This is a genomic window from Scytonema sp. PCC 10023 (genome assembly GCF_963920835.1).
Classification (GTDB): domain Bacteria; phylum Cyanobacteriota; class Cyanobacteriia; order Cyanobacteriales; family Nostocaceae; genus Kalymmatonema.
The window spans coordinates 1-41,254 of the sequence record NZ_CAWUDP010000086.1 but is presented as its reverse complement, the minus strand read 5'-3'; the positions used below and the strand labels follow the sequence as shown (position 1 = coordinate 41,254).

Here is a 41,254-nt window from a genome sequence, read left to right as displayed (position 1 = left end):
GCTCCCCGTGAAGAAAGAAGTAAATGTCTAGACTTGTCTAGCTTTTATATAGCAGGAGAAGCTGTCGAGTATTGAAATGGGTTTGGAAGTAAAATTCGGCAGTGAAGGATTAAAGCTGATGCCAGAAATCAGCCAAATTTCCGATTTAGAGAAATTAAAGGCAATTCAGCGAGCTATCTTAACCGTAAATACTTTAGATCAATTGCGGCAACTCATATAAACATACCCAGATGACGCGATTGGGCAAGGAACAGCGCCAAAGGGGCGATCGCCTCTACTCACCTTCCCCACCAGCCAAAGCCGCAAATTGTCGCACAGCTCGCACTAAATCATCTGGTGTGCCAATATCAAGGTAAGTACCATCACTAAATGCTTCTGCTTCTACGTGAAAACCGTTATGAATCGCAGCTTGAATAATATCGCCAATGGGTATTTCTGGTAGCTGTGACAAATTGCTCTTCGCCTTGAGAGTGATAAGATACTCGTGCAAAAACTGTGTAAAAGCAGGTGTCCAAACCGCAATACCCCACATATAACGCAAATCTGACTGGGGAGGTTTTTCGATTATCAACCGCACTCTACCTTTATCGTCAAAGTCAACCATACCGGCTTTCTGAGGTTTGTCGGTAGGGAATAATCCCAAGACGATATCGGCGTTACTCGTCTCAAGGCGTGAAAGTATCCGCACATAGGCATCTTCAGGCTGAAACAAAATATCAGGAAAACCCAAGGCTACGACAGCATCTTGGACAAAAGGATAAGCCTGATCCAACGTGAAAGGTACACCATAACCCAAACCCATGATGAGATAGCCCAAGTTCATGGAAAGCATTGTGCCATCGCCAAAATATGCCGGAATATCCCACTTACCAGGACGCAGTATAAAGTATGCCTTATCAATGCCTGCCAGTTGCATTTTTTCTAACAGATATTGAGAAACCACCTTTGGTCGCCAGTTATATTTAACACCAAAGTCTTGAAAACCAACCGGATATAACTCTTTGCTAAGTGGTAAAGGAGAAATGCGGGTTGCCTGTCCACCAGCTGGTAGCAGTCCGATGATTTGACGCTTGGTCATAGGTAATTAAAGATTAAGAGTTAAAAATTATTTGCTGCTATTCAGTAAATATTTTAACTGCGTAGGTATCACGCAATAGCCACTAGTCGGTAGCTAAGCGGTTCTGGTGTTGCGTACACCACGGGTAGGGGCACTTAGCCTTGCTGTGCCCCTACAATCCTCGTATATTGCACTCAATTGTAAAAAGCTATAAATGCACGTACCACAAGATATTTTAAAGTCTACAATCTACTGATGACAAATGACTAAAAAAATATCCCCCTTCTTCAGAAGCGCAGTTGTGAACAGACGGCAAAAGGAGGGGGTTTCTTACGTTTTATTTCGTTGCAGAAATTACTTGACAGAAACGGCATCAACATCGATAGTGTTGGCGGTGGGAATGGAGGTGGAATCCTCGGTGGTATTGGCGGCTTTGGCGTCAACATTACCCTTACGCTCTTTAAAGCCTTCAATCAATAGCCCAGAAACCTCAGTTACTAGCAATGTCAACAGAAAAACATCATCAAGTTCTCCGACAATGGGTAAGAAGTCCGGAGCAATATCAAACGGGCTGACAAAATAAAGTAGTGTTCCTAAAATTACCCACCAACGGTACTTAGGGTTACGCAGTAAGTTGCGGTACCAAGTATAAAGGGATTGAATTGAAAATTTCATAGATTTTTACCTCCAGTTACCTTTAATTTTGGCAAATTATGCCCTACACTTCCTGTGGGAATAACCGCCCTAGTTTGTCTGGAAGATGCGACTCCCTTTTTTATCGCGAAATCCCAACCCTTAAATGTAAAACGATTATGAAAGTTGTGCTTTAATTTCTAAAATTAAAGTGCTTTAAGAGACTGACACCACAAATAGATGGAGGAAACCTACAACAGTGGATATCGTAGATTTGTTTAAAAAGGGCGGACCAGCGATGTGGCCATTGCTTGCCCTGTCAATTTTATCTTTAAGTGTCATTTTTGAGCGTTTGTGGTTCTGGTTGCGAATTTTAAGCCAGGAAAAGGAAATAGTTAATCGCGTTTTGGATGCCGCCCGTGTGGATTGGGCGTCGGCTAGTGACATTGCTAGACAGGCAACCCGTCAGCCTATCGGGCGGTTTCTCTATGCCCCCCTAAGCCTACCAAAAACCGATGCAGAAACCTTCCGACTGGCATTGGAAGCAACAGCAGAAGATGAATTGGCTGGAATGCGACGGGGTGAAAAACTTTTGGAAACTGTGATTGCCCTTGCGCCCTTGTTAGGATTGTTGGGTACGGTTTTAGGGTTGATCCAGTCTCTACGCTCTATTCGTATTGGTGATTTAGGAACCGAATCCACCGCTGGGGTAACGACTGGTATTGGGGAATCGCTAATTAGTACGGCAGCAGGACTGATTGTTGCCATCACCAGTTTGGCATTTTACCGCCTATTTCAAGGTATCGTGGTTAACCAAGTCAAAATTTTCCGTAGGGCTGGCAATGATATGGAGTTGCTGTATCGTCAGTCTCCGCCTGACTTTACCAACACTACACCTGAAAAGAGGGTAATACCTTCGACAATCATACGAGAATCTCCTCGGGATAACTTGAATTCGCCTCGGAAAAAAGGCAGAAGACCCAAGCTTTCTGAAACACCCGAACCCCCCCCCGAGTCTGATTTGTCAGAACCGAAAGATAGTCAATAAAAAATTCCACGCCCCAGGTATGAGACTAAGACGATGAAAGTAAACCTACATACTCCAGTAGAAGAAGTCCAAATTCAGATCATTCCGTTAATAGATGTCGTTTTTTGTATACTGACATTTTTTCTTTTGGCGGCTTTGCAATTTACTCGCCAAGAAGAGATTAGTATTAATTTACCTAAATCCAGTACTGGTACGCCATCTACTACTAGTGCGAAACCCAATAATACCGCGATCAACCCACAAGTCCAACGGCAAATATTAACTTTGACTATTGATGCTATTGGTCAAACTTACGTAGACAATGACTTAGTAAAACGACCACAAATCAGAGAGACTTTCCAGAAATACCTCCAACAAACTCCCAACGCGATTTTGGCTCTAAAAATCAGTCAGACAGCAACCTACAATGATGTCATATCAATTATAGATTTGTGGCGACAAGTGGGAGGCGATCGCATATCTTTTGTCACTACACCATCTTACTCTAATTCACCCATTTCTCCTGTGCCAACCAATCCTGCTGCCCCAGGAACACCACTTCTACCCAACAGCGCACCCATCGCTCCCATTAATCCACAAAGTAACCCTAATTTTAATCTTCCCTCAGCACCGAATCTACCTCAGACTAACCAAGGTGTGACCCCAGTTAATCCAGGTACTTCTCCTGTACTACCCAAAGTACCCACAACGCCTTCTGGAAAAACCAATCCGACTCCCAACAGGTGATGAGGAGATGGGAAGATGGGGTGATAAAGAAGTATTTTCTCCCCTGCTTCCCCTGCTTCCCTTGCTTCCCTTGCTCTTGTTTGTCTGCTTGCCCTCTGATTGCCCAAACCTAAAAATATACGAAATAAATCTCGGTCAGAGAAACAAATTCTGTTACTTTACAAGTAATTGGTTTAGCTTCGTTTTTTGTTTTCCTTTGACATCTCCCCTCACTAGAAGCAAGGGGATTCTAAACTGATGTTGCTACGGGGTCTACAAGACCCTCTACGCAACGTTTACGGTATGATCTGTTTAATCGCGTAAACAAATCAATTCGTTGTGGCACTGTCAAAGATGCCCTACCCACCTCGACTAGATTTAAACCTAGCTGTATGGCTACTTTTCTCATGATGTTGGCACTCCCATTGCAGTCTGCATTAATGAGATGACCATCACGACTTTGATATAATCCGCGCTCAATCCTATCGCCTGATGGCTTCCACCCCACGGGTTTTTCACCGTATTTAGGCAGAGAGTCACCGTCAAGAAATGACGCTTTTGATGTATATGCTTCTTCCGTAACTGTTAAGACGATTCCGTACTCTTTGGAGAGTTGTTTGAGTCGCTCAATTAACCGTCCTGTGGGAATGCCAACAAAGTTTTGATTGTTGCACTTGCCCATATTAGAACCACTTTTTTGTCCTTCATTCCAACCAATAACAAGGTTTCCAATCCGGTCATTTAGGCATTGGTTGATAATGAATCGTGCTGCTTTATTTACCGCGTCACGCCGGACGGTTATTGCGTTTACGCTGCACTCGCTCAAGGTTAGAATCCCAGTAAAAGTCTGATTTCCCTTGCTTGTACTTGGCGATAAGGCGACAGTACCCTTGGTTGATGTTCCTCAACTTACGCCCATCCAAAATTAAGCTTTTTCCACGGGTTGAGACACCTGTTAGCCAGTTTGTTCCACCGTGGTCAAACGACCATGCCTGGGTATAGTCAAGATTGGGATTAATATCAATTGGTTGCTTACCATCGTCAATAACCCAATCGATCCACAACTCACCAAGATAAGGACGTACTGTCACTTCTTTTACCCAATCAGAATCAATGAAATCAGGCAGATGCAAGCATATTTCGGTTAACAGATGCGGCTTGGTTTCGCGGCTAATTGATGGGTAGAAGCAACCATCTCTATAGTTGAGTGCCTGACGTGGAAATGTTACTGCTGCAAGTCCTCCCTTTTTGCGGTATTTAGGCAACGAAGGCTTGTCAACTTCACCTTTGTAATAAGCGTTGACCAACCCGTTGTAACCAGTGATTGACTCGCCTACAGTCTTTAATGTTTGTTGGGATGACTGTGCAGCCATTGATTTGTAATGCGGATTGTCTTTAAGAGCTTTGTCTAACTCTGGGTAAGTCATACCGCATTTGTAAGTTTTCCACCCGTAGCGTAATTCATCACCACGCCAGTAAAGCGTAAATGCGTCACCCTGTTGTTCTAACTTGCTGTAATGGGTCTGACGAGTATGGTAAATTGCTGAGTTTATCAGACTATTAGCGTGTTCACACTGGGCAACCCAAAACACTTGCTCAACTCTTGTGAACCTTGCTTTGACGGGTATTGTTCTGTACAACTTGTCATCACCGAGGGTCTTGGGACGCTTTTATTTGTTTGGGTAGTAACACTTGTTAGCTTGTATAAGTAGGTCGCTGTGATTAAACAAACTTATGTAATTCAATGTAAAATTAGGTGAAACGCTTGTAGTAAGCGCTGTCTTGGCTAAAGCGCTTACTACAAACAAAAAAAGTATATTTGTGCCGACCTACTTATTATTAGTAAATTACCAGTAGGAGTTGAAATTGACACTCCAGAATTCTAAGTTCTGAATTCTGAGTTTTGTTTGACTATTCGTTAGTCGTTGGCGGAGTCGCTGCGGTACTCGATTGCTGAGTACGCTGTTCCCGTCTTTTTCGCTCTGCTGAGAGCATATCTGACATAACTGTCAAAGCTTGTGACATTTTATCTATGTTAGAGCGGTATATCTCTAAATCTTTATTGAGTTTGTCGTCAGATATATGCAAGCCATTGCCAATTGTTTTCAGTGCCTCAGTGCGTTTCTTTTCGTCTTTAACGAGTTCTGGATCTGACTGTTCTAGTAAAGTGAACAAACCAATCGCAAACAAGCGATTGTATTTAAATTTAGGATTGTTTGCTATTGCTTGCAGCGAACTTTGAAAGTCAGCATCTCGAGATGAGGGAGTTTCCTGGCTTAACCACGCAATGAGTTCTGAAGCGCTTAAGCTTGTTGCTAATGCTTGCAAACGTTGAGCATCCTGTTTATAGCGCTCTTCGTCTTCTTCTACAGCCTGAAGCAGGGCATGAAAAATCGACTCTTTATCCCGTTCTGGCAAGTAGCCTTGCATAAAGCGGTCAAAGGTAGTGACGACGCCCAAGGCATAAATAGGATCGTAGCTAAAATCGACATTTACTGACAGCAGGTGCATTTCCACCATTAGCTCTTCCACCACCCGACGATAAATGGTGTTTATCGGACGGGTGTGAAGGTTGTAGAAAGTTCGCTTAGTATCAGATACGGTACGGACGTTATTCACAAAGCAATTTTCAAGGGCGACGTATTATTATTCTCTCGCTTTAATGCCACTTTGCCAAGTTTAGTTTTGTACTTACGTCCAGTTCATTCCAAATCCGGGATTATAAATGTTTTCTCGCCATAATAAGCTATTATTGGCGGTTTCTTCTGAGAAGTTGCTCTTTCTTTTGAGTCATTCCAGAAGACAGAGTGCAGAATGCAGGTTGTCGCAACAATTTACAATACTTGATAACTCATCTCAAAACAAATCTGTTTGAATGGAATCTTGGATATCTCACCTATGACTTTTTCACCGCAACTACTCGCCCTAGCTCATTATCTTGCTGGTGAATTTGATAATCGAGAACAAGCTATTGCAGAGCCTGCTTGGTATGTTCACCTGCGTTTGTGGCAAAGACCAGTTCCTCTATTTCAAGAAGACAGCTTGACACTATTTGCCGAACAAGCCAATATTGTCAATTTAGATCGACCTTACCGTCAGCGCATTATGCGGCTTCTACAAGGAAATGGTCCTGATGCACCCCTAAAAGTGCAGTACTATATGCCCAAAAATCCAAGTACCCTTGTCGGTGCTGGTCGTAACACAGCTTTACTCAACACGTTGACACCCGACAACTTAGAATTACTACCAGGCTGTGTGCTCAACGTTACCCAGCAATTATTAGCCGTCAATCACTATAAGTTCGAGGCTACCCCACCTCCAGACACTCGTTGCTGCTTTAGTGTTGATGGCAACATTGTACAAGTTTGCTTGGGCTTTGAGGTGACTCAAGATAAATTTTTCAGCTACGACAAAGGAATTGACTCTACGACTGGAAAAGCCACTTGGGGAGCTATTTTGGGACCTTACTGCTATACAAAGCGAGAACAGTTCTGTCTTTAGCTGGCGATGCTACGAGGTACACCTTCTAAAGCCTCCTCCTCGGTTTCAAAGATTTCAAAAACTGTATCCATCATCGTGATTTCAAACACCAGTTTGGCTTCTGGATGCAGATTACAAATCCGAAAACTGCCTTTAACTTTATCAGCATCGCGCATTCCAGCTACCAAAGAGGTCAGACCAGAACTATCGATGAAATTCACCTGACCGAGATTCACGATCACATGACGACTGAGTTTGGAGATACTCTCCTGCAATTTCAAGCGAAATTGCCAAACAGTGCTAATATCCAGGCGACCAGCTGGTGTTAAAACGATGACGGTATTGCCGTCTTGCCTTGTGTAAGTTTTTTGATCTATATATATCACTGAACTCCCTCTAACACTCCTTTCAAAAGAGACTGTGGCTTGATATTGCTTCAAGCTAGCAAAAGCTACAAGCTCTGTTTTTCCATTCATCTCCACCTTTTTCTACTGGAATGACGACTAGACTTTGTGAGTGATCTGACTTGCTAGAACATTGTGTGATGCTGTAGCCTGAGATGAAAAAGCTACAGCCTTGACTGTCATCTTTGTTGCTAAGTGCTTCTATTTAGTAGTTTAACTTACTAAAGAAGTGGTGGATGCTGAATACTGAGTGCTGGTTTTTTGGTATTTAGCTTCTCATAGCAATCTGGATTGTGAGAAGGTTTATACTCTAATGCCGTTCAGTTAAGGCTAGATCTCCCCTTGCCCCTTTATAAATGGGGGTTGGGGGGATCTTTAATGATTAACATTACTCACTCAAAAGTACTGATTAGTACTCAGTAATGAACACTGATCAGTGAGAATTGCTTAGTACCCAGTTTACCCAGTCTTGAGGCTTGAGGAAGGTTTCATACAACTGAGCCTCGGGGGAATTTGGTTCAGGCTGATAACCGTATTCCCAGCGTACTAAGGGTGGTAGGGACATGAGAATTGATTCGGTGCGTCCGTTAGTTTGCAGTCCAAAAATGGTGCCTCGGTCATACACCAAGTTGAATTCTACATACCTTCCCCGGCGATACAGTTGAAAATTCCGTTGGCGATCGCCATATTCCATTTTGTGCCGCCTTTCCACAATCGGGATATAGCTTGGTAAAAACGCATTGCCGCAGTCTTGTGAAAAAGCAAACAACTGTTCCCAAGTGCGTGGTTCTGGTGTCCCAATTTGGTTGCTGTAAATAGCTGCCGCACCATCTGGATGAGGACCGCGATATAACGAACCTTGACCATCTTGATAATCAAAAAACAGTCCGCCAACACCCCGCGTTTCTCCTCGATGCTTTAAGTAAAAATACTCATCACACCAACGCTTAAACACTGGGTAATACTCTGGGTTGTGAGCATCACACGCTTGCTTGAGTGTTTTATGGAAATGCACGGCATCTTCGGCAAACGGGTAATAAGGGGTTAAATCCGCACCGCCACCGAACCACCACACCGGTCCTGCTTCAAAGTAGCGATAATTGAGGTGAACAGTCGGCACATAAGGGCTGCGTGGATGCAACACCATTGAGGTACCTGTGGCATAAAAATCGTGACCTGCTGCCTCTGGACGCTGCGTTAAGATTGAAGGCGGTAGATGGGAACCCCAAACTTCCGAAAAACCTACCCCAGCTTGCTCAAATATTGCACCCTCACGCATAACGCGCGATCGCCCGCCACCTCCTTCTGGGCGTTCCCAGGCATCTTCTTGAAATTGCCCCACACCATCCAATTCTGCCAAAGTTTGAGTGATTTGGTCTTGCAACTGTTTCATAAACTGACTGACTCTAGCTTTCGCGTCAGTTGGCAGGGTTTGAGTAGATTCTGCTGGCAAAGTTGGGGTTTGGAAGTTCGTCACCATAGACTCAAGAACCATTTATTACAATTTTGGTGAAAGCCGCAAATTTTCAGTTGAAAATTCACGGGCAACAGACGCCATAAAGCAGGCTAAAATTGCCCACAGAGCTATTCTCTCTATAGTCAAGCATTTATATGACTGATGAGCTTGGCTACAGATAGTTATTTTCCCTCAAATGCGTGTATGCTTGTATGTTTATTGTTTTTTTTCAAGTTGTTTATCTTTATGTAAAGTTCTAGGATTGATACTAAACTCCCAAAAGGTTAGTCTACAAGCACTTTCAGTTATAGGAAATCTCAACTTTTGTCACTAGAAGAATTTATTACCACATCTGCCCTCAAAGCAGGCAAAGATACGGGGCTTACGGATATAGCTTACGGATATATATGATATGAAAAGTTTTCAATGACAGCATCAAAGGTCGAACCAATCTGTCCAACAAGATTCCTATATCAATTTTATCCGCCAGGAATCGGGAGTGAGACTCGATCCTTCATGGTGTATATGTCCAATGGCGACTTGCTATGCTGAAGGCAATTTTGAGAAAGTTTAATGTAAGCGAAGATCGCAGATGCGGAATATGCCAGAGTTACCAAAAAGCCTGTAGCGAGGAGGAATAGGAAAATGCGAGGTTGGTTATCCAAATTCATCCACCGCAAACGTCGGCGGTTTTGTGCTTCTCTGGTACGGACGTATCGAGAAATTAGTTCTGCTTCTGTGGATGAACTGTGGCAAAAAGTAGTTGATATAGCAGATGTTTCTTGGCACCCAATGCTAAAAAGCACCAACGTTCCCTATGGATTAGTACCTAAACCTGGGCTGATTTATCAAGCGGTCACACGCTTATCACCAATTCCCATCCGCATCTTTGTAGAACGCGTCAATCCTAGGGAGTTGTTGACTGTAAGAGTGCTAGCAATTCCAGGCGTAGAGGAACGGATTACTTACAGAGTTGAGTCCACAGTTTGTGGGACTTGTGTGTCTTATTCGGTAACGCTGCGTGGTTGGTTATCACCGTTGATTTGGTCTTTTTCCCGTCCCTATGCGGATCGTGTAGCGCGATCTTTAGTTGAAGCAGTAGAGGGGGCGACATTGCAAGCAGTATCAAGGAAGAGAAAATCCCTCAAAGATGGTTGTTTTGATTTTTAGGGACTGGAGACTGGGGACTGGCGACTGAGGACTGGCGACTGGGGATTGGGAACTGGCGACAGTTATCAGTTATCAGTTACCAGTTTTCAGTTATCAGTTACCAGTTTTTTGGTCACTGCGGCTGGTACTGTTCACTGTTGACTATCCCTAATCCCTAATCCCTAATCCCCAATCCCTCATTAAAGATAAGATCCTAGTAGATAAGAATGACTTTTTGTTAAAAATTGTTGCGGCAGTAAGGCAAAAAACACTATGTATGATGTCCTCGATTTCCCTTCAGTCCTAGAAGTGTTGCGACCAGTGCAAGATCCAGAATTGCGTAAAAGTCTGGTAGAACTGAATATGATTCGCAACATCAAAATTGATGGTGGAAAGGTTAGTTTTACCTTGGTGTTGACAACACCTGCTTGTCCTTTACGTGAATTTATTGTAGAAGACTGTCAAAAAGCTGTGAAAAAGCTACCAGGGGTGACAGATGTATCTGTCGAGGTGACAGCGGAAACACCGCAGCAAAAAAGCTTACCTGACCGTACTGGTGTTCCTGGTGCTAAGAATATTATCGCAATTTCCAGTGGCAAAGGAGGCGTTGGGAAAAGTACGGTTGCTGTTAATGTAGCAGTTGCTTTGGCTCAAACAGGGGCAAAGGTTGGTTTGCTGGATGCTGACATCTACGGTCCTAATGACCCGACAATGCTAGGACTGGGTGATGGTCAGATGATCGTGCGCTCAACAGAGAAAGGCGAAATTCTCGAACCTGCTTTTAATCATGGTGTCAAATTAGTCTCAATGGGCTTTTTAATTGATCGAGATCAGCCCGTGATTTGGCGTGGACCAATGCTTAATGGAGTGATTCGCCAGTTTCTGTATCAAGTGCAATGGGGAGAATTAGATTATTTGATTGTGGATATGCCACCAGGAACAGGCGATGCTCAACTCACATTGGCACAAGCAGTACCAATGGCGGGAGCAGTCATTGTCACGACACCCCAAACTGTGGCGCTGTTGGATTCTCGAAAGGGGTTGCGGATGTTCCAGCAGATGAATGTGCCTGTCCTGGGGATAGTAGAAAATATGAGCTATTTTATTCCACCAGATATGCCAGATAAGCATTATGACATTTTTGGTTCTGGCGGTGGTTCCAAAACTGCGGCTGAGTTGGGAGTGCCATTGCTAGGATGCGTACCATTGGAGATTTCCACGAGAGTTGGTGGTGATAGTGGTGTGCCGATCGTTGTTGGGGAACCAGATTCAGCGAGTGCTAAAGCATTAAAGGCGATCGCCCTTACCATTGCTGGTAAAGTATCAGTTGCTGCCCTGACATAAAAATTACAATTTTCGCCTGGTTGCAGTGGGTAAGGTTGGAATACAGATTTTAAGTGGTTCCTAAATTTAAAATCTCATAGTTAAAGTTTAAAAGCATACAATGTTGTTAAAACGTTCGCTTCCCAGAATCCGTTGGAAGCATTGGTTTAAACCTTGGCAGCAAGTCGATTGGTTATTATTTTGTTTGCCAGTCGCTTTGACTATATTTGGTGGCATCATGATCCGCAGTACAGAATTGAATCAGGGGCTGACGGATTGGTGGTGGCATTGGCTTGTGGGTGGCATTGGTCTAACCATAGCTCTGTTTATTGCCAGATGCCGTTACGAAATCCTGATTCAATGGCACTGGATAACTTACACGATTACCAACATCAGCCTGATTGCAGTGATGATAGTCGGTCAGAGCGCCAAAGGCGCACAACGGTGGATTAACATCGCTGGCTTCAATGTGCAACCTTCAGAATTTGCCAAAATCGGGCTGATTATCACCCTTGGGGTATTGTTACACAAGCGCACCGCTTCTAGTCTTGATAGCGTTTTTAGAGCTTTAGCAATCACCGCTGTGCCTTGGGGTTTGGTCTTTTTACAGCCAGACTTAGCAACATCGCTGGTTTTTGGTGCGATCGTTTTAGGGATGTTGTATTGGGCAAATGCCAACCCTGGTTGGTTGATACTGCTGATTTCTCCGGTCATTGCAGCAATTCTGTTCAGCACACCTTGGCCGTGGCAGTCCCCGATTGTTTTGTTCAACCAGATATCTCTGACACCGTTAGGGTTACTGTGGTCAGCCGCTATGGGTTTGCTTGGCTTTGTCACTATTCCAGGAAGAGGATACGGCATTGGCGGTATAAGCGCAATAATTTTTAACCTTTTGGGTGGCGAATTAGGTGTATTCGCTTGGAACCATGTTTTGAAAGAGTATCAAAAAGACCGCCTCACTGTATTTGTTAATCCAGAACACGACCCTTTAGGCGCTGGATATCACCTGATCCAATCTCGTATTGCAATTGGTGCTGGTGAATGGTGGGGATGGGGTCTTTTCAGAGGTCCTATGACCCAATTAAATTTCGTCCCCGAACAGCATACAGACTTTATTTTCTCTGCGGTGGGGGAAGAATTCGGTTTTATTGGCTGTTTGGTAGTCCTGTTTGTCTTTTGCTTAGTTTGTTACCGACTGTTACATATTGCCCAAACTGCCAAAGATAACTTTGGCTCTTTGCTTGCTGTAGGCGTTTTGTCGATGATTGTCTTTCAGATGGTTGTTAACATTGGCATGACCGTTGGTTTAGCACCGGTAGCAGGTATTCCTCTGCCTTGGATGAGTTACGGTCGTTCTGCCATGCTAACTAACTTCATTGCCTTGGGATTGGTAGAATCAGTGGCAAATTTCCGACAACGGCAGAAGTATTAGACGGTAATCATTAATCTATGGGATTAGTAATTAGTACTAATACAAACGTAGGTTGAGAAAGATTAAGCTATTAACAGAGAAACAAGCAAGGGAAAAGACGATGATTCTACCTGGAGCAACTGTTCGCGTCAAGAATCCAGCAGATATCTACTATCGTTCTGAAGGACTCGTGCAGCGGGTGAGCGATGGCAAAGTCGCTGTCCTGTTTGAAGGTGGTAACTGGGATAAACTCATTACCTTTCGCCTGTCGGAATTGGAACTTGTAGAAACCACTGCAGGACGTAAGAAAGCTAAATAGTTATGAGTCATTGTAGAGACGCGCCATGGCGCGTCTGTACATCTTTGTTTTAAAGACTTTTGACTGATGCATACAGTTCACAGGCAGGATGCTCGCTAGCGCACGCTCATTGGTTCTTTTTGAATTTTGAATTTTGAATTTTGAATTGGTTATGCGCCTTCCCCTGCCACAGTTTAAAAGAAGCGATCGCCACCCAAATCATTTTGCGGAGGTGATCGAGACTTCTAGTTGCGAATTTTTAGCTCAGTGTTTGGAACCGGAAGATTTAAGTTTTCCCTCAATGCCTCCGTTTGGCAGTTGGGTGCGTTCTGTTGATGAAGAATCGGGCAATCAAATTTATGCTGTGGTGTATTATGCAACCACTATGCCGATAGATTCTGTACACCGGGCAGTGGCTCTAGGGTTGTCTCTACAGGATTTGCGAGAGGAGCAACCCCAGATATTTGCTATGCTAAAAACAGAATTTCGTGCTGCAATTGTAGGATGGGTGCAACCCGCAGATACGAATTTTTCCAATGATCGGGTGTACCAGTATCTGCCTCCTCGTCCCCCACAAGTTCATCAAGCAGTTTACCGATGTGAACACGAAGCGATCATTAAATTCACCGAAGATCTGGATTTTGTACGGACACTACTTTCTGTAAACGGTGCCCCTGTGGATGCCTTAACCGCAGCAGCTATTCGAGAGGTGTATCAGTTACGTAAAGCAGATCGACAATGGCTGATCAAAGCTGGACGTAACCTCAGCGTGCTGCTGAAAGACGACTATGATCGCTTACGGTTCATTTTGAGCCAGATCCACCCATAGGTAGTTAGTTCTGAGATCATCGTTTAGGTACTGTAGGTAAAATTTTTTGATTTTTTTCCATTAGGGTGACTTTTGCAATTGAATAGATTCAGCAATTACGCTTAAGGTAATCACAGCCTCACTATCCCAACTTCTGCGTCCTACCTATGGAACTCATATCACAAGTTCTTGCTCTGGAACCGACTTCCCAAGTTCTCGGCAAGGAACCAATCGTTCCCTTCGCTATTTTACTGGTGGTCATTTTAGCCGTACCCATCCTGTTTGAACGGCTGCAATTACCAGGATTAGTAGGTTTGCTGGCTTCCGGGGTCGTGCTTGGTCCTCACGGTTGGAATTTATTACAACCACAATCAACCATGATGACTCTGCTATCAGACATTGGGTTAGTTTATTTAATGTTTGTCGCAGGGTTAGAAATAGACATAAAGCAGTTTCGTCGCACCAAAAATCAATCGTTGGGGTTTGGCAGCTTGAGTTTCTTGGTTCCCTTAGCAGTGGGAACTTTTGTTGGGCGGATTTTTGGCTTTGATTGGAATGCGGCAATATTAATTGGCTCTTTGTTCGCTTCCCATAGCATTTTGGCATATCCCATTATTAGTCGCTTGGGAGTGGTGAATAACGAAGCCGTGACTGTGACTATGGGATCCACTATTTTTACTGATATTGCTGCCCTGATAGTATTAACCGTGTGTGTGGTAATGAGAGATGGGCAATTCAGCTTAGGGCGGCTAACTATCTTGGTGAGTTTGTTAACTATCTACTCAATTGTAGTTTTGGTAGGCTTTGATTGGGCGGGTAAAGAATTTTTTCGGCGTTCTGGTGATGATGAGGGAAACCAGTTTTTGTTTGTGCTGCTGTCAGTGTTTCTGGCTGCTGTGGGGGCACAATTGATTGGAATAGAAAAAATTGTTGGAGCATTTTTAGCAGGTTTGGCTGTTAATGAAGCAGTGGGGGAAGGTCCAGTAAAAGAAAAGGTAGTGTTTGTTGGCAGTGCGCTGTTCATTCCCATCTTTTTTGTTAACCTTGGCTTACTGATTGATGTGCCTGCCTTTGTCCAAAGTATTGAAATCATACAGTTAACGCTGTTATTTATCATTGGTTTAATTGCAAGTAAATTGCTTGCTGCAATTGTTGCAAAACTGGTTTATCGCTACAACTGGCAGGAAACGCTAACAATGTGGTCGCTGTCTGTGCCGCAAGTTGGTGCAACGTTAGCAGTAGCGTTAGTGGGATATCGAGATGGGTTGCTTGATTTGAGGGTGTTAAGCAGCGTCATTGTCCTGATGCTGATAACTTCTACTTTGGGACCGCTTATTACCAGTCGGGTAGCCGTAGGTTTGACGAATTCAACAGTTAAGGAGCAACGAATCACTCCCCCTTACCATAAGCCAGAGGAAAGAGACGGAACATACAGTATAGTGGTACCTGTCTACAATCCCCAAACGCAGCAGCATTTAATTGAAATGGCGGCGCTGTTGGCACGGCAGTCAAATGGCAGAATTGTACCGTTGGCGATCGCAACGGCTTTTGCTCACATGGATGCACCCCAGTTGGAAGCCTCCGTACGAAGAAGTCAAAGGTTACTGGCAAAAGCAACAGCACTGAGTGATGTCTTGGGTGTAGAAGCACAACCATTGCTGAGAATTGACGATGCTTTTGCCCAAGGAATTAGCAGGGCTTCTCGCGAACAAAAGGCGAGTTTGATTGTCATGGGTTGGGGTAAACGTACTGGGTTCAAAGCACGTTTATTTGGTAACGTCATTGATAACGTTTTGTGGGCATCTCATTGTCCAGTGGCGGTGACACGGCTGGTGGAATCACCAAAAAAAATTCAGCGCATCTTGGTGCCATTAGAAAATTTAATCACACCTTCATTACAACCTGTAAAATTTGCCCAGATTTTAGCAGATGCAAATCAAGCACAGGTGACTGTGCTAAATATTTGCGAACGCCGTACGAGTTCAAGTAAGATTGCTTGGAGGCGATCGCAACTCTCGTTACTGATCTCAAGATTAGCATTGCAAAATCCCCCGGAAGTTCAAATTATAGCTCATGAAAACACTGCTCAAGCGATTTTGCAGGCAGCGAGACTATATGATTTAGTCGTATTACCTTTTATACGTAATCGCACTGTTCCTGGTGGGTTAGCTATTAGCGATGTCACAACCGAATTAGCTAAGCAACTCACCTGCTCAATTGTCATGCTTGGAGAACCTCAACGTACTCAAACTGCAGTTGTGTCAACTGAGGTTACGAGTAGTACCACAGCTACCATGTCAGAGGGAATTGTGTGATTCAAGATGGTTATATGCCATTGTTCAATCTAAACTAAGATTTGGCATAATTGTGAAATCAGAATAAACGACTTGATGTGTTAGATAGCTAACCCCATTCATCCTTAATTCTTACATGAATTCAAAGAAATAAAATTTTTAGCAAGTGCCTTAGTCTATAAAACTTACTTTTCTTACTTTTCCCACCTATTTACAATTGAAACTTGAAGAAGTCAGAATTCAGAATTCAGAATTCAGAATCGGGAGTAGGGGGATTCAAACCCCAACCGTGAACACCGTGTAGACGGTGGGGTTTTAAACCCGCTTCATGAGTCCGCCAGTCGTACAAGAGTCATTCTGACTCCTAACTCCTGACTTCTGAATTCTTTTCGAGAAAACGAAAAAAGTTTTTCCCTCTCTATCTGCTTTTTTGTAGATGGAAATCAAGGCGGTAAACACATAGAAAATTTCAACCTAGCTACTACAAACCTGCTTGGTAAATATCTACATTTGCATTTTTCATGTTTACTACCATGAGTTTTTGGACTGACAACTACTATAAATGAATAAGAAATGTGGGTCATGATAAAGTCAAGAAGACTTGCCCTGCTCCAACAAAACCCACCTTTGTACAGTAAAAAATTAAGAATAAGGTGGGAAAAAGAACTTGATGAAATATCTAAAAACTCATAGCCACAGGTGAAGCATCAAGTCAAAACGTGAGTACCTTTACGTAAGTAAAAGCTTTGTCTTTTATCCAAAAAACTTTATATTTTTAAAGATATTGTAAAATCTTGGGTAAAAGCTTACCTTTTGTATAAAATGTTTGTTATTTTGCTAATTGAAAATTGAAGCCAGAAAGTGCAAATATAACAAAAAAGCATCCAGGGGCAAATAGCCAGCTTTAACAAAACCTATCTTATTACCGAGCAGGGTAAGGTATTTTGGTTTCAAGGCTGGGTAGTCTAAATACAAACGCAATCACGGCTGGAAATATCTGTAAACAAGTGGGAAACTATGAGAATTTTGGTGACGGGCGGTGCTGGGTTTATTGGTTCCCATCTGATTGATCGACTGATAAGTGAGGGACACGAAATTATTTGCCTGGATAACTTTTACACAGGTCGCAAAGGCAACATACTCAAGTGGTTGGATCATCCTTACTTTGAAATGATCCGCCATGACATCACTGAACCAATTCGTTTGGAAGTTGATCAAATTTACCATTTGGCTTGTCCAGCTTCCCCAGTGCATTACCAGTACAACCCTGTGAAAACAGTCAAAACGAACGTCATGGGGACGCTTAATATGTTGGGGTTGGCTAAACGTGTGAAAGCACGAATTTTATTGGCCTCAACTAGTGAAGTCTACGGCGATCCGGAAGTTCATCCTCAAAGCGAAGAATACTGGGGTAACGTTAATCCTATTGGAATTCGCTCATGTTATGACGAAGGCAAAAGAATTGCTGAGACATTAACATTTGATTACTACAGACAAAATAAAGTCGATGTTCGGGTAGCCCGTATATTCAACACTTACGGACCTCGGATGCTAGAAAACGATGGTCGGGTGGTTAGTAATTTGGTTGTTCAAGCACTGCGGGGTATTCCTTTAACCGTTTACGGAGAAGGTTCGCAGACTCGTAGTTTTTGCTACGTATCAGACTTGGTAGACGGGCTGATCCGACTGATGAATAACGACTACATCGGTCCAGTCAATTTGGGAAATCCCGATGAATATACAATTTTAGAATTGGCGAAAACAGTGCAAGACTTGGTGAATCCGGACGCACAGATTAAATTTGAGCCATTGCCTTCTGACGATCCACGTCGCCGTCGTCCCGACATTACAAGGGCAAAAACTTGGTTAAATTGGGAACCTACCATTCCTTTACAAGAGGGGTTAAAACTGACTGTAGAAGACTTTCGCGAGCGTATAAAAAGTGCTGAGTCCTGAGTAAAAAACTCGTGGCTCCCTTGTAAAAAGTTCTTTGTAAAAGATTAACCCCAAAAAGCGAGGAATTGAACAAATGCGTGTTTGCGTCATCGGTACTGGTTATGTAGGTTTGGTAACAGGTGCTTGCTTAGCTCACATTGGGCATGATGTGATTTGTGTAGACAACAACGAAGAGAAAGTCAAGATTATGAAGTCTGGGCAATCGCCCATCTTTGAGCCTGGACTCTCAGATATTATGCAGTCTGCCATTAGTACAGGTAAAATTGAGTTCTCAACAGACTTGGCTGCAGGAGTCGCCCACGGGGAAATTCTGTTTATTGCTGTGGGAACGCCACCTTTACCAACAGGGGAAAGTGATACCCGTTACGTTGAAGCGGTTGCTCGTGGCATTGGTGCCCATTTAGACGGTGGGTATAAGGTGATTGTGAATAAATCCACAGTACCCATTGGTTCAGGAGACTGGGTACGGATGATTGTCTTAGATGGCATAGCCGAACGCCAAAACACACTGATCACCGCTGGTAGAGCGCCAACTTACGATAAGTTGCCTGAGATTACAGCGCAGTTTGATGTCGTCAGCAATCCCGAGTTTTTGCGGGAAGGTTCGGCGGTGTATGATACCTTCAATCCTGACCGCATCGTATTGGGAGGCAACAGTCCAAAGGCGATCGGCATGATGAAAGAACTGTATACCCCGATTGTTGAGCGCAAGTTTGCAGATGACCCATCTCTACCCCCAGTGCCAGTACTGGTAACAGATTTAAGTTCGGCAGAGATGATCAAATACGCTGCTAATGCCTTTTTAGCAACCAAGATTAGTTTCATTAACGAAATTGCCAACATTTGCGATCGCGTCGGTGCTGACGTTACCCAAATTGCCAAAGGTATTGGTTTAGACTCGCGTATCGGTAACAAATTCTTAAACTCTGGCATTGGTTGGGGTGGTTCCTGCTTCCCCAAAGACGTTGCAGCCCTGATTCACACCGCCGATGACTACGGTTACGAAGCTCAGTTGCTAAAAGCTGCTGTTTCTGTCAACGAACGCCAACGCGTGCTTGCCATTGAAAAACTCCAGCAAACTTTGAAAATCCTCAAAGGGAAAACTGTGGGATTATTGGGTTTAACCTTCAAACCCGATACCGATGATATGCGTGATGCTCCAGCACTCAATATTATTGAGCAGTTGAATCGACTGGGAGCCAAAGTTAAGGCATACGACCCAATTGTTTCTCAAACTGGTATGCGTCATGGTCTGACCGGTGTGCTGGTAGAAACCGATGCTGAAAGACTTGCCGATGGCTGCGATGCTTTGGTACTTGTGACCGAATGGGAGCAGTTCAAAAACTTGGACTACAGCAAGATGGCAACGTTGATGGGCCACCCTGTGATGATTGATGGTCGTAACTTCCTTGACCCTGAAACCTTGATTAGGGCTGGCTTCCAATATGTAGGTATCGGTCGCTGTCGCTAACCCAAGATTTGATTTCTCGTTCCCAGCCTCAGGCTGGGAATGCTATTTTAGAGGCTCTGCCTTCATCAAATGGGGATGGTTGACACTCCGAGCGCCTAAAGGCGTGAGGATTCTTGCTTCAACCGTCCTCCCTAGATATCCAAATGCAAGCATTCAAATATCCCCGTTTGGATACGTCCACAAGCGCACACGGACTGCCCGACCGCGTTTGAAAGGGTTTCTTCAATTTCTTGCTTTTACTCCCACATTTGTACAAGATTTAGGATTTATACTACCAGGGTTCCGGGTCAGGAGTTGTCCGCTAGACCTACTTCGTCTTTTTTATGTGCGCATTACCGCTATATTCTATTGTCGCACGACACGGGCATTTTTGTTCCCGAGTTTAAAAGCCGTCCTAGAACGACGGGGCTTTAGACCCAGTCTTTCGGTAAACAATACCGTTGCTGTTAAGACTTATGCGTGACAATTTCATACTTGTAGAGACGCGCCATGGCGCGTCTCTACATTGGCAATCTTGCTAAACCTCTTGCAGAAGTCATTTTATAAGAAATTAGGGATTTTTAGGAATACGCTCAATCTCTGCATAACCACTAAAAATCAGCTTTTGTCCCTCTGTTTCTAAACGGTTGAGCCGCATTTTCACCCCATCTAAGTCAAAGCGGTCTAAATCGACCATATTATCTAAAATTTCCACAAGTGCCAAACTCAAGGTTTGTGAGATTTCTCGTTGTGCTTCTGGTACTGAGTCAAGTTCAATTTCTGGGTCTTTAAAAGAAACACGTCGCCGCCGTTCAATACCTATAGTGACGGTCATATTCAGCGGTACAAGTTCACCGTTGTTTAAATCAGCCTTGGCTAAAATCCGCATTCGATTTTCAGGTAGTAACTGTACCTGGATTTCAGGAAAAGAGACTGGTTGACCGCCAGATAATGCTGTCAATGCTGGTACAGTAAGATTTTCAAGACGCTTTGTTACCAATTCTGCTTTAAAAGATTGATTTATGCCCGCTTCTAATAGGACGACTTGAGCAATAGCTTGAGTCGGTTGCTTCAGGCGCAGCTTACCGCTCAAAACCGAGCTAAAGTCAATGGAAACAGCATCGGTTTCTATAGAAATTTCCTCAGCAGCAAAGTCTCTGCGGATAACTAAGCCACGACCTTTCATTTTGAAGCTATCGATGCTACCCTGCAAGAGTTTGCTAGAGGGAAAGCAACGGACAGAGACTTCCACTGACTCGCTTTGAGTGAACAAGTGGCGAATCGTTTGGCTCGCGACTGTGTTGAGCATCCGCTCTCCCCAGTCACTGCCTTTAGGATCTGTTAAACCAGTAAGTCCGCCTAACATTCGAGTTTAAGTTATAGAAGTTCTCTGTATTTTTGTAACAAATTGTGAACGATTCAGCAACTGTTTGGTGATTGATAGTGCTAATGGGAAGGGGTGAGATGGCTAATGAGCGAGTCGATAAGTAGGTAAAAATACGTCTTTAGACTGAGTTCAACAATCAGCTTGCCCTTATGTGTTCAATCGCGACAAAGAGTGCATCGAGCATCACTTCAAAACTGGCATCAGTTGAACGGTTTAGTGTTAGCAATCCTGCTTGCTCCACAGCAATAAAACCGGAAACTGCAGCGTTTACCATTCGCATGACATCAATCAGTTGATTTTCACTCAAGTCATAGGATTCTAACCCCGTTCTAAAGAAGCTGAGGGCTTCCTGAATGATTGGGGAAGCTTCTGGATCGGTCGGTTGTAGTTGAACTTGCATCATCACCTTGTAAAACGCTGGATGCTTTCGGGCAAAATTACGGGTTGCGTGTCCACCTGCCTTAAGCAGCGCACGAGGATCGCTCACTCCGGCGGTTTGTTGCTTGTAATAGGCAAAAAATCTCTGCCAAATGGTTAATACAACTGCTTGGCGTAAGGCGGCATTGCCATCGAGATGCTTATAAATTGCCGGTGGTTGAATGCCCAACTCCCGCGCTACTCGATTCACACCAAGGGCAGATTCTCCTTCTCGATCAAGGCAAGCGATCGCAGCTTCAATGACATCCTGCCGCGTCAAGGAGTTTTCTTTCTTAGGACGACCCATCAAAAAACCTAATTAGTTAACATAATTAACTAAAAGTTAATACAATTAATTTTATCGAGATCTCAGTTGAGATGACAGCAATCTCGATTCTTTCCTGCCATTTCCCACACAAGTTACTATGAGCGATCTAGTCTTTACCCCTGCCCATGAGCTTGCTCAGATGATCCGCGATCGCACGGTTTCTTCAGTTGAAGTACTGGATGCCCATCTAGCGCAGATCGCCAAACATAACACTAAGCTAAGCGCCATCTGTACCTTAGACGAAGAACGTGCCCGTCAACAAGCCAAACAAGCTGACGAAGCCCTTGCACGAGGCGAGAACTGGGGCATTCTGCATGGAGTGCCAATCACGATTAAAGACATATTTGAAACGGCTGGACTGCTGACTACCGCAGGCTATAAGCCGCTTAACGACTACATCCCTAAACAAGACGCGACCGCCGTTGCTCGCCTCCGGACTGCTGGGGCAATTATCCTGGGTAAAACGAACCCGGCTGAACTTGCCAGCGACTACCAAGGCATAAACGACTTATTTCCCCGTGTCAATAATCCCTGGAATTTGAACTATACGCCTGGGGGTAGTTCTAGCGGCAATGCTGCTGCAATTGCGGCAGGGCTTTCACCTTTAGATTTAGGCGATGATATTGCTGGTTCGCTACGTCAACCGGCTCACTTTTGTGGTGTTTTCACTCTCAAACCAACCGATCGCCGTGTATCTACAGCCGGTCACATTCCTGAAGTTCCAGGAATGCCCAGATGTATTCGTCAAATGCTGACCGTTGGACCTCTTGCCCGCTCGATTGAAGATTTAAGGCTTTGCCTGCAACTTATAGCTGGACCCGATTTACGTCAACCTGACATTCCACCTGTTGCACTGGATACTCCTGCACCTCAAAGCTTACAAGCACTGCGAATTGCGTGGACAGACGAATTCCCACCTTTTCGGGTTGCCTCGTCCATTCGTTTAGCGATGCATGCTGTTGTCAACAGCTTGGTGCAAACGGGTGTTCACATCAAGCAATGGATTCCAACAGGGTTTGATTTTGCCGCCGCTTTGCAACTCTACAACGATGTTGTAGTTTACACCATGCTTTACGCTCAACCCGTTGATTTGGATGCAGTTGGGAAGACGATTTCTGTCATGTTTCGTGAGTGGACTCAAGGGGATAAGGAATTGCGATCGCTCTACACTTTGACTGGGGTTTTGCCCAAGTTCTTGAACCCAACGCTGAAAGGTTACTTTCAGGCGTTGCAACAGCGCGATCGCTTCATTGCCCAAATGGAGCAAGCGCTCTTGCAATGGGACGTATGGTTGTGTCCTGTGGCAATGACCACCGCATTTACGCACCGCCCGAAAGGTGAAGCGGTTGAAGTGGATGGCAAAAAAGTGCCTTACTTCATGGCTTCTGGTGCCTACACGATGCCATTCAATCTTACTGGGCATCCAGTCGTTGTGATACCTATTGGACAGACACTAGACGGATTACCGATTGGAATGCAAATTGTTGGTAAACGATGGCGAGAGATGGAATTACTGGCGATCGCTCAAGAGATTAACAAAGTGGTTGGTAGCTTCCAACACCCACCTGGTTATTAAGTGGTTAATAAAGTCTAATTAACCGATTTTTCCGTAAAGTCCTGATAGGTGCAAGTAGTATTAATCTGCGATTCTTTGAAACGGCAGCAACAAGACCATGCGAAAAATACGGTTGTTCATTGCCTCTAGTCTTGACGGATACATTGCCAGGACATCAGGAGAGGTAGATTGGCTATTCACCGACTCTGACTACGGTTACAAGGAGTTTTTTGACCAAATAGACACAGTACTGATGGGTCGTAAAACGTATGACCAAGTCTTGACATTTGGGGAATACCCATACAAAGGTAAAGAAAGTTTTGTTTTCTCAAAAACTGTGCAAGCTGAAACAGACAACAACGTGGAATTTGTCAAGGGTAATTGGAAGGGCTTTATTAACACATTGCGTCAATCGAGTGGTCGTGATACTTGGTTAGTTGGGGGAGCACAGACGATTCATTATTTCATGAAACACGGTTTTATCGATGAACTGATTCTCTCGATACATCCAATTATTCTAGGAAGTGGGATTCCACTGATTGTAAATGATCCCAGCTTGGAAACAGCACTTGAGTTTAAGGATGTGAAAACTTATGATTCCGGATTGCTGCAAGTGTCTTACGATTTAAAAAGAAAAGCCACAGACAAGGAAACTGTATCAAAAGATATTTCTTGAAATTGAGGATTTAAAGTAAAATTTAAGATTTAAATGCGTTGGTTCTGCATCATGCAGAATCAACAATGGAATTTGAAGAGTAGCTTAAATCAGTTTACGTGATGTGTTTTGCCTTCTCACAAAATATGGAGAGCGCTTATTCTATGATTAGACCACAAATCGTAAGGTCTGCCTTGCTCATGAAAGCTTATGTGATGGACATTTAAGATATGAGTGAGCAATGCCCACTCTACAAAAAACTGCTGTAAGTAACAGGGTAATCTGGATGAGCCGGACAAGTTCGACGAACATAATATGCTGAATATGCATCTCTATAAGTAATAAGACAAACTATTCAGACATTGTGTGCGATGAACCTGATAAGCCAATTAAAACTAGCATTTGTTAAACCTCTTAGTTGCTTGACACTGTGTTTGTTGACTACAAGTGTGACATCACCTTTAGTGCTAGCTGAAACGAGTTATCCGCAGCAACCACAAAGACTAGCACAATTGGGAGACAGGGAACAGCTGGAGCGATCGCGCCTCATTCAAGAAGCAAATGTTTTGTATAGTCAGGGAAACTTCACAGGTGCAGAAGAAAATTTACGTAAGTTGATCAAGAAATTTCCCAAAGATGCTTTTGGATATTATCAACTAGGGAATGTCCTTTATCAACAAGGCAAAGCCGAAGAAGCAATTACTCAATACAAAGAAGCTATTCGTCTCAATTCGCGCTATGCTCTTGCTCATAATGGAATGGGCATTGCTCTTGCTAGTCAAGGTCGTTTACAAGAAGCTATTGCAGAGTATCAAAAAGCACTAAAAATTAATCCCGAATATGCGGAAGCGCTGACAAGTCTGGGACAGGCGCTGTGGCAGCAGGGCAACCGGAATGAAGCATTGGCATCTTTAGAAAAAGCTGTGAATATCTTCAAAGCACAAAATAGACCTGATAGAGCTAACCGAGTTGAACAGCTTTTGCAACAGATTAAAGCAAAGGATGATCCCTCGGTATCATGAAATAAAGTGCAGAGAAAATATTCTTAGGTATTCCAACAAATAAATTATCCAATGAGAGTGGGGTGGCACTAAGCGTCCCCCCAGTTTCTAGGACGGGCGCTTAGTGCCACTCCCACAAGAAAAAGTTGGATATTTTTTTATTTGGAAGTCTCTTAATGCTTATGGCGTAAATACTTCCGCCTGAAAGAGGTGCGAGCATTACAATGAAAATCAGATAGATGCCTGGTGAAGCCTATGACTTCCGTCACTACAGCTACCGACTCGGTATTAAGTTTACCCGACCACACGCAGTTGCCGGACTCCGATGGGACATTTGTGAAAAATTTGCAAGAACATCCCCAAAGTATCTTACTCACAGATTCGATTAAACCCGTCCTAGAACAACTGCATCCTGATGGTCAATATTGTATCGGGCAGGATTCTGGCATCTACTGGCGATTGACTGATCCCCCAGAGAAAGGAGCAGAAGCACCGGATTGGTTTTACGTCCCTCATGTGCCGCCAACTCTCAATGGAAAAATGCGGCGTTCCTACGTTTTGTGGAAGGAGTATATTGCGCCGTTAATTGTGATTGAATTTGTATCTGGAGATGGCGGTGAGGAGCGAGATAAAACGCCGCCATCTCAGAGAGAAGATGGGAAAGTGGGCAAATTTTGGGTTTATGAGCAAGCAATTCGCGTCCCTTATTATGCGATTTATGAAGTAGAAAAGGCACAGGTGGAGGTATACCGCCTCGTAGATAATACTTATGAAGTTATGACACCCAACGAAAGGGGACATTATCTGATTGCGCCAATGGCAGTAGAATTAGGAATCTGGCAAGGGTGGTATCAAAATGCAGACCTACCTTGGTTACGTTGGTGGGATGCACAAGGAAATTTACTCCTAACAGGTGAGGAACGCGCTGAAGTTGAGCGACAAAGAGCCGAAGTTGAGCGGCAAAAGCGGGAGACAATTGTAGAGAAGTTGCGCTTGCTTTCTCCTGAACAACTCAAAACATTGGGGATTGACCCAGAAATGTTGGATTAAAATAAACTCCACAAAGGAGATTGAAATGAAGGTGTTGAAACTAGCAAAAGCAAGGATAACTCATGGAATTTGTGCATCTTTATTTTTGACTTTTGTTGCTACACCTTTAGCTAGTGCTGCTAATAAAGCTGGTGATTATCGACAATTAGGGCTTTCATATCGGCAACAAGGGCGGTATCCTGAAGCCATAGCCGCAATGCAAAAATCTGTAGAACTCGAACCTGAAAATATTATGGGACGAGTGAATTTAGGTTGGACATTGCATCTAGCAGGAAAGGAACAAGAAGCAGCACAATCTTTATGGCAAGCAATATATCAAAAGCCATTGTACGTTCCTGCTTACAATGCTTTGGGAATTGTTTATTTGGTTGATAGCAACTTAACAGCAGCGGTGCTGGTTCATACTTGGGCAGCAATTCTCAAGCCTGATAATGAAATTGCTTATTTTAACTTAAGTTTAGCATTGCATCGGTTACAAATTTATAACTTAGCTATAGCGACAGCTAACCGTGCCGCTATTCTGGAACCAAATAATCCTCATCCTTTGGTTGCTAGTGCGATCGCCTATTGGGATAATGGTGACAAAGATACCGCCAAAAAAGTTTATACCAAAGCGATAAGCTTAGATTCCAGGTATAATAATAGAACTTTTTTAAATCATCTCAAACAAGCTGCTTTTAACCAAGAGCAAATACAAAAAACAGAGCAAATACTGTCTAACAAAGTCAATTGACTCTTGTATAATATCATGAGCCGAAAAGTAGCCATAAGAAAACTTGTTTGTACTAAGGACTTTAGTCCTTGTTTTAGTGGAAGAGGACTAAAGTCCTCACTACAAATTTATTAAGGCTTTGTGTGTGTAGCCTCAGCCTTCTATGGTATTGAGCATCTAAGAATTTTTTCAACAAGTCTAATGAGCAACAGCACCACCCGTAGGCTTAACTTTCTTAAGAAAGAAAATAGCAATACCACTAAGTAACAAAGCAATGGCAATAAAGTAGAAACAATCGTTAAAAGCCATTACAAAAGCTTCGCGGCGGACTATTTTGTCAATGGTGGCTATTGCTTGGTTTTGCGCTGTACTCAAATCTACTCCGCCTCGATTTGCAAAATACTGCGTCAATTGGTTAATTCTCTCTTGGGTTGCTGGGTTATATAAAGATATTGATTCCCCTAATCTATTAGAATGAAATTGCTCTCTATTGGTTAACAGAGTTGCTAATGCTGCAATTCCGATAGAACCGCCCAGATTACGCATCATATTAAACAAACCACTTGCTGAACCTGCTTCTTTCGGACTTAAACCAGCAGTAGCAATAGAGGTCAGTGGTACCATAATCAGTGGTTGTCCCATTGCGCGAACAAGTTGCGACCATCGTAATTGATCCAGTCCTGTTTGATAAGTCATTCCTGCGTTCATAAACGCACTCACCGCAAATAATGCCACACCCACAGCAACCATGAAGCGTACATCAATGCGTTGCATCACTTTTGGAATAAAGGGAATAATAAACAATTGAGGAATTCCCGCCCAAATAAGTACTTCACCAATTTGTAGCGCATTGTATCCTTGAATTTGGGCTAGATATAGCGGCAAAATATAAATTGAACCATACAATCCCACTCCTAAAGAAACATTTACAACACTTGCTAAACCAAAGTTACGATATCGTAAAAGCCGCAAATTAATAAATGGTTGCCTACGAGTTAATTCAATCCAGAAAAACAGCGCTATAAAAATTGCAGCTAATATGCTCAGGCGCACAATCAATGGTGAACCAAACCAATCTTTGCGGCTACCTTCTTCTAAAACAATTTGTAGGGAACCTAACCCAATTGCCATTGAAATAATTCCCCACCAATCGCCTTGTTTTAACAATTGCAATTGGGGTCGTTCTTGCTTAATTCCATACCACACCCCAGCAAGCATCAAAGCCCCTGGGAATACATTTATATAAAAGCTGTACTGCCAACTGAAGTTTTCTGTTAACCAACCTCCTAATGTTGGACCAATTGATGGTGCAAAAACTGCTGTAATTGCAAACGCGGCTAGCCCAATTGCCTGCTTAGACGGAGGTAAAGTTGTTAGTACAACCGTCATGGCAGTAGGAATTAAAACTCCTCCTGTCAATCCTTGTAAGGCGCGGAAGACAATCATAGAATTGAGATTCCACGACCATGCACAGCAGATAGAAAAAAAGATAAATAAGGCGGTGTTAACTAAAAGATACCGTCGCAGGGAAAACACCCGAGACAACCATCCTGTTAGGGGAATAACAACAATTTCCGCCACTAGATAAGCAGTAGAGATCCAAGAACCTTCTTCTAAAGTAGCCCCCAAAGACGCTTGAATATCTTGTAGAGAAGCGTTGGTTATTTGAATATCTAGCACCGCCATAAATGCGCCTACCATACTCGCCAAAACGCCAATCCAAGTTCTTAGCGGGACTGGTTGATTAGAGGAAGATTGGTTAGAACCCTGATTGCCTTGGTTGCCAACTGCATTTGTATTAGCCACAGCAGTACTCCAAGTATTGAATGAGAGATATGTTTCTATTTTTTACCCTAACGCTAAAAGGATGTGGAGAGCATTCTGTCCGCAGGTAATATTATGTCTGATTAAAGAACCTTACTAAGTTTGTAGTGAGGACTTTCGTCCTCTTGGGCGAAAACTAAGGACTGAAGTCCTTACTACATACAAGTTTGATTAGGGGTAATTTGCCGGACTTGATATAATATTTCAACTGAGAGTAAAAAAACTCTAATTTGAGGTTTAATTAGTGTTTCGCAGTTGTTAAGATGCCTTTTTGCTCATAAATTACGAGTACCAATTTCCTTAAAGCAGGCAACTGTTTGGCAAAATAGATAGATCCTAAAATACAAGCAATACCATCAATAATTAAAGTGTAAGGAGCGCCGATTTTCTCCGCTAATGCACCTCCCACTAAATTACCAAAGGGTATTATTCCCAAAAATGACATTGTGTATAAGCTCATGACTCGTCCGCGTTTATCCTCGTCAACAATTGTTTGTAAAACTGTGTTGCTACCAGCAATTTGGATAATTGTTCCGCAACCAACAAATAACATTGTTAGCAAAGAAAGTGGAAGCAAACGCGACAAGGCAAAGCCAATCAAACCTATTCCTAAAATTCCTGGACCCAAGACAATTAATTTACCAAGTCCCACGACTGTTTGCCGCGTAGCTAAATAAATTCCACTAAATAGCGCTCCGACTCCCGATGCTGCCATCAAAAAACCTAGAGTTTGTGCGCCACCTTTGAGGATTTCTTCTGCAAAAACCGGAGCAAGGACGGTGTATTGCATTCCGAAAAAGCTGACTAAAGCTGATAGTAATAACATTGCCCGAATTGGTGGGAAGCCAAAGGCATACGTAAATCCTTCTTTAATTTGTTGCAAAGGATTGACGTTAGTTACTGTTGTTTTCCAAGGTTTAAATCTCATCGCCAACAAAGCCATAATCACAGCAATGTAGCTTAAACCATCAATTAAAAAACAGTAAGCTGCACCAACTTGGGCAATGAGTAAACCACCAATGGCTGGTCCAACTAACCGCGCCCCGTTGAACATAGTAGAGTTGATAGCAATGGCATTTGCTAAATCGTCTCTGTGTTCGACCAACTCTGTCACAAATGCTTGTCGTGCTGGCGCATCAAAGGCATTGATAAATCCTTGTAACAAACTCAAGGCGATGATGTGCCAAATGTGAATTACGCCTGTAAACGTCAGAAATGCTAGCGCCAATGACTGAATCATCGCCAGTATTTGCGTGCCAATCAGAGTACGATGACGAGAAAAGCGATCCACAAATACCCCACCAAAGGGAGTCAAAAAAAAGCTAGGAACTTGACTGGTAAATCCCACAATCCCTAACATCAAGGGGTTGTTGGTTAAGTGATAAACTAGCCAAATCGTGGCAAGTTGCGTCATCCACGAGCCAATAAGGGAAATGCCTTGTCCGGCAAAAAACAAACGGTAGTTTCTTGACCTAAGTGCTGGTAACAGTGCTCTCTTTTTACTTGTTTGTGCGTTCATTAAAGCCTGAGTTTATACCAATCTAATATCCTTTCATAGATATCATCTGACTTGACACCAAACCCCTCTCCACAGGCGGAGTGGGATAGCACTGCTTTTGGAAGAGGTTTGAGAGTTCAGGTGAGATTTTTCCTTATCGCCTGTACCCTATCCCCTCGTCCTACTTAACTTTCACACTGACTTCCGCAGACATCCCTGGTGTAATGCGCGATTCGTACCCCTTGACGCTCTGTTGGTCAAAAACAATTTTTACAGGAACACGTTGCACAATTTTCGTAAAGTTACCTGTGGCGTTATCCGGTGGTAAGAGAGCAAACTGTGCGCCAGAGGCTGGCGAAATGCTATCAACGCGACCCTTAAAGGTATGATGAGGAAAAGCATCGAGCTTAATCTCTACTTCTTCTCCTGGCTTCATGTCTTCCAACTGAGTTTCTTTGAAGTTGGCGACTAGCCAATAATCGTTATTGACAATTGCCATTAAAGGTGTTCCGGCTTGTACCCGGTTCCCTACTTCCACTGTTTTCCGCCCTATCCGTCCAGCAGCAGGAGCGGTAATGTTGGTGTAGGAGAGCTGCAACTGTGCATCTTTTAAGGATGCTTCTGATTGAGCGATCGCTGCTTTTGCTGCTTCGTACTGGTTACGGTTCACGTTTGTTTGTTGTCCACCAGCAGTTGCTTGTTGCAATCCACCTTTGGATGCAGCCAGTTTTGCTTGAGCACTTGTTACCCCTTCTTGTGCTTGTGCTAATCTTGACTGTGCTTGTTGCACTCCCTGTCTTGCAGAGGCTAGCCGTGCTTGTGCTTGTTGCACTCCTTGTAAAGCCGCATTTCTTTGGGCTAAAGCCACATTATACGCTGCTGTGGCTGTCTCTAGCTGCTGGCGGGTAATTGCCCCTTGCTCAAACAGAGTATTGTAACGGTTGTAATCTGCTTGCGCTCTTTGTAAATTGGCATTTGTTTGTGCTACCTCCGCTTGTGCTGCGGGAATTCCCGCTTCCGCTTCCTTAACAGCAGCTTCAGCCACTGGGATACCTGCTTGCGCCTCTTTGACTGCTGCTTGCGCTGTGGCGATCGCAGCTATTGCGTTGCTCACTTCGCCTTGCGCCTGAGTTGTCTTACCACTGGTTGTTTGTGATGCTAGAGCAATATTGGCTTGTGCTGCTTGAGCCTGACGACGAGCATTTTGTAGCGCCGCTTCTGTTTGCTGCACTTTAACTTGATAGTCCCTTGGATCTAGCTTCACCAACAGCTGTCCCTGTTGCACTTGCTGGTTGTCATTCACCAACACTTCACTCACAGTTCCGGGAATGCGCGTGCTAACTTGGTGGAGGTGTCCTGCGACTTGAGCGTTGTCTGTCTCTTGATGAGTAGAAGCATACTGCCACCACTGATAACCAAAACCGACCGCAGCTACAGCACCCACACCCAATCCTGCCAAAATCAAAGCTATCGGTTTTTTCTGCTTTGGTGTTTGGGGGGGTTGGGGTTTGAGTTCCTTGTTCTCAATTTCGGGCTGAGTTTGGACATCACCTTCTTTTGTTGTTCTCAGTGGTACAGCTGTGTTTGTAGTCTGATTCGTTGTAAGAGCTTCCAAAGTCTCTAAGTCTTTAACGAGTTCTTTGTCCAAAACTGCAGTTGTTTTATGTCCGTTACGTCCGTTGGTGTTGGTAGTGTTTGTCCGTTCCATGATAGTTAAATCCTCAGTATTATTTTCCGTCAGCAAATTGCTTAGGGTACGAAATATTTGAATAAAGATATTTAGAGAAAAGGTATTTAATAGATTATTACTTCGTATACGTACTATTTTTCGCAAAAGACCTAGGAAAGCGCTTCACCCAATGAGGTGATCCTACGATAAGTTATTTATTGCCTTAGTTAGAAATTGGGAAAATTGTTCGCGTTCAGCGTAGGAAATACCGTGCATGGCTTGCTCGCGAATTTCTACCGCAATAGGTGGTAGCACTGTTTCGAGTTCTCTTCCTGCATCGGTTAGCCAAATACGCCAAATGCGGCGATCGCGAGAATCCCGTTCTCGACGAATCAAGCCTCTTTCTTCCATTCTATCCAATACGCCAGTTAACGTACCTCCCACCTGTTGGAGTTTTTCTCCAATACTGGAAGTGGGTAAACCGTCTTCCTCCCACAAACAGCACAGAACCACCCAGTGAAAGGGGGTTAGTCCAAACGGCTCCAACCGCTCGGTAAACCTGCGAGCGAGCAGTTGTGAGACTAGTTTGATCCTGTAGCCAATTCCGTATGGTGCGCGGACTTGCTGCCACGACTCCAAATCTTGGGACTTATTGGGTTTAGAGACCATCTGTGCAAAAACTTAGCATACGTAATATTAATATAGCATTATTTGACCAGTTAGCAAGAACTGATTGCCACTTTCTCATGAAGTCACTAAGCTGCCGCATGCATATGACTTGCCGACTTTGAGCTGACAATATAATCTACAACCTAATCATCCCCTTATCAGTCAAAATAGATCATGGGTTACAAGATCCCCGACTTCTTAAAGAAGTCGGGGATCTGACGCCTACGACATGTCAAAATTAATGGCATAAATTACTCGTGCTTTACAGCGGTTCTTAGTTGTTAAGTTGTATCAAACTTACCTTTTGTACAGTACCGAGAACTTGATGAGGCACAGATAACTCAGCCGCCTGTTTGACAGAAACCCAAGCATAACCAGAATTTGGTAGTTCGGAAAGCTGGACTCGCTTGCCGTGGTGAGGAGTGTAGAATTTGAGTAACACGTCAGTTTTGCCTCTTGTGTCCACAAAGTTGATAGAAGATGAGTGTAAAACTTGAGCAATTGCTGGCTGTTGAATAAAAGCTTTGATATCAGGGTTGTAGTCGCCTATCAAGCCACTGCTACCAGCCACAGCCAAAGATATCCAAGCAGGAACTAACCAACCCGCCAACCAGTAACGACTCGTCAGAAACTTTTTGCCAAAGTGGTAACGACCAATCCACACTAAAGGTAATATTAACCAACTGATTCCTGATGCTAATGCCAGAAGAGCGTACTTGCGAACTTCTGCATTACCCAAAACAGAAGCGACTATCCCCGCTACTAACAGCAAAACACCTACTATGCCAAAGGCATAACTCAGATTGCGAGGAATTTTTTTTAGAGACGCGCCACGTCTCGTCTGTACATCCTGGTAAATTTTGCTTAGCCAATTTAACCCAAAAGCAGCAAGCAAAGCGATGAATGGATATAGGGAAAGACTGTAGTGAGATAAACGAGTGGAGAAAAGACTGAGTTCAGCAAACAAAATCAGGGGATAGCCAACCAATATCAGTTGGTAGCGAGGAACCGGACGACGAATGAGCAAAACTAAGCCTAAAAGACTCAAAAAAAACCAAGGAAATGCTTTTACAGGTAGATTCCAGAAATAGAACTCTAACCCATTATTACCGCGTTCACCAGACCCCAACTTAACAACAAAGTTAATTAATTGCCCAAAACTCGCATCACCGTATCGTAACCAGCTTAGCCACAGCCAGACAAAGGTGGGAATTAAACCTACTACAAACCCGAAATACAACATTGGGTTTGCAAGATGACGATGACGGCGATGCTCTTTTAGGAGATAGGGTAGCAAAGCTATCATTGGCAAAACAATCATAAAGCTTCTGACTAAGAAGCCCAAGCCGAAACTAAAACCGACTAAAAAGCTCCAAGCAGAGCGATATTTAGGATGTAATTCAGCTTTAAGTAAAGACCAAATTGCTAAAAGTACTAGGAAAATCATAGGCACATCTGGTGTGCCTAAACGACAGTATTGCAGCCAGAGAATTTCTACACTCAAAATAGCAGCAGCAAGCCAAGCAACCTTTTTTCCCAGGAAAATTTTGCCGATTTCGTATAGAAGTAGTACGCTGAGGGTGCCAGTAATCATACTTGGCAATCGCCCACTTGCTTCACTGATACCGAATAGCATGTAGGAACTGGCAACTAACCAATAAGGACCAGGAGTTTTATGATGAGGAGTTGACCAGGGATGTATCCAATCGCCCTTGTCTATCATAAAGCGCGATCGCCAAGCATAAAGCCCTTCATCATGTGCCATCAAGCTACTCTCCCCAGAACTAAATAGCAATAAGGGGAGTATCCAAATTAACAAAGTGACGTGAGGATAGGCACGCAAAAACCCCGTAACAACCTTCATGGGATGAAGAAATTGTAGTTTATATAACATTGAATTATGACTAGCCAAATTCTTCCTTTGGCTCATTATATTTTTATGTCTCTTCTTAGAATACGTATGGTGGTAGATCAATTGTTTCCGCCAAACGGTACCTAAATTAACAAAATTTTGGAAAAATTTGTTCTCAATAGAGGTTTATGCCGCTTAGACCAGACCAACGCATTAAGCTAGATGATACAGACGACAAGCTGTTCTATGATTATCCCCGCTTCGTCACTCATGTGGACGAAGGTTTTATTCAACAGCTGACGGACTTATACCGCGATCGCCTCAAACCCAACACTCGCATTTTAGATATGATGAGTAGTTGGGTTTCACATCTGCCTCAAGACATATCTTTTGCTCATGTTGAGGGACACGGACTCAACGCCGAGGAATTGGCACGAAATCCCCAGTTAAATCATTACTTTGTCCAAAATCTCAACGAAAATCCTCAGCTACCCGTACCAGACCAGGATTTTGATGCCGTTCTCAACTGCGTTTCAGTGCAGTATTTGCAATATCCAGAAGCGGTATTTTCAGAAATTCACCGCATCCTCAAACCTGGTGGTGTGGCAATTTTCAGCTTTTCTAACCGAATGTTTTTTCAGAAGGCGATTCAAGCGTGGCGAGAGGGTACAGAAGCCAGTAGAGTTGAATTGGTAAAAGGCTATTTCTCTGCTGTTCCAGGTTTCACGTCTCCAGAAGTAATTGCTCGTGTGTCAACTCTTCCCAATTTCTTACAGTGGATGGGTGTCACGGGAGGAGATCCGTTCTATGCTGTCATTGCTTACCGTAGTAATTAGCCATCGTTATCAAAAACTTCGTCTGATTACAAGCCAAAAGCAGCATCGATAAATTTCCACCTAATGTCAAGCAAAACAAGGAGGCAAACATGAATTTCCCGCGCGCCCGTAGAATTTTTGCAGCTTTGTTGTTATGTGTATTAGTATTTACAACAGCTTGCGCTCCGAAAACACCCACTCGTTTTGACCAGGTGCAACAGGAAAGCAGCCAACAAAGAAGCGGTCAGGCGGTTGCGAAAGATGCAACCCAAGGTGGCGAATTTAACAAGTTCTTCCCAAGTCCTCAGGCTGGCTACCAGCGCGTATTTACTCAAGAGAAAAAAGGCTTTGCTGAAGCGAAGTTGAAAAAAGACGGCAAAGACGTTGCTGTCATTTCCGTTAATGATACACAAGCAATCAAAGGGAGCGCCAACCCAGCGGCAAAATTCGTAAACAGCTCAAACACAATAGCGGGATATCCAGCTGTCAGCCAAGGCACAACCGGCACTGCTATTTTAGTTGGCAATCGCTACCAGGTGAAAGTACAATCCCGCGATCCGTCATTCACAGAAGCTGATCGCGAAGCTTGGTTACAGAAATTTAACCTTAATGGTTTGACGCGGCTAGCTAAAGCCCAATAACTAAAAAAAGACAATTAGCAATTTGGCAAGTGGAATCCTGAGTAACCAAAAAACAATATAGGAGTCTATTGTGAGCAAACCGATTCAACAATTGGTTGATGAACTACCAACCAACAACTTGACCGTTTCTGCATTGCGATCGCTCGATTTTGTCGCTCCTGGTGAGTGGCAAAACGTAGTAGGCTTTGTCAACACCATCAAAACTGTGACTGGTGAAACCGACGAAGATTTGATTCAGCAAATTGGCGAACGCGCGATTTATCTCTACAACGACCGTTCTCAGGGATATCAACGAGCTATGTGGCTCTATCAAACTGTCGATAGCACAGATAGAGCACTTGGTGCAGCTGCTTTGGCGAACAAAGTCGGTGAGAAAATTCCCCTTTTAGGTTTTTTAAACCGAGTCACACCCAAAGCTGAAAAAGCCCAAACCATCGACTTGTCCCTGAAATTAGTCGCTGAGTTAGTAGCCTTCTGCCAAATTAACGGTATTCCCGGAGACAGCATTGGGGATTTTGTCGCGTCTTTGGGTGAATACAGTGGTGAGTCGTTCATGCGTATGGCTGCATTAGTTTGCTTTGATGGTTTGATACCCCTAGGTCCAGACTTCATCAGTACCGCACTCTCTAAAATTAATCAGACAAGTCCTCAGGAGTTAGAGCAAAACTCGACTTTTCAGAATATTAGCCAAGACATTCCAGGTAACAATTCCGGTAGCAAACTGAACTTTATCGGTGAAAGCTTCAACTCAGTGAGTGGTTGGATGAGTGGTTTGGTTGCTTCCAGGGGTTTAACGCCACAAAAGGTAGCCAACAACTTGCAAAACTTTATCGACTTTGCTGATGACAAGTTAGACTACCTCGCCGCGTTCCTGGATGTATCGACGAATTACTACGAACATACTGGCACGCAAACCTTAGCACGTCGCTTGATTGAACGAGCTTCGGCTGAGATTTAACTCAATAGCTTTATAGGTAATTGGTAATACTTTATATTACCGATTACCTAATACTAAAGAATTATCAAAAAAATATACTTCTAAAGAGGTAATTCTAGCCGTTGTCATCCCGATGAAGCATACATTAATCTGCGTTTATCTGCTACAGCGTGCGGTTCCTTTATTCTTCACTATATTCCACCCAATTGAAAAACGAGCGCGTAACTATTCCAGCTTTCACACGCAAATCAACCTAATGGCTGGTTTTATAACCCAGATAAGTTACGTATATTAAGGCAGGTGATGTGCTTGTTCTTTTTCCGTAAAAGCACGGCATTGCCGTGCTTTTCTTACCTCGGCAAATTGGCTTCCTTCACAGTCGCGGACAGGAAAGGTTCAAAGCGTTGAAAATTTTCCAGTTTCTCGAACTGACCGGTCTGCGAACCTGGATCAAAGGCAGTGGTTATCACATAAAGTGCTTTACCATCAAAGGCAACATAACCAAGATGCTGCTCTTTGATTCCACCTTTTTGCTGAATTCCTAAAAACCGATAGCGGATTCCTTGAAGTTTACCAACCGATACTTGTTGTGGAGACTGTGCCGAGAAAACAATACGGTCACTATACAGATTCCGACGGTCTTTCTCCAAAATATTGTGATGCTCCGCAACCCAAAGTTTCAGTGCAGTTGCTAACTGGTTTTGGTAGTTGGGTTTTTGGTAATCCACGTTTGAACTTGGTGGAATACCAGCTTTTGCCAACATCTGTTGAAAATTTGTTTGCTTCTCCAGAGGATAAACTCCTATTTCAACCGTACCCAAAATATTTTTATTTGATGACACGCACAACAGAGGAGCATTTCCATCACAAGCAGCAACTTGCCAGCCAGGAGGGGCAGATGTTTTTCTTAAGATACTTTTCCAGATATTTCCTTGATTTGGTTGAGAGTTGCTGGATGTGGTTTGAGGCTGCTTTTGAGCAGCATTGGCTTGTTCTGGAGACGGCTGTGATTTGTTATTTGAAGACAAGTAGGGGAGAGCGTATTTTACAAATCCCAGCGGTGTGAACACCACCAGCAAAATAACACCAAGCAAGACGTGATACAGTCGTAACATTTTTTTATATTGTGCGTGAGATAGCAGATAAATAGTATCTATAAAATTTGTCGATATCTTGTGAAGAAAGTTTCTTCTCTAGCTTGTATGCCAAGATACTACTGTACCGATACAACTTACACGCCAAGTCAATAACTTTCCGGAAATGTCACGTTGATTTACCCCACACGCCAGTCGCCTGCGGAGGGAAACCCTCCTGCAGCGCTGGCTCCCCTTAATCCCCTCCCCAAGGCATCGGGGAGGGGAGGTTTTGGCGCAAGACAAAACCGGGGTGGGGTGAAGCGAGAATCGCGGGCAAATATAAGGGCCATGAGGCAACGTAATTACAAGGTTCTTGGCTTAGACACGTATGGCAAGATGCCCACCCCACAAGATTGGATAATTTATTTGTTGGAAATCCCTTAGGCGATTTGAACATGTCTTTCGTTACAAATGTATCGAAAGGGTGCGCCTAACACACCCTACAAGAATTTTATTTTTACTTTATAAATAACCTCTGACAGACGTTTCAAACTACTTTTCACTTTGCCTAATAATTGCAGTTATTTCTTCAAAAACCAAGTCAGCAGAGTGTTGGACAACAGGACTTAATTCCAGTCCAAAATCAAGATTTTCTGCTTCAATTAAATAAACCGTCACCTCTTCGGGAAAGTCTTCTTTAAAGATTTTCTTACCTGCGGCTAAAGCATGATCCCAACGAAAATCATGCAAATTATAACTAGGTTCCGGCAAGGCTTCAAGCTCTTTGCCAGGAACTTTAAATACAGCGCCTGGTTCAGAACCCGTCGAACTTGCATCAATAATGATTAACTTTTTGCTGCCTCTTGCTTGAAACATCACCTCCATCCCAGCAGTACCACAGTCATAAACTTGCACATGAGGATGAGGATGTTGGACAAGATATTGTTGTAAGCGTTGGGCAATGATCACACCTACAGCGTCGTCACTACGGTTAAGATTTCCGCAACCGATGATTGTGAGTATGGAAGAATACTGCATTTATTTTGATTGTTCGTGATATAATCCCGCAGGCAAGCTGTTATGAGAAAAATGTTAGAACCCTGGCAAGTCATTGGAAGTAAGACGACTTATGAAGATGCTTGGTTGAAAGTTCAAAGCGATTGCTGCTTGACGAAAAGTGGTAAGGTGATCGAGCCTTATCATGTTCTTCAATATCCCACTTGGGTCAATGTCGTTGCACTGACTTCTGATACAGAAATTTTGCTGGTGCGTCAGTACCGTCATGGAGTTGCAAGAATCCTGACTGAGTTACCATCTGGGGCAGTGGAGTCAAGTGATGAAAATCCTGAAGCTGCAATACGACGGGAACTGATGGAGGAAACAGGATTCACCGGAGGTGAGTTTTTTCAAATCGGCTGCACCTATGCTAACCCAGCTAATCACAATAATTTGGTTTGGTCATTCCTTGCTATTAACATACAGCTAACTCAAGAATTGAAATTAGATTTTAATGAAGAAGTTGAAGTTATACGCGAAGATTTTAAGGAATTTTTAAAGCAGGTTTGGCAAGGAAATTTACCGAAGAAAGGCAGAGGGCAGAGGGCAGAGGGCAGAAGGAAAGAAGGTAAGCTTTGATACAAAAATAAGTCCTCTGTTCTCTGCCATAAGGTTTAAAGCCCCTGAATTTATTTATGGAGAAAAATAAACGCGTAGCAACTTTATTAAATCCCCCGAATTCATTCGTGGGGACGCCTTCTGCCTTCTGCCTTCGTACTTCTGCCTTCTTAAAACTACAGGGGTTGCATATTGCTGCGCTGCATTTTGCTGTTTTCTTTATTTTTCAGAATCAAATGCCGATTTTTGGGAAATTACGTCAGGAATTAAAAGAGAATCTCATTAGGGAATAGCTGTAAACTTTGGGCAATGAGTACACCTACAGCGTCGTCACTGCAATTGAGATTTCCGCAACCAATGATTGTAAGCATGGGAGTATACTGGATTTCTTTTGATTGTGTTGTGATATATAGCACTTTTCGTTTGGATGAAGTACAGATAAATCTCGTGTAAATCTCGTGTCCATCTGTGGTTCTTATTTTTTGATGTATTGCACTCAACACCAGAACCGCTATAGTCCCGCAGGTAAGTCGTCAGGAATTTAAGAGATAAGCTACTAAGGAATTAAGGCAAACAAGTTATTCCGTCTGGCTATCTAACCAATATGAAAATCTTTCGGCAGCATGAGCAATATCCTGCCTTTAGTAATAGAGTAAAGTACGAGTACTTTTGCAAAACTAAATATATACCTTAGTGTAAAATTCTTGAATTTTACTCATAGTAATTATTAGGCATCTCCTATGAAAAACGATTTTAATTTAATCCCAAAACCTCATGAGTTACAACAGCAGATCGCTGAGGCGGTTTCTGAGCTTAAAGAAGAATTGTCTCTTGAGCAAGGGCAATTACAAAATCAGCATTTGCGCCACCCAATTGGGCTATCAACAGGACTTTTCTCTGCCTTGAGTGCGATCGCCCATGTCATCGGCTCTACAAGACGAAACTTGAATTAGTACTTCGTGCAATCCCAAATTTTCTAACCGTAGGATTTTTATTTTTCCATCAAATTTTTAATTTTCCCCAATAGACGCGGCATCTTGATTCGTTTTGTGTCGTGTTCATGGCACCCTGCTGCCAAAGCTTTTTCGCGATCGCCGATAGCCATCGACTCGTCATTTATAGGACTTACGCCAGAAAGCTGAGTATATACGTCATTGCATTACAGAAGATGATACCTTTGGCTGGTTTAATCACTGTGGTCTATTTACCTGAAAATTGCCGTAAACATTAACCCAGGCTGTGCAAGGGTTTGAAATTAGTTGTCGCAGATGTCTATTGTGAGTGATGGGTGCCGCACTCATTACCCCATACCAAGGGATACCGAAAAGCAAGTTTCTTACCGATTTGGTAGGCGCTCATCGCACATTTTGCCAATTTCACTAGCATCGGGATCATTGGGGTTAGTTTTGAAATACTGACGGATGAACGCGCACCCTTGCCTGAGTAAATTATCAAAATTCCATTTCCACAGTTTCACCGTGTTGTCCATACTAGCAGTTGCCAGCATTTTGCCATCCGGGCTGAAGCTGACGCCAATAACCGAGTCTGTATGCCTAGTAAGGATTTTAATTTCTTTACGTCTAGCGGTATCCCACAGTTTCACCGTGTTGTCATCACTAGCAGTTGCCAGGATTTTGCCATTCGGGCTGAAGCTGACGCCCCAAACCCCGTTTGTATGCCCAGTCAGGGTTTTGATTACTTGACCTGTAGCGGTATCCCACAGTTTCACCGTGTTGTCATAACTAGCAGTTGCCAGCATTTTGCCATCCGGGCTGAAGTTGACCCCCCAAACCGCGTTTGTATGCCCAGTCAGGGTTTTAATTTCTTGATATGTGGCGGTATTCCACAGTTTTACCGTCTTGTCCATACTAGCAGTTGCCAGGATTTTGCCATCCGGGCTGAAGCTGACGCCCCTAACCGCGTTTGTATGCCCAGTCAGGATTTTAATTTGTTTGCCTGTAGCGGTATCCCATAGTTTTACAGTCTTGTCATCACTTGCAGTTGCCAGCATTTTGCCATCCCGGCTAAAGCTGACGCCCCTAACCGCGTTTGTATGCCCAGTCAGGATTTTAATTTGTTTGC

Annotated in this window: 41 protein-coding genes and 1 pseudogene; 25 read left to right on the top strand and 17 right to left on the bottom strand. The window is 43.5% G+C overall.

Annotated features, from left to right (window positions below; all coding sequences use genetic code 11):
• The first annotated feature begins 76 nt into the window (after positions 1–76).
• Positions 77–220, top strand: coding sequence for a hypothetical protein (locus ACM0OZ_RS36420; RefSeq protein WP_414587710.1), 144 nt, complete (start codon positions 77–79; stop codon positions 218–220).
• A 54-nt stretch (positions 221–274) separates the two neighbouring features.
• Here the strand turns inward: ACM0OZ_RS36420 and ACM0OZ_RS36415 are convergent, their stop codons facing one another.
• Both ACM0OZ_RS36415 and ACM0OZ_RS36410 read right to left on the bottom strand, forming a co-directional pair.
• Positions 275–1,078 (bottom strand): sugar phosphate nucleotidyltransferase, encoded by an 804-nt coding sequence (locus ACM0OZ_RS36415; protein ID WP_414587709.1) that lies wholly within the window; start codon positions 1,076–1,078, stop codon positions 275–277.
• Between the two features lie 333 nt (positions 1,079–1,411).
• A complete protein-coding gene (locus ACM0OZ_RS36410; RefSeq protein WP_414587708.1) occupies positions 1,412–1,732 on the bottom strand; it encodes a YkvA family protein in 321 nt (106 codons plus the stop codon).
• Between the two features lie 217 nt (positions 1,733–1,949).
• Between ACM0OZ_RS36410 and ACM0OZ_RS36405 the strand changes: the two genes are divergently transcribed.
• Together ACM0OZ_RS36405 and ACM0OZ_RS36400 are read left to right on the top strand one after the other, a co-directional pair.
• Positions 1,950–2,738, top strand: coding sequence for a MotA/TolQ/ExbB proton channel family protein (locus ACM0OZ_RS36405; RefSeq protein ID WP_414587707.1), 789 nt, complete (start codon positions 1,950–1,952; stop codon positions 2,736–2,738).
• Positions 2,739–2,771: 33 nt separating this feature from the next.
• On the top strand, positions 2,772–3,464 hold the full coding sequence (locus ACM0OZ_RS36400) for a biopolymer transporter ExbD (protein ID WP_414587706.1): 693 nt from the start codon (positions 2,772–2,774) through the stop codon (positions 3,462–3,464).
• A 229-nt stretch (positions 3,465–3,693) separates the two neighbouring features.
• Here ACM0OZ_RS36400 and ACM0OZ_RS36395 read toward each other — a convergent pair whose 3' ends face one another.
• Positions 3,694–4,176 (bottom strand): hypothetical protein, encoded by a 483-nt coding sequence (locus ACM0OZ_RS36395; RefSeq protein WP_414587715.1) that lies wholly within the window; start codon positions 4,174–4,176, stop codon positions 3,694–3,696.
• A gap of 15 nt (positions 4,177–4,191) precedes the next feature.
• Between ACM0OZ_RS36395 and ACM0OZ_RS36390 the strand changes: the two genes are divergently transcribed.
• Positions 4,192–4,275, top strand: a complete 84-nt coding sequence (locus ACM0OZ_RS36390; protein ID WP_414587714.1) for a (2Fe-2S)-binding protein — start codon at positions 4,192–4,194, stop codon at positions 4,273–4,275.
• Between the two features lie 1,079 nt (positions 4,276–5,354).
• Here the strand turns inward: ACM0OZ_RS36390 and psb29 are convergent.
• Positions 5,355–6,062 (bottom strand): photosystem II biogenesis protein Psp29, encoded by a 708-nt coding sequence (psb29, locus tag ACM0OZ_RS36385; protein ID WP_414587705.1) that lies wholly within the window; start codon positions 6,060–6,062, stop codon positions 5,355–5,357.
• Positions 6,063–6,341: 279 nt separating this feature from the next.
• Here psb29 and ACM0OZ_RS36380 point away from each other — a divergent pair, with 279 nt between their 5' ends.
• Positions 6,342–6,944 carry a chromophore lyase CpcT/CpeT gene (locus ACM0OZ_RS36380; RefSeq protein ID WP_414587704.1) on the top strand — a complete coding sequence of 201 codons (603 nt, stop codon included), beginning with the start codon at positions 6,342–6,344 and terminating at the stop codon, positions 6,942–6,944.
• Here ACM0OZ_RS36380 and ACM0OZ_RS36375 read toward each other — a convergent pair.
• Positions 6,941–7,309: an STAS domain-containing protein gene (locus ACM0OZ_RS36375; protein ID WP_414587713.1), complete on the bottom strand. Its 369-nt coding sequence runs from the start codon at positions 7,307–7,309 to the stop codon at positions 6,941–6,943. The genes ACM0OZ_RS36380 and ACM0OZ_RS36375 overlap by 4 nt on opposite strands.
• Positions 7,310–7,760: 451 nt before the next feature.
• The gene (gene hemF / locus ACM0OZ_RS36370) at positions 7,761–8,807 is read right to left on the bottom strand and encodes an oxygen-dependent coproporphyrinogen oxidase (RefSeq protein WP_414587712.1); all 1,047 of its coding nucleotides are present in this window, start codon (positions 8,805–8,807) and stop codon (positions 7,761–7,763) included.
• Positions 8,808–9,428: 621 nt separating this feature from the next.
• Between hemF and ACM0OZ_RS36365 the strand changes: the two genes are divergently transcribed.
• From ACM0OZ_RS36365 to ACM0OZ_RS36330, 8 genes are all read left to right on the top strand, one after another.
• Positions 9,429–9,953, top strand: a complete 525-nt coding sequence (locus ACM0OZ_RS36365; RefSeq protein ID WP_414587703.1) for an SRPBCC family protein — start codon at positions 9,429–9,431, stop codon at positions 9,951–9,953.
• Positions 9,954–10,205: 252 nt separating this feature from the next.
• Positions 10,206–11,276 (top strand): Mrp/NBP35 family ATP-binding protein, encoded by a 1,071-nt coding sequence (locus ACM0OZ_RS36360; RefSeq protein WP_414587702.1) that lies wholly within the window; start codon positions 10,206–10,208, stop codon positions 11,274–11,276.
• A 100-nt stretch (positions 11,277–11,376) separates the two neighbouring features.
• Positions 11,377–12,687 (top strand): rod shape-determining protein RodA, encoded by a 1,311-nt coding sequence (rodA, locus tag ACM0OZ_RS36355; RefSeq protein WP_414587701.1) that lies wholly within the window; start codon positions 11,377–11,379, stop codon positions 12,685–12,687.
• Positions 12,688–12,787: 100 nt separating this feature from the next.
• Positions 12,788–12,985 (top strand): NAD(P)H dehydrogenase subunit NdhS, encoded by a 198-nt coding sequence (locus ACM0OZ_RS36350; RefSeq protein ID WP_041035899.1) that lies wholly within the window; start codon positions 12,788–12,790, stop codon positions 12,983–12,985.
• Between the two features lie 151 nt (positions 12,986–13,136).
• Positions 13,137–13,793, top strand: a complete 657-nt coding sequence (locus ACM0OZ_RS36345; protein ID WP_414587700.1) for an HAS-barrel domain-containing protein — start codon at positions 13,137–13,139, stop codon at positions 13,791–13,793.
• A gap of 146 nt (positions 13,794–13,939) precedes the next feature.
• The gene (locus ACM0OZ_RS36340) at positions 13,940–16,087 is read left to right on the top strand and encodes a cation:proton antiporter (protein ID WP_414587699.1); all 2,148 of its coding nucleotides are present in this window, start codon (positions 13,940–13,942) and stop codon (positions 16,085–16,087) included.
• Positions 16,088–17,083: 996 nt separating this feature from the next.
• Complete coding sequence (locus ACM0OZ_RS36335) at positions 17,084–18,022, top strand: UDP-glucuronic acid decarboxylase family protein (protein ID WP_414587698.1); 939 nt, start codon at positions 17,084–17,086, stop codon at positions 18,020–18,022.
• 73 nt (positions 18,023–18,095) lie between these two features.
• Complete coding sequence (locus ACM0OZ_RS36330; RefSeq protein ID WP_414587697.1) at positions 18,096–19,493, top strand: UDP-glucose dehydrogenase family protein; 1,398 nt, start codon at positions 18,096–18,098, stop codon at positions 19,491–19,493.
• 550 nt (positions 19,494–20,043) lie between these two features.
• Here ACM0OZ_RS36330 and ACM0OZ_RS36325 read toward each other — a convergent pair.
• Complete coding sequence (locus ACM0OZ_RS36325; protein WP_414587696.1) at positions 20,044–20,838, bottom strand: DUF2993 domain-containing protein; 795 nt, start codon at positions 20,836–20,838, stop codon at positions 20,044–20,046.
• Between the two features lie 157 nt (positions 20,839–20,995).
• Positions 20,996–21,583, bottom strand: coding sequence for a TetR/AcrR family transcriptional regulator (locus ACM0OZ_RS36320; protein WP_414587695.1), 588 nt, complete (start codon positions 21,581–21,583; stop codon positions 20,996–20,998).
• A 118-nt stretch (positions 21,584–21,701) separates the two neighbouring features.
• Here ACM0OZ_RS36320 and ACM0OZ_RS36315 point away from each other — a divergent pair, with 118 nt between their 5' ends.
• The 5 genes from ACM0OZ_RS36315 (at position 21,702) to ACM0OZ_RS36295 (ending at position 26,598) form a co-directional block, all read left to right on the top strand.
• Positions 21,702–23,180 (top strand): amidase, encoded by a 1,479-nt coding sequence (locus ACM0OZ_RS36315; RefSeq protein WP_414587694.1) that lies wholly within the window; start codon positions 21,702–21,704, stop codon positions 23,178–23,180.
• A 97-nt stretch (positions 23,181–23,277) separates the two neighbouring features.
• The gene (locus ACM0OZ_RS36310; protein ID WP_414587693.1) at positions 23,278–23,835 is read left to right on the top strand and encodes a dihydrofolate reductase family protein; all 558 of its coding nucleotides are present in this window, start codon (positions 23,278–23,280) and stop codon (positions 23,833–23,835) included.
• A 350-nt stretch (positions 23,836–24,185) separates the two neighbouring features.
• Positions 24,186–24,836 carry a tetratricopeptide repeat protein gene (locus ACM0OZ_RS36305; protein ID WP_414587692.1) on the top strand — a complete coding sequence of 217 codons (651 nt, stop codon included), beginning with the start codon at positions 24,186–24,188 and terminating at the stop codon, positions 24,834–24,836.
• Positions 24,837–25,070: 234 nt separating this feature from the next.
• On the top strand, positions 25,071–25,865 hold the full coding sequence (locus ACM0OZ_RS36300) for a Uma2 family endonuclease (protein ID WP_414587691.1): 795 nt from the start codon (positions 25,071–25,073) through the stop codon (positions 25,863–25,865).
• A 25-nt stretch (positions 25,866–25,890) separates the two neighbouring features.
• A complete protein-coding gene (locus ACM0OZ_RS36295; RefSeq protein ID WP_414587690.1) occupies positions 25,891–26,598 on the top strand; it encodes a tetratricopeptide repeat protein in 708 nt (235 codons plus the stop codon).
• 177 nt (positions 26,599–26,775) lie between these two features.
• Here ACM0OZ_RS36295 and ACM0OZ_RS36290 read toward each other — a convergent pair whose 3' ends face one another.
• The 5 genes from ACM0OZ_RS36290 to ACM0OZ_RS36270 all read right to left on the bottom strand — a co-directional run bounded on the left by ACM0OZ_RS36290 (position 26,776) and on the right by ACM0OZ_RS36270 (position 34,131).
• The gene (locus ACM0OZ_RS36290) at positions 26,776–28,383 is read right to left on the bottom strand and encodes a DHA2 family efflux MFS transporter permease subunit (RefSeq protein ID WP_414587689.1); all 1,608 of its coding nucleotides are present in this window, start codon (positions 28,381–28,383) and stop codon (positions 26,776–26,778) included.
• Positions 28,384–28,642: 259 nt separating this feature from the next.
• Positions 28,643–29,920: an MFS transporter gene (locus tag ACM0OZ_RS36285; RefSeq protein ID WP_414587688.1), complete on the bottom strand. Its 1,278-nt coding sequence runs from the start codon at positions 29,918–29,920 to the stop codon at positions 28,643–28,645.
• Between the two features lie 160 nt (positions 29,921–30,080).
• Entirely contained in the window at positions 30,081–31,607 is a 1,527-nt protein-coding gene (locus ACM0OZ_RS36280) for an HlyD family secretion protein (protein ID WP_414587687.1), read from the bottom strand.
• Between the two features lie 162 nt (positions 31,608–31,769).
• Positions 31,770–32,237 carry a MarR family winged helix-turn-helix transcriptional regulator gene (locus ACM0OZ_RS36275; protein ID WP_414587686.1) on the bottom strand — a complete coding sequence of 156 codons (468 nt, stop codon included), beginning with the start codon at positions 32,235–32,237 and terminating at the stop codon, positions 31,770–31,772.
• Positions 32,238–32,511: 274 nt separating this feature from the next.
• Entirely contained in the window at positions 32,512–34,131 is a 1,620-nt protein-coding gene (locus ACM0OZ_RS36270; RefSeq protein WP_414587685.1) for an ArnT family glycosyltransferase, read from the bottom strand.
• 146 nt (positions 34,132–34,277) lie between these two features.
• Between ACM0OZ_RS36270 and ACM0OZ_RS36265 the strand changes: the two genes are divergently transcribed.
• From ACM0OZ_RS36265 to ACM0OZ_RS36255, 3 genes are all read left to right on the top strand, one after another.
• Positions 34,278–34,925 carry a class I SAM-dependent methyltransferase gene (locus ACM0OZ_RS36265; protein ID WP_414587684.1) on the top strand — a complete coding sequence of 216 codons (648 nt, stop codon included), beginning with the start codon at positions 34,278–34,280 and terminating at the stop codon, positions 34,923–34,925.
• Positions 34,926–35,014: 89 nt separating this feature from the next.
• Positions 35,015–35,545, top strand: coding sequence for a hypothetical protein (locus ACM0OZ_RS36260; RefSeq protein ID WP_414587683.1), 531 nt, complete (start codon positions 35,015–35,017; stop codon positions 35,543–35,545).
• 70 nt (positions 35,546–35,615) lie between these two features.
• The gene (locus ACM0OZ_RS36255; RefSeq protein ID WP_414587682.1) at positions 35,616–36,503 is read left to right on the top strand and encodes a hypothetical protein; all 888 of its coding nucleotides are present in this window, start codon (positions 35,616–35,618) and stop codon (positions 36,501–36,503) included.
• Between the two features lie 329 nt (positions 36,504–36,832).
• Here the strand turns inward: ACM0OZ_RS36255 and ACM0OZ_RS36250 are convergent, their stop codons facing one another.
• Both ACM0OZ_RS36250 and ACM0OZ_RS36245 read right to left on the bottom strand, forming a co-directional pair.
• On the bottom strand, positions 36,833–37,597 hold the full coding sequence (locus ACM0OZ_RS36250; protein WP_414587681.1) for a hypothetical protein: 765 nt from the start codon (positions 37,595–37,597) through the stop codon (positions 36,833–36,835).
• 513 nt (positions 37,598–38,110) lie between these two features.
• Positions 38,111–38,581, bottom strand: coding sequence for a hydrogenase maturation protease (locus ACM0OZ_RS36245; RefSeq protein ID WP_414587711.1), 471 nt, complete (start codon positions 38,579–38,581; stop codon positions 38,111–38,113).
• Positions 38,582–38,647: 66 nt separating this feature from the next.
• On the opposite strand from ACM0OZ_RS36245, the gene ACM0OZ_RS36240 reads away from it, so the two are divergent.
• Entirely contained in the window at positions 38,648–39,193 is a 546-nt protein-coding gene (locus tag ACM0OZ_RS36240) for an NUDIX hydrolase (RefSeq protein WP_414587680.1), read from the top strand.
• Positions 39,194–39,249: 56 nt separating this feature from the next.
• Positions 39,250–39,465 (top strand): hypothetical protein, encoded by a 216-nt coding sequence (locus ACM0OZ_RS36235; protein ID WP_414587717.1) that lies wholly within the window; start codon positions 39,250–39,252, stop codon positions 39,463–39,465.
• On the opposite strand, the pseudogene ACM0OZ_RS36230 reads toward ACM0OZ_RS36235, so the two are convergent.
• A pseudogene (locus ACM0OZ_RS36230) lies at positions 39,460–39,543 on the bottom strand (hydrogenase maturation protease); the annotation flags it as partial. The gene ACM0OZ_RS36235 and the pseudogene ACM0OZ_RS36230 overlap by 6 nt on opposite strands.
• A gap of 369 nt (positions 39,544–39,912) precedes the next feature.
• Here ACM0OZ_RS36230 and ACM0OZ_RS36225 point away from each other — a divergent pair.
• Positions 39,913–40,125 carry a hypothetical protein gene (locus ACM0OZ_RS36225; protein ID WP_414587679.1) on the top strand — a complete coding sequence of 71 codons (213 nt, stop codon included), beginning with the start codon at positions 39,913–39,915 and terminating at the stop codon, positions 40,123–40,125.
• A 107-nt stretch (positions 40,126–40,232) separates the two neighbouring features.
• The gene (locus ACM0OZ_RS36220) at positions 40,233–40,403 is read left to right on the top strand and encodes a hypothetical protein (RefSeq protein ID WP_414587678.1); all 171 of its coding nucleotides are present in this window, start codon (positions 40,233–40,235) and stop codon (positions 40,401–40,403) included.
• A gap of 105 nt (positions 40,404–40,508) precedes the next feature.
• On the opposite strand, the gene ACM0OZ_RS36215 is transcribed toward ACM0OZ_RS36220, so the two are convergent.
• On the bottom strand, positions 40,509–41,254 hold a 746-nt coding region (locus tag ACM0OZ_RS36215; RefSeq protein ID WP_414587677.1), incomplete at its 5' end, for a WD40 repeat domain-containing protein.

Bases quoted from the DNA above. Each gene is read 5' to 3' on its own strand.
- ACM0OZ_RS36350 (WP_041035899.1), top strand. From the start codon at position 12,788: ATGATTCTACCTGGAGCAACTGTTCGCGTCAAGAATCCAGCAGATATC.
- ACM0OZ_RS36250 (WP_414587681.1), bottom strand. From the start codon at position 37,597: ATGTTACGACTGTATCACGTCTTGCTTGGTGTTATTTTGCTGGTGGTG.
- ACM0OZ_RS36300 (WP_414587691.1), top strand. From the start codon at position 25,071: ATGACTTCCGTCACTACAGCTACCGACTCGGTATTAAGTTTACCCGAC.
- ACM0OZ_RS36235 (WP_414587717.1), top strand. From the start codon at position 39,250: ATGGAGAAAAATAAACGCGTAGCAACTTTATTAAATCCCCCGAATTCA.
- ACM0OZ_RS36400 (WP_414587706.1), top strand. From the start codon at position 2,772: ATGAAAGTAAACCTACATACTCCAGTAGAAGAAGTCCAAATTCAGATC.
- ACM0OZ_RS36420 (WP_414587710.1), top strand. From the start codon at position 77: ATGGGTTTGGAAGTAAAATTCGGCAGTGAAGGATTAAAGCTGATGCCA.
- ACM0OZ_RS36345 (WP_414587700.1), top strand. From the start codon at position 13,137: ATGCGCCTTCCCCTGCCACAGTTTAAAAGAAGCGATCGCCACCCAAAT.
- ACM0OZ_RS36380 (WP_414587704.1), top strand. From the start codon at position 6,342: ATGACTTTTTCACCGCAACTACTCGCCCTAGCTCATTATCTTGCTGGT.
- ACM0OZ_RS36270 (WP_414587685.1), bottom strand. From the start codon at position 34,131: ATGTTATATAAACTACAATTTCTTCATCCCATGAAGGTTGTTACGGGG.
- ACM0OZ_RS36360 (WP_414587702.1), top strand. From the start codon at position 10,206: ATGTATGATGTCCTCGATTTCCCTTCAGTCCTAGAAGTGTTGCGACCA.
- ACM0OZ_RS36410 (WP_414587708.1), bottom strand. From the start codon at position 1,732: ATGAAATTTTCAATTCAATCCCTTTATACTTGGTACCGCAACTTACTG.
- ACM0OZ_RS36330 (WP_414587697.1), top strand. From the start codon at position 18,096: ATGCGTGTTTGCGTCATCGGTACTGGTTATGTAGGTTTGGTAACAGGT.
- ACM0OZ_RS36315 (WP_414587694.1), top strand. From the start codon at position 21,702: ATGAGCGATCTAGTCTTTACCCCTGCCCATGAGCTTGCTCAGATGATC.
- ACM0OZ_RS36365 (WP_414587703.1), top strand. From the start codon at position 9,429: ATGCGAGGTTGGTTATCCAAATTCATCCACCGCAAACGTCGGCGGTTT.
- ACM0OZ_RS36220 (WP_414587678.1), top strand. From the start codon at position 40,233: ATGGCACCCTGCTGCCAAAGCTTTTTCGCGATCGCCGATAGCCATCGA.
- ACM0OZ_RS36325 (WP_414587696.1), bottom strand. From the start codon at position 20,838: ATGTTAGGCGGACTTACTGGTTTAACAGATCCTAAAGGCAGTGACTGG.
- ACM0OZ_RS36415 (WP_414587709.1), bottom strand. From the start codon at position 1,078: ATGACCAAGCGTCAAATCATCGGACTGCTACCAGCTGGTGGACAGGCA.
- ACM0OZ_RS36285 (WP_414587688.1), bottom strand. From the start codon at position 29,920: ATGAACGCACAAACAAGTAAAAAGAGAGCACTGTTACCAGCACTTAGG.
- ACM0OZ_RS36260 (WP_414587683.1), top strand. From the start codon at position 35,015: ATGAATTTCCCGCGCGCCCGTAGAATTTTTGCAGCTTTGTTGTTATGT.
- hemF (WP_414587712.1), bottom strand. From the start codon at position 8,807: ATGGTGACGAACTTCCAAACCCCAACTTTGCCAGCAGAATCTACTCAA.
- rodA (WP_414587701.1), top strand. From the start codon at position 11,377: ATGTTGTTAAAACGTTCGCTTCCCAGAATCCGTTGGAAGCATTGGTTT.
- ACM0OZ_RS36295 (WP_414587690.1), top strand. From the start codon at position 25,891: ATGAAGGTGTTGAAACTAGCAAAAGCAAGGATAACTCATGGAATTTGT.
- ACM0OZ_RS36240 (WP_414587680.1), top strand. From the start codon at position 38,648: ATGTTAGAACCCTGGCAAGTCATTGGAAGTAAGACGACTTATGAAGAT.
- ACM0OZ_RS36320 (WP_414587695.1), bottom strand. From the start codon at position 21,583: ATGGGTCGTCCTAAGAAAGAAAACTCCTTGACGCGGCAGGATGTCATT.
- ACM0OZ_RS36280 (WP_414587687.1), bottom strand. From the start codon at position 31,607: ATGGAACGGACAAACACTACCAACACCAACGGACGTAACGGACATAAA.
- ACM0OZ_RS36265 (WP_414587684.1), top strand. From the start codon at position 34,278: ATGCCGCTTAGACCAGACCAACGCATTAAGCTAGATGATACAGACGAC.
- ACM0OZ_RS36310 (WP_414587693.1), top strand. From the start codon at position 23,278: ATGCGAAAAATACGGTTGTTCATTGCCTCTAGTCTTGACGGATACATT.
- ACM0OZ_RS36275 (WP_414587686.1), bottom strand. From the start codon at position 32,237: ATGGTCTCTAAACCCAATAAGTCCCAAGATTTGGAGTCGTGGCAGCAA.
- ACM0OZ_RS36340 (WP_414587699.1), top strand. From the start codon at position 13,940: ATGGAACTCATATCACAAGTTCTTGCTCTGGAACCGACTTCCCAAGTT.
- ACM0OZ_RS36305 (WP_414587692.1), top strand. From the start codon at position 24,186: ATGAACCTGATAAGCCAATTAAAACTAGCATTTGTTAAACCTCTTAGT.
- ACM0OZ_RS36225 (WP_414587679.1), top strand. From the start codon at position 39,913: ATGAAAAACGATTTTAATTTAATCCCAAAACCTCATGAGTTACAACAG.
- ACM0OZ_RS36335 (WP_414587698.1), top strand. From the start codon at position 17,084: ATGAGAATTTTGGTGACGGGCGGTGCTGGGTTTATTGGTTCCCATCTG.